Origin of the sequence: Bacteroides timonensis, assembly GCF_000513195.1 — a bacterium.
In the GTDB taxonomy this organism is placed as follows: Bacteria; Bacteroidota; Bacteroidia; order Bacteroidales; family Bacteroidaceae; genus Bacteroides; species Bacteroides timonensis.
Genome location: NZ_CBVI010000015.1, coordinates 57,672 through 100,191 on the forward strand (window position 1 = coordinate 57,672; position 42,520 = coordinate 100,191).

At 45.0% G+C, this 42,520-nt stretch carries 31 protein-coding genes; 7 read left to right on the forward strand and 24 right to left on the reverse strand.

Going from position 1 to position 42,520, the window contains the following annotated elements; translation table 11 throughout:
• The first annotated feature begins 42 nt into the window (after positions 1-42).
• The gene (locus BN161_RS04830; protein WP_044263489.1) at positions 43-1,125 is read left to right on the forward strand and encodes a DUF1972 domain-containing protein; all 1,083 of its coding nucleotides are present in this window, start codon (positions 43-45) and stop codon (positions 1,123-1,125) included.
• Positions 1,126-1,287: 162 nt separating this feature from the next.
• Here the strand turns inward: BN161_RS04830 and BN161_RS04835 are convergent, their stop codons facing one another.
• The 5 genes from BN161_RS04835 to BN161_RS04855 form a co-directional block, all read right to left on the reverse strand.
• A complete protein-coding gene (locus tag BN161_RS04835) occupies positions 1,288-3,009 on the reverse strand; it encodes a glycosyl hydrolase family 18 protein (RefSeq protein ID WP_044263490.1) in 1,722 nt (573 codons plus the stop codon).
• Positions 3,010-3,020: 11 nt separating this feature from the next.
• Complete coding sequence (locus tag BN161_RS04840; protein WP_044263491.1) at positions 3,021-4,280, reverse strand: MFS transporter; 1,260 nt, start codon at positions 4,278-4,280, stop codon at positions 3,021-3,023.
• 4 nt (positions 4,281-4,284) lie between these two features.
• Entirely contained in the window at positions 4,285-4,995 is a 711-nt protein-coding gene (locus tag BN161_RS04845; RefSeq protein WP_007217275.1) for a 6-phosphogluconolactonase, read from the reverse strand.
• Between the two features lie 36 nt (positions 4,996-5,031).
• Positions 5,032-5,973, reverse strand: a complete 942-nt coding sequence (locus tag BN161_RS04850) for an ROK family protein (RefSeq protein WP_044263494.1) — start codon at positions 5,971-5,973, stop codon at positions 5,032-5,034.
• Positions 5,974-6,101: 128 nt separating this feature from the next.
• Entirely contained in the window at positions 6,102-9,983 is a 3,882-nt protein-coding gene (locus BN161_RS04855) for a hybrid sensor histidine kinase/response regulator transcription factor (protein ID WP_244436417.1), read from the reverse strand.
• Between the two features lie 149 nt (positions 9,984-10,132).
• Here BN161_RS04855 and BN161_RS04860 point away from each other — a divergent pair, with 149 nt between their 5' ends.
• The gene (locus tag BN161_RS04860) at positions 10,133-13,102 is read left to right on the forward strand and encodes a PEP/pyruvate-binding domain-containing protein (protein WP_007217272.1); all 2,970 of its coding nucleotides are present in this window, start codon (positions 10,133-10,135) and stop codon (positions 13,100-13,102) included.
• 145 nt (positions 13,103-13,247) lie between these two features.
• On the opposite strand, the gene BN161_RS04865 is transcribed toward BN161_RS04860, so the two are convergent.
• Positions 13,248-14,102: a metallophosphoesterase gene (locus BN161_RS04865; RefSeq protein WP_044263497.1), complete on the reverse strand. Its 855-nt coding sequence runs from the start codon at positions 14,100-14,102 to the stop codon at positions 13,248-13,250.
• 122 nt (positions 14,103-14,224) lie between these two features.
• Here BN161_RS04865 and menA point away from each other — a divergent pair, with 122 nt between their 5' ends.
• Entirely contained in the window at positions 14,225-15,130 is a 906-nt protein-coding gene (gene menA, locus BN161_RS04870; protein ID WP_044263499.1) for a 1,4-dihydroxy-2-naphthoate octaprenyltransferase, read from the forward strand.
• 63 nt (positions 15,131-15,193) lie between these two features.
• Here menA and rfbB read toward each other — a convergent pair whose 3' ends face one another.
• From rfbB to BN161_RS04885, 3 genes are all read right to left on the reverse strand, one after another.
• Positions 15,194-16,333 (reverse strand): dTDP-glucose 4,6-dehydratase, encoded by a 1,140-nt coding sequence (gene rfbB / locus BN161_RS04875; protein ID WP_044263500.1) that lies wholly within the window; start codon positions 16,331-16,333, stop codon positions 15,194-15,196.
• Between the two features lie 36 nt (positions 16,334-16,369).
• Positions 16,370-17,242 (reverse strand): glucose-1-phosphate thymidylyltransferase RfbA, encoded by an 873-nt coding sequence (gene rfbA / locus BN161_RS04880; RefSeq protein ID WP_007214972.1) that lies wholly within the window; start codon positions 17,240-17,242, stop codon positions 16,370-16,372.
• A gap of 148 nt (positions 17,243-17,390) precedes the next feature.
• Positions 17,391-17,882 (reverse strand): metallophosphoesterase family protein, encoded by a 492-nt coding sequence (locus BN161_RS04885; RefSeq protein ID WP_044263501.1) that lies wholly within the window; start codon positions 17,880-17,882, stop codon positions 17,391-17,393.
• Between the two features lie 55 nt (positions 17,883-17,937).
• Between BN161_RS04885 and BN161_RS04890 the strand changes: the two genes are divergently transcribed.
• A complete protein-coding gene (locus tag BN161_RS04890; protein WP_044263515.1) occupies positions 17,938-20,007 on the forward strand; it encodes an RNA degradosome polyphosphate kinase in 2,070 nt (689 codons plus the stop codon).
• A gap of 84 nt (positions 20,008-20,091) precedes the next feature.
• On the forward strand, positions 20,092-22,335 hold the full coding sequence (locus BN161_RS04895) for an inorganic phosphate transporter (protein WP_044263516.1): 2,244 nt from the start codon (positions 20,092-20,094) through the stop codon (positions 22,333-22,335).
• A 110-nt stretch (positions 22,336-22,445) separates the two neighbouring features.
• Here BN161_RS04895 and BN161_RS04900 read toward each other — a convergent pair whose 3' ends face one another.
• From BN161_RS04900 to BN161_RS04930, 7 genes are all read right to left on the reverse strand, one after another.
• Positions 22,446-23,138, reverse strand: coding sequence for a zinc metallopeptidase (locus tag BN161_RS04900; RefSeq protein ID WP_007214977.1), 693 nt, complete (start codon positions 23,136-23,138; stop codon positions 22,446-22,448).
• Between the two features lie 135 nt (positions 23,139-23,273).
• Positions 23,274-24,581, reverse strand: a complete 1,308-nt coding sequence (locus BN161_RS04905) for an alpha-L-fucosidase (protein WP_044263517.1) — start codon at positions 24,579-24,581, stop codon at positions 23,274-23,276.
• A gap of 82 nt (positions 24,582-24,663) precedes the next feature.
• Positions 24,664-25,935, reverse strand: coding sequence for an adenylosuccinate synthase (locus BN161_RS04910; RefSeq protein WP_007217267.1), 1,272 nt, complete (start codon positions 25,933-25,935; stop codon positions 24,664-24,666).
• Entirely contained in the window at positions 25,932-26,420 is a 489-nt protein-coding gene (locus BN161_RS04915) for a Fur family transcriptional regulator (RefSeq protein WP_007214981.1), read from the reverse strand. The genes BN161_RS04910 and BN161_RS04915 overlap by 4 nt, the downstream gene beginning before the upstream one ends.
• Positions 26,421-26,530: 110 nt before the next feature.
• Positions 26,531-27,190 (reverse strand): DNA alkylation repair protein, encoded by a 660-nt coding sequence (locus BN161_RS04920; RefSeq protein ID WP_007217266.1) that lies wholly within the window; start codon positions 27,188-27,190, stop codon positions 26,531-26,533.
• A 17-nt stretch (positions 27,191-27,207) separates the two neighbouring features.
• On the reverse strand, positions 27,208-29,253 hold the full coding sequence (locus tag BN161_RS04925; protein WP_044263502.1) for a dipeptidyl-peptidase 3 family protein: 2,046 nt from the start codon (positions 29,251-29,253) through the stop codon (positions 27,208-27,210).
• Positions 29,254-29,356: 103 nt separating this feature from the next.
• Complete coding sequence (locus BN161_RS04930) at positions 29,357-29,821, reverse strand: helix-turn-helix domain-containing protein (RefSeq protein WP_007214984.1); 465 nt, start codon at positions 29,819-29,821, stop codon at positions 29,357-29,359.
• Positions 29,822-30,099: 278 nt separating this feature from the next.
• On the opposite strand from BN161_RS04930, the gene recQ reads away from it, so the two are divergent.
• A complete protein-coding gene (recQ, locus tag BN161_RS04935; protein ID WP_044263503.1) occupies positions 30,100-31,908 on the forward strand; it encodes a DNA helicase RecQ in 1,809 nt (602 codons plus the stop codon).
• 350 nt (positions 31,909-32,258) lie between these two features.
• On the opposite strand, the gene BN161_RS04940 is transcribed toward recQ, so the two are convergent.
• Both BN161_RS04940 and cysK read right to left on the reverse strand, forming a co-directional pair.
• Positions 32,259-33,083, reverse strand: coding sequence for a tetratricopeptide repeat protein (locus BN161_RS04940; RefSeq protein WP_044263504.1), 825 nt, complete (start codon positions 33,081-33,083; stop codon positions 32,259-32,261).
• A gap of 213 nt (positions 33,084-33,296) precedes the next feature.
• The gene (gene cysK, locus BN161_RS04945) at positions 33,297-34,247 is read right to left on the reverse strand and encodes a cysteine synthase A (protein ID WP_044263505.1); all 951 of its coding nucleotides are present in this window, start codon (positions 34,245-34,247) and stop codon (positions 33,297-33,299) included.
• A 226-nt stretch (positions 34,248-34,473) separates the two neighbouring features.
• Between cysK and BN161_RS04950 the strand changes: the two genes are divergently transcribed.
• The gene (locus BN161_RS04950) at positions 34,474-35,382 is read left to right on the forward strand and encodes a cation diffusion facilitator family transporter (protein WP_044263506.1); all 909 of its coding nucleotides are present in this window, start codon (positions 34,474-34,476) and stop codon (positions 35,380-35,382) included.
• Here the strand turns inward: BN161_RS04950 and leuB are convergent.
• The 6 genes from leuB to BN161_RS04980 all read right to left on the reverse strand — a co-directional run bounded on the left by leuB (position 35,379) and on the right by BN161_RS04980 (position 42,139).
• Positions 35,379-36,440 carry a 3-isopropylmalate dehydrogenase gene (gene leuB / locus BN161_RS04955; protein WP_007214989.1) on the reverse strand — a complete coding sequence of 354 codons (1,062 nt, stop codon included), beginning with the start codon at positions 36,438-36,440 and terminating at the stop codon, positions 35,379-35,381. The genes BN161_RS04950 and leuB overlap by 4 nt on opposite strands.
• A complete protein-coding gene (locus BN161_RS04960) occupies positions 36,430-36,699 on the reverse strand; it encodes a hypothetical protein (RefSeq protein WP_244436418.1) in 270 nt (89 codons plus the stop codon). Before BN161_RS04960 ends, leuB begins: the two co-directional genes overlap by 11 nt.
• Positions 36,696-38,249 (reverse strand): alpha-isopropylmalate synthase regulatory domain-containing protein, encoded by a 1,554-nt coding sequence (locus BN161_RS04965; protein ID WP_007214990.1) that lies wholly within the window; start codon positions 38,247-38,249, stop codon positions 36,696-36,698. Before BN161_RS04965 ends, BN161_RS04960 begins: the two co-directional genes overlap by 4 nt.
• On the reverse strand, positions 38,246-38,833 hold the full coding sequence (leuD, locus tag BN161_RS04970) for a 3-isopropylmalate dehydratase small subunit (protein ID WP_044263507.1): 588 nt from the start codon (positions 38,831-38,833) through the stop codon (positions 38,246-38,248). The genes BN161_RS04965 and leuD overlap by 4 nt, the downstream gene beginning before the upstream one ends.
• Positions 38,834-39,113: 280 nt before the next feature.
• Positions 39,114-40,511, reverse strand: coding sequence for a 3-isopropylmalate dehydratase large subunit (gene leuC, locus BN161_RS04975; protein WP_007217259.1), 1,398 nt, complete (start codon positions 40,509-40,511; stop codon positions 39,114-39,116).
• 134 nt (positions 40,512-40,645) lie between these two features.
• Positions 40,646-42,139 (reverse strand): 2-isopropylmalate synthase, encoded by a 1,494-nt coding sequence (locus BN161_RS04980; RefSeq protein ID WP_044263508.1) that lies wholly within the window; start codon positions 42,137-42,139, stop codon positions 40,646-40,648.
• Positions 42,140-42,520 lie beyond the last annotated feature (381 nt).

The following is a 42,520-nucleotide window of genomic DNA, read 5'->3' on the forward strand; positions in this document are numbered from 1 at the left end:
TTCGTAAGCTGTCCAACAAAAGCATCTAATCTTTTTATATTTATGAAACAAGTAGCTATCGTAGGCATCCAAGGTGTGCCTGCAAAATATGGCGGCTTTGAGACTTTAGTGGAGAACATTATCGGTGATAACTGTTGCTCCGAAGTCCGTTATACCGTTTTTTGTAGTGGCAAGGATTATGCCACACGCATGAAAACCTACAAGGGAGCACAACTGAAGTATATCCCGCTATTCCATGCCAATGGAATGCAAAGTACTCCTTATGATATCCTGTCGATGCTTAGATGTTTGCGAGGTTATGATACTGTAATCATATTAGGTGTGTCAGGCTGTATTTTTTTGCCCGTCTTCAGACTGTTGTATCGGAAGCAATTAATAGTGAACATTGACGGGTTGGAACACCGGAGAGCCAAATGGGGTAAGTTTGCCAGATGGTTTCTGCGAACAAGTGAAGCGATGGCCGTACGCTATGCTGACGTAATCATAGCCGATAATAAAGGAATACAGGACTACGTATGGAATACGTATCATAAGAAAGCCGAATTAGTAGCCTATGGAGGAGATCATGCACAAAGAAATGTCACCGAAGAAAAACAGAACGAGATTCTAAGGCAATACGGAATCGCTCCCGGAAACTATGCCGTCAGCGTATGCCGTATTGAGCCGGAAAACAACTGTCATCTGATCCTGAAAGCCTTTGCTACTTCTGGAAAGAATCTGGTGTTTGTGGGAAATTGGGAACGGAGCGAATACAGCCGACGACTCAAAGAAGAATATTGCGGTCGAAAAAATATACAGATGGTAGATTCTGTGTATGACCTCGATATACTCTATGCACTGCGCAACCAATGCAGGTGCTATATCCACGGACATAGTGCAGGCGGCACAAATCCTTCGTTAGTGGAAGCTATGTTTTTCGGCAAACCGATTTTAGCTTACGACGTGATTTATAATCGCGAGACAACAGAAAACGAAGCTCATTACTTCAAAACAAGTGAAGAACTGGTAGAATTGCTACATGACAGCCCCGAGGGTGGATACAAGATGCGGGAGATTGCAAGGCAACATTATACCTGGGCTTTTATAGCTCAACAATATAAAGCATTACTTTCATCCCACAAATAACTAACCATCTTCACAAAAGAAAATTCATCAGTAAAATATTTTATAAGCTATCCGTACTTATCTTATTATTTATAGCGGCAAAGTGCCGAAAACAATCACCCTACCTGGCGATTGTTTCCGGCACTTTCTTTATAGAAGAGTCATAGGAAGGAAAAACATTCATCATTTTCCCAACGTCCAGTGAATAGCATTCCTGAACATCTTCGTGAAGTCTTCCGTCTCATACAACCTCTTGCTATGCCCTATCTGGAAATAAACGTTGCGTGCCTTTTTGCCTTCGTTCACCCATACCACAGGATGGTCGCCCATCTTGATGTCCGAAGCAGGCGTATAGGTAGCCTCATCAACACTGGCTAACACATGCACATTCGGACGTGGACTCTTGTCATAAGTGTACCACTCATCATCAGGCACCACGAAAGAAGCCTGCACTCCCTTCATCACCGGGTGTTTCTTATCCTCCACAAGCACCATACCATCAGCAAGCGGCGCTATATAATTCTGGAAACGTACACCACCCATAAAATCAGAGAACCATTGCCACAATGGAAAACCGTCAAACTCACCCAACAAAGTGGCATGATGGAAACCGATCCAACCACCTTTACCTTCCTCTATATATTTAACGAAAGCATCTTCCGCCTCTTTCGGCCATGTATAAGGAGGATAATCCAACTGGATAATCAGGTTGAACTGAGACAGATAAGTCTCCGTAATAGATTTGGCATTGTTTATCTCGGTAATGCTGAAATTCATCTTTCCACTTTCATCGGTCAGCCACTTCAGACCCGCATCCGTAAATCCGCCATGCTGACCACCTCTTTCCGTCAATACCAGCACCTTAGTTCTGTGCTTCTTACCAAGCAGATTCTCTGCCACCGTACGACGTAAATCTCCTTGCTCATTATCACCACTATAGTCCCAATACATACCGCCCAATAAATCTCTATCCAAGATATATTGGCACTTGATTGCCAGTGAACGGGCATTTTCAAAGCCGAATACCAGCGTATCATTCTTATTAACCAGATAAGGAACCTGTGCAACCGTATCCCACTTTTCAGTATAATCACCACTGGTGCTTCCTACTTTATTAAAATCCTGAAAACTGGGATAGCCATCTCCACCACGGCCATAAAAAGGCATCCCCATCACCAGCATGGAAGGGGGTACACCGGCTTTCAGATGCGCAGTAACAGCCTCATCCGACGTAATGCCTCCGCTGTTTGCAGACCGATAAAGTGCCGAATGGTGTTTCGGGGCAGAGGCCATGTCATAAGCCATGATATTCACAAAGTTAATAAAAGGAAGAATAGCTTTGAAGTCGATATACTTCGCTGAAGCCACAGTGGCAAGTGTCAATTCCTTCTGATCACCTATCGCTGCCCTGATATCTTTCATCAGAAGTGTAAAGTTCTCCGTGTCATCGGGTGAAGCTGAAATGTTCGCCATGGAACTCGTGGGATATTCCCAATCGATATCGATGCCATCCAGATCAAATTCCTTCACTACCCGGTCACAATCCTTAGCAAATGCCCGGCGATATTCATCATTGGCAGCCATTTCACTGAAACGTCCACTCCCCCATCCGCCGACAGACAGAAGTACTTTCAATTCAGGATTTAGCTTCTTCAGGTCCACAATCTGTTTCAAGCGTTCTTCATTGTCAATCCTGACGCCATCAAAACTTTCGTTTACATGACCGAAAGCATAATTAATATGCGTCATGTACTGGGGTTCCGGCATGATGTCACTCCAAGAAGTTACATACGCCACAATCACTTTGGAACTCAAGGGGTTCGCTGTGCTTTCCCCCGACTTGGTGGTGCTGCATGAAGCCAATATGGCTAAAGCAGCCGCCATCATCATTCTAATCTTCTTCATAAGTATTATAATTAATCAGCTGTTTGACGAATACGTGAACCTATCAATGCGTAATAGAGCATGAATATCTCGCCCAAAAGTACAATAAACCAAGACCATCTCCAACTTCCGAGCACATCAGCCAGTATTCCCTGCAACAAAGGCAGGATGGCCCCCCCCACTACACCTATCATAAACACCCCGGAAGCCACAGATGTATATTTACCCAAATGGGCTACGGACAGGGTAAAGATGGCTCCCCACATAATAGAATGGAACAATCCGACTGCCGTCAGCAACCACGGATTATTCAGAAGGATAGCCAGCAAGGCAAGTGCTCCTGCCGAAACCGTAGTTACGACCAACTGCACACGAGGAGAAATCTTACTCAAAGAGCTTCCTACCAACCGTCCCACGAGCATCCCACCCCAATATAGTGTAGCCATTAATGCCGGAGATGCATAATTCATTTCAATGGCATACAGATTGATATTGGCACCTATACAGACTTCCACGCCCACATAACAGAATATAGCACAGACTCCTAAAGTGAGATGCCGGAACGACCAGATACTCTTTTCCAGCTTCTCACCTTTCTCTATCCGGGTTCCCTTTATATCCGGCAAAGATAGTTTCATTAACAGGAAAACAATCAAAGAAATCACCACTATCAGCACCAGGAACGGAATCATTAACTGATCTATCCGGATATCTTCCATTGCCAAGCCACCAAAAACAACACCCGTAACAAAATAAGGAGCCAAAGTGGTTCCTACAGAATTGGCAGAGCCACCAATGGCAAGACGTTGAATGGCTTGTGTACCTTTCACATGGCAAGCCGTGAGATAAGGATTGATAACCACCTGCAAGATGGTAGCAGAAGCTCCCACCACAAAAGACCCCAAAAGGAAAATAAAGAAACCACCGGGAATAACATTTCCTCCAACATGCCAGTTGGCTTCCGGAAAGAAAACCGTAAAATAAGAGGAAGCGAAAAATAATCCCAAACCAACCACCATTACCAACAGTCCGCGCATCAGCGTACCTTTATAGCCATATTTACTAATCCAGGACGACCCTACCCGACCACAGACCGGATAAGCCAGGAACCAAGAGAAGGTAATCAATGTGGCGAATGTGTTTTTCAGGCCACCCACTTCGGCAAGGAATGTTTCTTTCAGCGGTCCCTGGAACTGAGTATTGGCAGTTGTGAGGAAACCTACAATGAAGAACAGGAATACCATTGTGATAAATGGTCCCATATAGTTCACTTGTTTTTCTTGTTGTGTCATAGTATCATGTATTAAATAAAAGAAATTCGCAATTCGGGTGAAGCTGAAGTACCGATGCAGGAACTTCCGGCGTAACGGGCCCCTCCAGCATTTTCCTGACAATATCCGCCTTGTTCGCACCTTTGGCAACCAATACGATTTTGCGGGCCTGCATGATATTCCGGATTCCCAAGGTAGCACCACCCAGTTCTTTCTCCGGCGGTGTATTCGTTTCCCGTCGGATACGTTCTTCCAGTTCAGTATTCATTTGAGTCACCCATGTTTCTCCACCTAAGGGAGAACCAGGTTGGTTAAAACCCAAATGGCCATTCTCACCCAATCCCAAAATCAATAGGTCAATGCCTCCACGGCTCTCTATTTCTTGCTGGAAGAGCTTGCAGGCTTTGTCAAAATCATCAGAGACTGTAGGTAGCATCAGGAAGTTGTCTTCTTGGATGCCCAGCGTATCGATCAGTTCTGTCTTCAGCATTGTGTAACATGCACCTGCATACTCACGGGGTACATTAGTCACCTCGTCCAGTCCGAAGAATGTAACAGAAGAAACATCAAAAGGATATCGGGAATAGATTTCTCCAACCAGGCGATGCAGGTTGCCGGTAGTACGCCCTGTAGAAAGTCCGATAACACTTTCCGGCTTATTCAGAATTTCACCAATAATGCGCCATGCAGCGATACAATCAAATTCTTTTTCACTCTTTGCTATAGTTATTTTCATGAGTCCACTTTCTTATCACTAATCATTAATCATTATTTACATATTCATCGCCACCGCGCCTGCACCCAGCAAACCTATAAAACCCGGGTTCAGTTTAGTGATTACCACGCCATTGGTTACAAAGCGCATCGTAGTAGGATGAAGTTTCTCCAGTATTTTCTCATGAATATATCCGCCGGACACAATGCCGCCACCCAATACCACCGTATCAGGATCAGTAACCCGTACCAGATTCATGATAAGATTTGCCAAAGCTTCCGAGGCATTTTCAACCAGAGCCACACACAAAGGATCTCCTTTCTGGCTTAGCGCAAAGACTTCGCTGATCAGTACCCGTTCTCCCTTTTCTGCCGGGATATGCAGATTGGTTTCATATCGGTTGCGAAGAAGACGGGCGCAATTATCAAAACCGATACCGGCAGCAATGGCCTCCACACAATCCATTCTTCCGCAACCACACTTAATGCCAAGATTCACTCCCACACGCACGTGCCCTACCTCACCCGCATTGAAGTGACTGCCACGTATCTGCCTGCCATTGATAACCGTACCGACGGCAATACCTGTACCTACATTAATATAAATAAAGTTCTTGGATATTTGTCCGAATCCCCAGACACGTTCAGCGCGAGTGGCACTTTTCACATCATTATCTATATGGCAGGGGATACCATAAATATCCGACAATTCCTTTGCCAGCGCTATCGGTTGCGTCCGACTCGGATCAATCTGTAACCAAATGCCCTGATTAGGATCTACACGCCCTATCAGCCCGACTCCCATACCGACAGGTTTCTGGTCACACCAACCCACCGTACGGATATAATCATCGAGTGACGACTTTATGATTTCCGAAGCTGCTTGCTGGTTAAAATATCCGGAGTCATATTTCTTATACCTTAAAATATTACCATGGCTGTCCACCTCACCAATCAGTAGCTTGGTTCCACCCAAATCAAGACCTAAATAAGTTTCCATTCTTTATTGTGTTTTTAATATTGTTTACTGTCCACAATATTACGCACTATCAGGAAAACGGGAGTTGATTATCTAACAAAAAAGGTTTGATACCTGTCCGTGGTGGTTAAAAAGCTATCCTTAATACTTTAAATCTTGCTGGGACTCGTACCAAACTGCTTTTTAAAGCAAGTACTGAAGTATTTTGAATCAGAAAATCCAACCATGGAAGATACTTCACCAATCGAAAATCTTCGGGAAGCCAGAAGTTCTTTCGCCTTATTCAGACGGACAATACGGATAAAATCATTAGGTCCTTGCCCGGTCAAGGTCTTGATCTTATTATAAACGGAAGTACGGCTCATGCCCAACATACGGCAAAAGTCGTTGATAGAGAATTCTGAATTAGAAAGTTCTTCATCAATCACTTCCATCACTTTATCCATGAACTCCTTGTCCAGCTGGCTGGTATAATCTGTATCTTCCGGTGGAGTATCCATAGACAGCACCGTATCGCGAAGATGCTGCCTGTTCTGGAGGATATTCCGTATCCGGACTTTCAGGACAGAGAGGTCGAAAGGTTTGATTATATAATCATTCGCCCCGGCTTCGAGTCCGAATATGATATTCTCCCTTTCACTCAGAGCCGTCAATAATATCACAGGGATATGGCTCGTATCGACAGAAGATTTCAGTATACGGCACAATTCATCACCTTCTAACACAGGCATGACAATATCCGAAATAATAATATCCGGATTGATCTCCCTTGCCATCTCCAAAGCCTTCCCGCCATCGGGCACCCCGATTACTTTATATTCTGATGACAAACTGTTCATCAGATACTCCCTCATATCTTTATCATCCTCAGCCAGAAGCAACACATTCTTACCGGCATCTTCCTGTTCCGGGAAGGTATCAACAGCGGGTATTTCCAGAGTATTTTCTTTTCGCTCAACAACTATCCCCGACTTTATCTTCAACGGGAATGTAACGGTAAATGTCGTCCCTTTACCTTCTGTACTGCTAAACGAAATATCACCGTGATGCTGCTTCACAATCCTCCGTGTAATCATCAGTCCGATACCTGAACCCGTTTCCTGAAAGTTCATGGCATTCTGTGCCCGATAATACTCATGAAAGATATTTCTTTGTTCTTCTTTTGGAATGCCGATACCTGTATCTTTTACTTCAATCGACCATTTCTTCTTCGTTGTTCTTACCGTAATATAGATAATCCCTTTCTCCGTATATTTCAAGGCATTCGAAAGGAGATTGTCCACAATATGATCCACCTTATCCCGGTCCATCCACACCTGCGGCATGTCCGCCTCTGCCTTCAACTGAATTTCCACTCCCTTTTGCAGGACGGCCATGTGGAACTCCGCTATCTTTTCTTCCAGATAAGCTTTGATATCATAAGGAGAGACTTTCAGGCATTCGGCATGCAGTTCCGTTTTCTGTAAGTCCAACAACTGAGTAACCATACTCAACAGTTTCTCGGCATTCTTCACAGCTACCGCCACTGTCTTCTTACTTTCTTCCGGAAGTTCCCGCTGTGCTTCAAGTTCGCTCAGAGGTGCCTTTATCAAGCTGATCGGGGTGCGTATATCATGCGCTATGCTGATAAAGGAACGTATCTTCTCCTTTACCCGGTCTTCATTGGCTTTATGCCTCCGATACTGCACAAAGATATAAACAAAGACAGAAAGCAATATAAAATAAAACAGCAATGCCCACCATGAAACCCAGTAAGGACTACTGATTACCACCTTCAGACTGCGCTCCCCTATCTGTTGCCCGGTATATTTATCAAATGCCCGCAACCGGAATGTGTATGTACCGGAAGAGAGGTCCATATAGTTCACGCTCCGCACCGAATTGGAGTGTTCCCATTCTTCATTATGCCCCTCCAACATATACTCATACCTGATTCTGTGTGGAGCCGTAAAATTGATGGCAGAGAAAGAGATGGAGAATGAATTCTGATTATAGTTCAAGCCGATCTTCTGCGTGTCGTTGATATTAGTCTTTAAAAGGGAACCTTTCATACCCGCCTTCACCGATTCATAAAGCAATTTAAAATCTGTCAGTATCAGTTTGACAGGACCATGCTGTCCGAAGTCCAACGAAGGAGAAAAGGTGATCACTCCCTCTGCCGTACCCCAAGCTAGGCATCCGTCATTCAGTTTAAAGGCTGCATTAGGGTTATAATATCCCCAGGTAATATCCAGAAAATCATTTGCACTGATCAGAATATCTTTTGATAAGTCCAGACAATAGAGTTCTTTTTCCGTACTGAACCAGATACGGCCGTCGTTATCTTCCAACAGGCTATTGATGGAATTGGAGGCAAGACCGTTATCCGTAGTATAGACACGCGCCTCTCCTCTATCAGGGTTGAAACGCACCAATCCTTCTCCGTCGGTGGCAAGCCATATATCCCCGGATGAAGATTGTAATAGACATCGGATAGGATAGTGCAGGGAAATGTCCCCGAACTTCTGGTGCCACTGTATTTCCCCCGTAGCTTTATCAAAAATAGCCAGACCACTACATCCTGCTATCAGTAATGAACCGTCTTTACCGGCCCTCAAGTCTCCTACACAATCAATCGGATAATAGGTATAAGTATCTGTCAGCATATTATAGCGTGTAAATTCGCCTTCAATACCCCCTACCCAAAGACAATCACCTTCCGCATGGATAGCATAAATGTAATCGGTTGCCACACCCTTGTCCGAACCGGTTTTCCGTTTTTCCATCTTTTGCACCTTACCTGTTCGCTTATGAATGGCATAAAGACCGATGCCATATCCGCCGGCCCAGATGTTTCCTCTTGAGTCTTCAGCAAGAGCCAACACTACTTTAGAGCCATGCCCTGTACCATCCAGGAAGTGCTTCCATTGGCGCTGTTTGGATTGGTAAAGGCTGATCCCATTGTTTGTGCCATACCAGCAATCTCCCTCTGAATCCTGAAATATGACATTGATATGATCCGATTTCAGGGAATTGACATTATTCTGTTCATGCTTCATTCTCCTTACATCAGGAATATTGGGGTCTAAGTAGCTGATGCCATTGGTGGAGGTACTCACCCAAATGCCGCCAAATTCATCTACACAGATATCAGAAACGGTATTACCATTCAGACTTCTTTCATCATCTTCATTGGTGATATAATGCTTCAGAAGTCGTTCCGTGGTTCTGTCTATCTGGAAAACACCGGCACCATCGGCTCCTATCAGCAAGGTGTTATCGGGAGCCTGTGCAAAAGCGCGAATGGGAACATGGGGGATGAACTCTTTGAAAGACCGCACTTTCCTTGTTGATTTGTCCACGACAAAAGCCCCGTCGGAAAAAGTACCTACAAATAATTTATCTCCGGAAACATACAACGATTTGACATGCATTTCCGCGGGAAGAGGTATCGCTTCCTCTGAAGAAAAACCGGTTTTATTCGCTCGCTTCAGCCGATAGATACCTTGATTGGTTCCGGCACAGAATTCGGTATCATCTGTCTGCACCATGCAATTGACGCATTGACCCTCCAACCCGGCAAGCAATAAGCCAGACTCTTTTTCCCAACAGTAAACACCCGTTGACATACACACCCAAAGGCGATTGTCCGCATCAAAAAGGATATTATTCAAGACTGGAGAAGAAAGATATCCGGATGCATCGACACGCAGTTGAAAAGCATCCGTCCGGTTATCGTACGCGTATATCTTCCCGTTCTTCAAAGCAATCCAGATATTCCCCGAATAATCGCAGGTCATGGTAGTGGAAGACAGGATATGATCTTTGGACTCCACCGTTTCGTCCAGCTGATAGTGTTTTATTTCATTGCCGTCATACCGGTCTACCCCCATATGGGTATAGGCCCATATAAAACCGGCAGAATCTTTACTGATCTGGAACATCTGCCGGCTGCTCAACCCTTCTTTTATACTCAAGGGACGAAACGAACCGGCAAATAAAGTGAAGCATTGAAGGAGAAATATAAGTAAGGTGAAAATGTATTTTATCATAATATCGTTATTATCTGCCTGCATTACACATTTATAGGTTTCGCGGATGCAATATTAGACACAAATATAAAAAAAGTGGTTTAAAAACTATCCAAATAGGTTTGATTTCTATTACTTTTGTCCATCAAACCAATAAACCGTGATAAGCCATGCTCAGCAAGCTTAAATTAAACCAGCTCTATTTCAAAGATACGCAGTTCGCTAACCTGATGACGCGACGCATCTTCAACGTCCTTCTGATAGCCAATCCTTATGACGCTTTCATGCTGGAAGATGACGGACGCATTGACGAGAAAATCTTTAATGAATATACTTCACTTTCTCTGCGCTACCCCCCCCGCTTTACCCAGGTGTCTACCTGTGAAGAAGCTCTGGCACAACTCTCTACCGTACCGTTCGATCTCATCATCTGTATGCCGGGAACGGGAGATAACGACAGTTTCGATGTGGCGCGACACATCAAGAGCCTTTACGAACATATTCCCATGGTAATACTGACCCCTTTCAGCCACGGTATCACCAAACGCATCGCCAACGAAGACCTGAGTCCTTTCGAATATATCTTCTGCTGGCTGGGAAACACGGACCTACTGGTGTCTATCATCAAACTGATAGAGGACAAGATGAACCTGGAACACGACGTAAATGAAGTAGGTGTGCAGGTGATTCTGGTTGTGGAGGACGGTATCCGTTTTTATTCATCCATATTGCCCAACCTCTATAAGTTCGTATTGAAACAGAGCCAGGAGTTCAGTACCGAAGCATTGAATGCCCATCAGCGCACGTTGCGTATGCGTGGACGTCCGAAGATTGTACTGGCCCGTACGTATGAAGAAGCTATAGGCATTTACGAGAAATACAAGAATAATATATTAGGAGTCATTACCGATGTCCGCTTTCCACGTGTGGAACGTGGTGAAAAGGACGGACTTGCCGGTATCAAGCTTTGCGCTGCCATCCGTAAGGAAGATCCCTTCGTACCGCTCATCATTCAGTCGTCCGAATCGGAGAATGCGCTTTATGCTTCAAAATATGGTGCCGCCTTTATCGATAAGAATTCCAAGAAGATGGACGTAGACCTACGCCGCATCGTATCGGACAATTTCGGTTTCGGCGACTTCATCTTCCGCAATCCCGACACACTGGAAGAGATAGCACGTGTAAAGAACCTGAAGGAATTACAAAACATCCTTTTTGCCGTACCGGCAGAGTCATTCCTCTATCATATCAGCCGCAACCATGTCAGCCGCTGGCTCTATTCACGCGCCATGTTCCCGGTAGCAGAATTTCTGAAACCTATCACCTGGAACAGTTTGCAGGATGTGGACGCCCACCGTAAAATCATCTTCGAAGCAATTGTAAAATACCGCAAGATGAAGAACCAGGGTGTGGTAGCCGTGTTCAAGCGTGACCGTTTCGACCGCTACTCCAACTTCGCCCGCATCGGTGACGGCTCATTGGGAGGTAAAGGGCGCGGCCTCGCTTTCATTGACAATATGGTGAAGCATCACCCTGAATTCGAAGAATTCGATAACGCCCGTGTTGCCATTCCCAAGACCGTAGTGCTCTGTACTGATGTCTTCGACGAGTTTATGGAGACAAACAATCTGTATCAGGTAGCTCTTTCGGATGCGGAGGACGACGTGATCCTGCGATACTTCCTGAAAGCTAAGTTACCCGACCGACTGGTAGAAGACTTCTTCACCTTCTTCGATGTAGTGAAGTCTCCGCTTGCCATCCGTTCGTCTTCTTTGCTGGAAGATTCACACTATCAGCCTTTTGCCGGAATATACAATACGTATATGATCCCCTATCTGGATGATAAATACGAAATGCTTCGTATGTTGTCCGATGCCATAAAAGGCGTGTACGCTTCGGTCTACTTCCGCGACAGTAAAGCATATATGCAGGCCACAAGCAATGTCATCGACCAGGAAAAGATGGCGGTCATTCTGCAAGAGGTAGTCGGCAACCAATATGGTGACCGTTACTACCCCAGTATGTCCGGTGTGGCACGCTCGCTGAACTATTATCCTATCGGCGATGAAAAAGCCGAAGAAGGTACTGTGAACCTCGCCCTCGGTTTGGGAAAATATATCGTAGACGGTGGCATGACGCTCCGCTTCTCTCCCTATCATCCCCACCAGATATTGCAGACCAGCGAAATGGAAATAGCACTGAAAGAGACGCAAACCCGTTTCTACGCTCTCGACCTGCGTAATGCCGGACACGATTTCTCTATGGACGACGGCTTCAACCTGTTGAAACTGCACGTGAAAGAGGCGGAAAAGGACGGAGCACTGAATTATATAGCCTCTACCTACGATCCCTACGACCAGATTATCCGTGACGGTCTATATCCCGGCGGACGCAAAGTCATTACCTTCGCCAATATCCTGCAACACGACGTTTTCCCGTTGGCACGCATACTGCAACTGGTACTGAAATACGGTGAACAGGAAATGCGCCGCCCCGTCGAAATAGAATTTGCCGCCACCATGAGCCGGGAACAGGACAAATCGGGTACTTTCTACCTGTTGCAGATACGCCCCATCGTAGATACGAAAGAGATGCTGGATGAAGATCTGACAGCCATACCGGACGATAAAGTACTGCTTCGCTCCAACAATTCCCTGGGACATGGAATTATGAATGATATCTATGATGTCATCTATGTGAAGACGGATGATTACAGCGCATCGCACAATCAGGAGATTGCCTGGGAAATAGAGAAACTGAACCAGCAATTCCTTGATGAAGGCAGGAATTATGTTCTCGTTGGGCCCGGACGTTGGGGTAGCAGTGACACATGGCTGGGTATTCCTGTAAAATGGCCACATATCAGTGCCGCCCGCGTCATTGTGGAAGCCGGATTGACGAATTATCGCGTAGATCCCAGCCAAGGGACCCACTTCTTCCAGAACCTGACTTCGTTCGGTGTGGGCTACTTCACTATTAATGCCTTTATGAATGATGGCGTGTATGATCAGGACTTCCTGAATGCACAACCGGCCGTACACGAAAGCAAGTATCTGCGGCATGTCCACTTCGAACAACCTGTAACAGTAAAGATGGATGGCAAGAAGAAGCTGGGTATTGTGCTCTTACCCGGTGAGTGAACATGCAAAAGATGCCATCTTTTGATGTAAAACATGCCATCTAATGATGTTAAAGATGCCATCTTTTGTAGCGAAAGATGGCATCTTTTGTATGACAGGTCAGGGAGAACAGAGGAGAAGATAGTAATGAAAGGGGCGAAAGGTATTAATCTTTCTGCTGATGCAGTATAATCATCACCACTTCGCTGGGCGCAAAGAGCCGGATATTCTTATTGGATGTACCGATGCCATTGGTTATAATCATCGGTATGTGATGCGAGTTGTATTTCAATCCGGTACGGAAACGCTTGCCATAATGGGATGGAATGATCGGTGCGTACAAGCCAAATAGAGTGACCTGCCCTCCATGAGTATGTCCGGCAAGTACGAGATCGGTATTCGTAATGGGAACATCTTCCGCATAGTCAGGCGTATGCGTCAGCAGAATGACAAAATCATCGGGTGAAAGTCCAAGTGTGGGAGATGTGCCATTCTTCTTTAAATTGAAAGGATTGCGCACGCCGGCAATCAAAATTTCGTCTCCATTCCGTCTCAAAGTATCTACTTTATGTTCCAGCAAGTGCATACCGTACTTCTGCAATTCACGTACAATATCATCATAACAGGCTTCATAGTCATTATTGCCCAGTACGACATACGTCCCCATCGGTGTTTTCACCCCGGACAGGGCAGCCAAAAGGGGCTGAACATATTCGCAACCTTCATGCAAGTCACCACCTATCAACAAAGCATCTGCATGCTGGCTATTGAGCAACTTGACTAAATTGGCCAGTCCCTTCTCTTTGAAAAGACTTCTATAATGCAAGTCGGATATAAAAGCAATACGAAAACCATCGAAAGCGGTCGGTACATCGGGATGGGTAAATTCATAAGTCCTTATCCGGCTGATGCCTTTATATCCGGAATCGGACTTGGAAGACGAAAACATACTGCTACCCGACTTACAGGAAGAAAAGAATAGTAAGGAAAGGACGCATATATAAAATAAATTCTTCATCATAGGCAAGTATATTATTCATCGCAAATGAGCACATTATTCATCATAAACGAACACAAAGATAGGCATTTTCTGTATCTTTGCTACAAAATTGATAAATGAAAACTTACTTCTAAAACCGGAATATGAAAGAGATCAAACAGAATTCCCCCCGTGCATGGCTCCTTGCAGCCCGTCCCAAAACCTTGACGGGAGCTATCATTCCTGTGCTGATAGGTACTTCACTGGCATTTGCCGATGGACAATTCAAAATTGTTCCCGCTCTGCTGTGTATGCTCTTTGCCTGCGGTATGCAGATCGCCGCCAACTTCATCAACGACCTCTTCGACTTCCTGAAAGGTACCGACCGTACCGACCGCCTGGGGCCGGAACGTGCCTGCGCACAAGGCTGGATTACACCGGAAGCCATGAAAGTGGGAATCGGTGTCATTGTCATTCTTTCCTGTATTTCCGGTCTCGGACTGCTATACACAAGTTGGGGAGAACTGCCCCATGGAGGATGGGAACTCATTGTGCTGGGAGTATTCTGCGTAATATTTGCCTTTCTTTATACCACCATCCTCTCCTATCAAGGTTGGGGCGACTTACTGGTGCTGATATTCTTCGGCTTTGTTCCGGTAGGCGGTACATACTATGTGCAGGCATATACATTCACCCCAAACGTCATCATTGCTTCGCTCATCAGCGGACTGGTAATAGATACCTTATTAGTTGTGAACAATTATCGCGACCGCGATCAGGATGCCCTCAGCGGAAAACGTACGCTCATCGTCCGTTTCGGAGAACCTTTCGGCAGATACCTTTACCTCTGGCTCGGCATCATCGCGACGTTGCTTTGCTTCTGGTTTGCCCAAGGCTGGAACTATGCAGGTATCTTCATGCCTTTCACCTACCTTTATTTCCACGTAACTACCTGGAAACACATGGTAAAGATACGAAGCGGTAAAAAATTAAACAGCATACTGGGCGAGACTTCGCGCAATATGCTGTTTATGGGGATTCTTCTTAGTGTGATAATAATAATAAAATGATAGAGTGATAGAGTGATAATGGAAAGTTACATCACTTTATCATCCTATCATTTTATCACTCTATCATTTCTTTCCGTACATCTTCTCGTAATAGTGCTGATAATCACCGCTGGTTACTTCTTCCACCCAGTCCTGATTATTCAGATACCACTCGATAGTCTTCACGATACCGTCTTCGAATTTCGTTTCGGGATACCAGCCCAAAGCGGCAGTGATCTTTGCCGGATCGATGGCATAGCGCTGGTCATGGCCGAGACGGTCTTTCACGAAGGTAATCAGGTCTTCATTAATCCAGCTGATATCAATCTGACCGTCTTCATCCTTCACTTTCTTCTTCAGCACTTCACGATATTCCGGTTTCTCTGTCATCAATCGGTGGATAGTGGCAATAGTTAACTTCACGATTTCGAGGTTGGTCTTTTCATTATGACCGCCTACATTGTACACTTCACCTTCTACGCCTTCGCGAACTACCAGGTCGATAGCTTTGCAGTGGTCTTCCACATACAACCAGTCGCGCACATTGCTACCGTCACCATAAACAGGAAGCTTCTTTCCTTCCAGAATATTCTTGATAATCAGCGGAATCAGCTTTTCGGGGAAATGATACGGACCGTAGTTATTGGAGCAGCGGGTAATGGTTACCGGCATCTTATACGTATCATGATAAGCCATAACCACCATATCGGCACTTGTCTTGGAAGCACTGTAAGGACTGTGTGGGCAAAGCGGAGTTTGCTCTGTGAAGTATCCTTCGGCACCCAATGAGCCATATACTTCATCGGTAGAAACCTGATGATAGCGTACACCTTTGCGCCAGGTAGGATAACCATTTTCATCCTTACCCGTCACCCAGGCACGACGCGCTGCATCCAGCAGATTCTGCGTACCCAGAATGTTAGTAACCAGGAAAAGCTGCGGATTTTCAATACTGCGGTCTACATGACTTTCAGCGGCAAAGTTCACCACATAGTCGAATTTGAACTTGGCAAACAGTTCGTCAGCCAATACACGGTCGCAAATGTCACCCTTCACGAAGATACAACGTTCATCATCAATGTCTTTGGCGATGGTACCGAGGTTGCCGGCATAAGTCAAAGCATCCAGTATCACAAGTTTGACATCATCATGCTTTGCCAGAATGTGCTTGATATAATTCGCGCCGATAAACCCGGCTGCACCGGTTACGAGATAAGTCTTCATTGATTTATGATTTATAATTTATGATTTATGATTTTCTCAACGGTGGGAATTGGCAAGTTCCATCAGGTATGTACCGTATTCCGTTTTGCCGAGTTGTTCACCAAGACGATATAACTGATCGGCATCTATCCAACCTTTGCGCCAGGCTATTTCTTCGATACAGCTGACGCGGAAACCTTGTCGGTTCTGTATGGTAGCCACAAAGTTGCTTGCTTCCAACAGACTGTCACAGTTACCCGTATCGAGCCATGCGAAACCACGGCCGAAGATTTCTACTTTCAGTGTACCTTCATCCAGATACAAGCGGTTAAGATCGGTGATTTCATATTCGCCACGGGCAGATGGTTTCAAAGCGGCAGCCTTGGCAGTGACAGTAGAGTCATAGAAATAAAGACCGGGCACGGCATAGTTGCTTTTGGGTTGCGCAGGCTTCTCTTCGAGCGAAATGGCTTTGCCGTCGGCATCGAATTCCACCACGCCATAGGCACGCGGGTCCTTTACATAATAGCCGAAGATACATGCGCCTTTCTCTATGGAAGCTGCACGCTTCAGCATAGCAGAGAAACCTTGACCGTAGAACATATTATCACCTAGGATAAGACATCCCGGTTCACCGTTCAAAAACTCGGCACCCAGAACAAAAGCCTGTGCCAGTCCGTTGGGTTTCTCCTGTATCTTATAAGAGAAGGACATTCCGAGTTCTTCACCCGTACCGAGCAATTCGCGAAACATGGGTAAGTCACGTGGAGTGGAAATAATCAACACTTCGCGTATCCCCGCCAACATAAGCGTGGAAAGCGGATAGTAAATCATCGGCTTGTCATAAACCGGCATAATCTGCTTGGAAATAGCCTTTGATAAGGGGTAAAGGCGGGTGGCGCTACCACCGGCAAGAATAATTCCTTTCATATTTCAGTTCTTTTTTCGGTTGATACAAATATAGAATAAAATAAGAAGGAGGACCAAGCCCCACGGCTCTCAATTTGCTATTCAGGTCGCAAAGATAATGCAAAGCAAATGTAGTACAAAATAATTTAATTTATTTTTAGGAGCTTTCTCAACCTGCCAACTCTATTACTTCAAGATCCTTGAACACTCCATTGTCAATAATGAAACGTACCATTGTGCGTACCTTATGGAATCCGGACATGCCTGCAGCACCCGGATTGATGTGCAGCATATCCAGTGTTTTGTCATACTTCACCTTCAATATATGAGAATGTCCGCTAATGAAAAGTTTGGGCGGACGCACCAGAATGCTTCCCCGTATGGAAGGATCGTAATTGCCCGGATAGCCGCCAATGTGTTTTATCAGCACTTCGGCACCGTCAACAGTAAAACGGCTGATTTGCGGATAAACCTGACGGATGTTTTGCCCGTCAATGTTGCCATACACGGCACGGAAAGGACGGAATGCCGCCAACTTCTGCGCCACTTCCAGCGAACCGATGTCACCGGCATGCCAGATTTCATCACACGTTTCGAAATATTGCAGATACTTTTCATCCCAATATCCGTGTGTATCGGATAATAAACCAACTTTTGTCATCTTTCTTTTGTTTATCTGTGCAAAGGTAACTATATTTGGGCAAATCTTGATGAGTATGGAAAACCAATATCAATATTTTAAACGGGACATTAGTTGGCTGTCATTCAATTACCGTGTTCTGTTGGAAGCGGAAGATGACACCTTGCCTCTGTATGAACGCATTAACTTTATATCCATTTATTCTTCCAACCTGGAAGAATTCTACAAAATACGTGTTGCCGACCATAAAGCAATAGCTACCGGTGCCGCACAAAGTGACGAGGAAACCGTACAGTCTACCATCGAACTGGTGGATGCGATAAACCTTGAAGTAAACCGGCAAATGGAGGACCGTATCCGTATCTACGAGCAAAAGATACTTCCTGCCCTGAAGAAAAATCATATCATTTTCTATCAGAGCCGAAATGTGGAACCCTTCCATCACGACTTCGTGCGACGTTTCTTCCGGGAAGAAATTTTCCCGTTCCTGCAACCTGTGCCGGTGTCCAAGGACAAGGTCATTTCGTTTCTGCGCGATAACCGTCTGTATCTTGCCGTCCGTCTTCAACAGAAAGGATTGCCGCCCGGTGCTCCGGGACGTACGCAATATTTCGTAATGAAACAGCCGTACAGCAAAGTACCACGTTTCATAGAGTTACCCAAAGTAGGAAACAACTATTATCTGATGTTCATAGAGGATATCATCAAGGCTAATCTGGATGTTATCTTCCCGGGCTATGATGTAGAAAGCAGTTATTGCATCAAGATTTCGCGCGATGCGGATATACTGATAGACGATGCCGCCAACACTTCCGAAATCATCGAACAGGTAAAGACAAAAGTAAAGAAACGCAAGATAGGAGATGTGTGCCGCTTTGTGTACGACCGTGCCATGCCGCAGGATTTTCTTGATTTCCTGGTAGACGCTTTCCATATCGACCGCCGGGAGTTGGTTCCGGGAGACAAGCATCTCAACCTGGAAGACTTGCGCCATTTGCCTAATCCCAACCCCAATATACACCCTATACGGAAGCCGCAACCGATGAAGATAAACTGTCTGGATGAACGGGAATCCATATTCCGCTATGTGGAGAAAAAGGATTTGCTGTTACATTATCCTTACCATTCATTCGAACATTTCATCCACTTCCTGTACGAAGCCGTACACGAACCTACCGTGCGTGAAATCATGGTAACACAATACCGGGTTGCCGAGAACTCCGCTGTAATCAATACTCTGATAGCTGCCGCACAGAATGGCAAAAAGGTTACTGTTTTTGTGGAACTGAAAGCCCGCTTCGACGAAGAAAACAACCTTGCCACTGCTGAAATGATGAAAGCTTCGGGCATTAATATCATATATAGTATTCCTAAATTAAAGGTACATGCCAAGGTCGCCCTCGTCCTTCGGCGCGACGCGGAAGGGAAGAAACTAACCAGTTATGCCTATATCAGCACCGGTAACTTCAATGAAAAGACTGCTACACTCTACGCAGACAGTGGTCTATTTACCTGTAACCGAATCATCGTGAACGATCTGTACAACTTGTTCCGTACCCTTCAAGGCAAAGAAAACCTGAAATTCCATCGCTTACTGGTAGCCCGTTTTAACCTGATACCGGAACTGAACCGTCTGATTGATCATGAAATGGAACTGGCGAAAAAAGGAAAAGTCGGTCGCATCATACTAAAGATGAATGCACTGCAAGATCCTACCATGATAAACCGTCTGTATGAAGCCTCACAAGCCGGTGTGGAAATAGACCTGATTGTCCGTGGCATCTGCTGCCTGATACCGGGGCAAACATACAGTCGTAACATTCGTGTCACACGTATTGTGGATACATTTCTGGAACACGCGCGTATATGGTATTTCGGTAATGGAGGAAATCCGAAACTATTCCTCGGCTCACCGGACTGGATGCGGCGTAATCTGTACCGTCGCATCGAGGCCGTCACCCCCATACTGGACCCGGATGCAAAACAGGAATTGATAGATATGCTTTCTATCCAGCTCTCAGATAAGCGTAAAGCCTGTTTTGTAGATGAGAATCTGCGTAACTGTTGGAAATCAGCTCATCCACAAAAGGAAAAAGTACGTTCACAATATACTTTTTATGAATACCTGAAGGAGAAAACCGAATAGTTTTGTAACATCTATGTAATATGTATGACATTTCTCTGCAACACGATTTACGTTCCTTTGCAGCCAGAAATAAAATACATTATTATGGAAACTATTTATCTATGCATTGTCATCTTCCTGTTCGTCCTTGCGGCGTTCGACCTCATTGTGGGCGTCAGTAATGATGCGGTCAATTTCTTAAACTCGGCTGTCGGAGCAAAGGCAGCATCTTTCAAAACCATGCTTTTTATAGCCGGGGTTGGTGTATTCATCGGAGCGGCGATGTCCAATGGTATGATGGACATTGCCCGACATGGCATCTATCAGCCGCAACATTTCTACTTTGCCGAGATCATGTGCATCCTGCTGGCAGTCATGTTAACCGACGTTGTTTTGCTGGACGTTTTCAATACTATGGGAATGCCGACCTCCACCACAGTCTCGATGGTGTTTGAATTACTGGGTGGTACCTTTGCCTTGGCTCTGATTAAAGCGCACAGTAATGATGCGATCGGTTTGGGTGATCTGATTAATACGGATAAGGCTCTATCTGTCATCATGGGTATTTTCCTATCCGTCGCCATCGCTTTCTTCTTCGGTATGTTGGTGCAGTGGCTGGCACGCGTCATCTTTACTTTCAACTATACCAAAAAGATGAAGTACAGCATCGGGATTTTCGGAGGTATCGCCGCAACCTCTATCATTTATTTCATGCTCATCAAAGGATTAAAAGACAGTTCATTCATGACAGCTGATAATAAGCATTGGATACAGGACAACACTGTAATGCTCATCAGCTGTTTTTTTGTATTCTTCACCATACTGATGCAAGTACTGCACTGGCTGAAGGTGAATGTCTTCAAGATTGTAGTACTAATGGGTACTTTCGCCCTAGCTCTTGCTTTTGCCGGCAATGACCTGGTTAACTTTATCGGTGTACCTCTTGCCGGATATTCGTCTTTTATAGATTATACAACCAATGGAGCCGGCACAGATCCGGATGGTTTCCTGATGACTTCACTGCTGGGACCTGCCAAAACGCCGTGGTACTTCCTTTTCGGTGCAGGCGCTATCATGGTTTATGCCCTTTGCACTTCTAAAAAAGCGCACAATGTGATCAAAACGTCCGTTGACCTTTCCCGCCAGGATGAAGGTGAAGAGAACTTCGGTAGTACCCCTATCGCCCGTACCTTGGTACGATTCAGCCTTACATTATCCAATGGAATTTCCAAAATAATGCCCGAAAGTAGTAGACGGTGGCTCGATACTCGCTTTCGCAAAGACGAGGCCATCATTGCAGACGGTGGTGCATTCGACTTGGTTCGCGCTTCAATAAATCTGGTATTGGCAGGTTTGCTCATTGCGCTGGGCACTTCATTGAAACTTCCCCTCTCCACCACTTACGTAACCTTCATGGTTGCTATGGGTACCTCACTTGCCGACCGTGCTTGGGGACGCGATACCGCAGTATTCCGTATAACAGGCGTACTGAGCGTTATTGGTGGCTGGTTCATTACAGCCGGTGCCGCATTCACCATCTGCTTCTTCGTAGCACTGGTTATTCACTTCGGGGGTACGGTTGCCATCATTGCATTGATCGGTCTGGCAGTGTTCTCCCTGATCCGCAGTCAGGTGATGTACAAGAAACGCAAAGCCAAAGAAAAAGGTAATGAAACCATCAAACAACTGATGCAGAGCAGTGACAACGAAGAGATTCTGGACTTATTGCGCAAACATACCCGCGAAGAACTGGTGAAGATACTGGCATTTACTGAAGAAAATCTGGAGCGTACCGTAACCGCATTCCTGCACGAGAATCTCCGCGGATTGCGTCGCTCCATGGGATCGGTTAAATTCGAGAAGCAACTCATCAAACAGATGAAACGCACCGGAACCCTTGCCATGTGTCGTCTGGATAACAACACCGTATTAGAAAAAGGTCTTTATTATTATCAAGGCAATGATTTTGCCAGCGAACTGGTTTATAGTATCGGACGACTTTGCGAACCCTGCCTTGAACATATCGATAATAACTTCAAGCCACTGGATGCCATTCAAAAAGGTGAGTTCTCTGACGTTACGGAAGATATAATCTACTTATTACAAGTTTGCCGTCACAAGATGGAAAATAACGATTATGAAAGCTTTGAGAATGAACTCCGGAAAGCGAATGATCTGAACGGACAATTATCGCACCTGAAGCGTGAAGAGTTACAACGCATTCAAAGTCAGGCCGGCAGCATCAAGGTCAGCATGGTTTATCTGACAATGATACAGGAAGCCCAGAACGTTGTTACTTATACAATCAACCTGATGAAGGTCAGTCGCAAGTTCCAACTGACGGAATAAAAAACAGATGGTCTGTTCAATACGGACAGACCATCTGTAAATGCAAAGAGACCATCTATTCGAGTGAGTAGATGGTCTCTTTTGTTTCCCAACTAGGGAAAAATCGACAATTAGTCTCTGCGTCCCATAAATATCATAATGTAATAAATCAGCGTTGCCAATGAACCCAATGCAGCCACCACATAGGTATAAGCAGCGGAACGAAGCGCATCTTCAGCTTGCTTATGATTGTAAGAGTTCGTAATACCCGAACGGCTCAACCATACCAATGCACGCTTACTTGCGTCTATTTCCACCGGCAAAGTGACGAAACTGAACAGTGTGGTCATAGCAAACAGGATAATACCTGCCAGCAATAACTGCGGGAACGTGTTCAACAGCAAGATACCACCCAGCAACAACCAGGTCATCCACTGCGAAGCAAACGATACCACCGGTACAAGCTTACTACGCATAGTCAGGGGAGCATAAGCCCGTGCGTGCTGCACTGCGTGACCACACTCGTGAGCGGCAACGGCAGCAGCCATGATACTATTACTTTCATATACACCTTCACTCAGGTTTACTGTCTTATTGGCAGGGTTATAGTGATCTGTCAGTTGTCCCGGCGTATGTGTCACCTGAACATCATAAATTCCATTGTCATGTAGCATCTGAAGGGCAACATCACGACCCGTCATTCCATTACCGGTAGGGATCTTGGAGTACTTCTTGAACTTGTTCTGCAAGTTCATTTGCACCAGCCAGCTGACTACAGCTATACCAATAAAGATAATCCATTGTATTCCTATCATTCCTTCCATAATCTTTTTCTGTTTTTAGTAATTAAAAATGTGTCGTTTGTTATATATAATACAAATTGTCTGCCAAAAATAAAGGGAAACCGTGAGCTTTACTACAGTTTCCCTTATATTTTAGGAAGAATTAGCGAAAACCGACTACTGCCCAACAAGTTGTAACTCTATCACGTAATCCGTATCTACGGGAACTTCCGGTAATTGCAATACCACTCCCTGTCCGGTACGGGCAATTCGTATCGGGGATTGATCTTTAAACAGAAAGCCCTTCTTCACCATTTTTCCATCCAATGGAAGATAAAGCGCATTATCCTTCAAGTTCAGGATGTGAACAAAAAGTCGGTTTCCCTTTTGTGTTGTCACTCCCCAATCATGTGGAGGAATAATACCGCCACGAGTGCCATAAATCGTTTCGCCATACACTTTCATCCACTCTCCCACTTCTTTCAGCCTCCGAACTGCCACTTCCGGCAGACATCCGTCCGGTTGAGGGCCGATATTCATCAGTAGATTTGCATCCTTTCCGGCAGCCTTCACCAGATAATGTATCAATGTTTTCGTTGACTTATAATCTTGATCGGTAATCTTATATCCCCACATCCCATTCATGGTTTCACAAGTTTCCAGAGGCAGGTGACTGACATCTTGCCCAGATAGTCCGGCACTGTTTTCCCCCGGCAGATCACGCTCGAAAATTTGTATATCTTCCCCTGGAAAAGGTACCTGATGATGGTTGTTCCCTACCAGACAAGCAGGTTGCAGGCGATGTATCAGCGCATATTGTTCCGGTAGCTGCCAATCAAAATCCGGATTAGCATCCTGATCCCACCAGCCATCGAACCAGATAGCACCTATCGGACCGTAGTTCGTCAACAACTCCGTCAGCTGGTTATTCATAAAAGTATAATAGCTTTTCCAATCTCCCTTCGGATTAGGTCTTCCGGTTCCACGCCCTGTACGTCCCCAAGGTGCATCTTCACGATACCAGTCGATATGGGAGTAATAGAAATGAAGCCGAATACCTTGTTTATGACATTCGTCTGCCAATTCTTTTACTACATCGCGCTTGAAAGGGGTTGCATCTACAATATTATAATCAGAATACTTGGTATGAAACATAGAGAACCCTTCATGGTGACGACTCGTAAAGCAGATATATTTGGCTCCCGATGCCTTAATGGCACTTACCCATTCAGCCGCACTAAACTTGGAAGGATAGAAACCTCCGGCAAGTTTGGCATATTCTTTATAGTTCAAATCTTTATTGGTCATCGTCCACTCACCGGTAGCCAACATACAGTATAGTCCCCAGTGCAGAAATATTCCAAACTTGTTGTCTTGAAACTCCTGACGGGTTTTCAGATTCTCGGCAGACGGTTGATAAGTCTGCGCTTTTGCAGGCAAAAAGGATGCTGCAAACAAAAGGGATAAAAGAAGGTGTGTTTTCATCATAAGTATGCGGATGGGTTAATAAAAAATGAGATTACATCAGCATGTATACTGATGTAATCTCATTATAATATAATTAGGCTTACTCTTCTGTATAACGTTCAATCGTCTGTCCACGATCAGGACCTACGGAAACAATCTTGATGGGCACACCAAGTTGTTCTTCCAGGAATGTCAGGTAAGCATTGAATTCTTCTGGGAATTCATCTTCGCTCTGCATTCTCGTCATGTCAGTTTCCCAACCAGGCAACTCAACATAAACCGGCTCAAGACCTTCGCTGATGTCATACGGGAAATAATCGATTTCTTCACCGTTTACTTTATAAGCTACACAGGCTTTGATTGTTTCGAATGAATCGAGTACATCGCTCTTCATCATGATCAATTTGGTAACACCGTCTACCATAATGGCATACTTCAACGCCACCAAGTCAATCCAACCGCAACGACGTTTACGACCTGTTACTGAACCGAACTCATGTCCCAGTGTACAAATCTGGTCACCTGTCTTATCAAACAGTTCCGTCGGGAACGGACCTGCACCTACACGTGTACAGTATGCTTTGAAGATACCATAGACTTCACCAATCTTATTAGGAGCCACACCCAAACCGGTACATGCACCTGCACAAATAGTATTGGAAGAAGTAACGAACGGATATGAACCAAAGTCGATATCCAACATCGTCCCCTGAGCACCTTCACAAAGTACTGACTTATTATCGTTCAGCAGGTTATTGATTTCATGCTCGCTGTCTACCAACGGGAATTGCTTCAGGTACTCAATACCTTCCATCCAGGCCTTTTCAATTTCTGTCAGGTCATACTCATAATTCAAACCTTTCAGAATTTGCTCATGACGAGCTTTGGCTTCAGCATATTTCTGTTCGAAGTTATGCAGGATATCACCTACACGCACACCGTTACGACTAATCTTATCGGTATAAGTAGGGCCGATACCTTTACCCGTTGTGCCTACTTTAGCATCACCTTTCGCAGCTTCGTAAGCGGCGTCCAATATGCGGTGGGTCGGCAAGATGAGATGCGCTTTCTTAGAGATATGCAAGCGCGCTTTCAGGTTATGACCGGATGCTTCCAATGCTTCAGCCTCTGCCTTGAAGAGAGCCGGATCAAGCACTACGCCATTACCAATGATATTCACCTTGTCACCTTGGAAAATTCCCGAGGGAATAGAACGGAGCACATACTTCTGCCCTTCGAACTCGAGTGTATGTCCGGCATTCGGTCCGCCTTGGAAGCGAGCCACGACATCGTATCTCGGAGTTAATACGTCAACGACTTTGCCTTTGCCTTCGTCGCCCCATTGTAATCCTAATAGAACATCTACTTTCATTTTTCTTTCTTATGGTTATTATTTTTCTTCTTACGTTTGTTAGCGCGGTCGCACTTACTGCACAATCCATACAGGTAAAGCGAATAATGCGACAGACTGAACCGACTCAATTTAGTATTCCCAATCGCCTGCTGTAACTCTTCGTTCTGAAATTCAGTCACCTTGCCACACTGCGTGCAGATTTGATGGTGATGCGTATCACGGTTATAGCTCTTTTCGTATTGGGAGGAGTTTCCGAACTGATGTTTGATTACCAGTCGTGCATTGATGAGAAGGATAATAGTATTGTAAAGAGTCGCGCGGCTCACACGGAAATTCTCCTGGTCAGCCATCAGCGAATAAAGCGTATCGATGTCAAAATGACCATCAATGGAATAGATAGTATCGAGTATGGCATAGCGTTCGGGAGTCTTGCGATGCCCGTTCGCGTTGAGATATTCAGTGAATATCTGCTTTACCGTATCTTTCACATTCTGACTTTCCATTTTGGCGGCGCAGTTTTTTACAGCCAACAAAGTTAAGCCTTTTTTGCGGAAAGCAAATGAGAAAGGGGAAAAAAACAAAAAAAGAGTGATAGAGTAATCACCCTATCACTTTATTCTATTTCTTCTCTCACAAGATTATATAGCAACTGTTCGGCTTCCGATTCGGAATGTTCCATCTCTTCCACCCGACGGCACACTTGGAAAGCATGTTCTTCACTATGCTGCATGAAGCGGCGAATGGCCGCCATAGCTGCATTGCGCACGTGGTAGGAACCGGAAATAAAAGCGCAAACTGCCTGGTCGAGAAATTCGTTCGCAGTACGTTCATTCATATCTCCCTTCTTCATCAGCAGGCGGGCAATGGTGAGAAAACCGCACGTCTGTACATACTCCCGCTCATCGGCAATCCATTGAAAAGACTTCGCAGGAGCATAAGGAAGATGCTGGAACAGATTCATAGAAGTAAGTTCCGCTATTTCAATATTCTGAATATTTTCCACCCAGATATCAGCAATCTCCGGAAAGAAGCTGTCTACCGGCTGCAACAGCCCTGCCAGAATCTTACATTCACGGATATCCTCTTTCCACAAAGCTTGCGCCAATGAGTGATCTTTTTCATACCCTTCGGCAATTGCCTTGATACGGGGAAGTTCTACACCGAAATTCAATTTATAGACCAGCCCCTTTTCACGCATACTTTGAGACACAGCCCCGTTCATAGAGAGGCGGAGCTGTGTCTTTATTTCTTTCAGTTGTTCATGTAGATCCACAAAACAATGATTTATAGTTAATTATTAATAGAAGGCAGATTAGAATAATCCTTACTGTAACGCAACATTTGTTCCGCATAACCTTCGTCATAAGTCACCTTTACGTCGGTTATCTTACCGGCTGCATCTACCACTGCTTCATATTTCGGGTTTACAAATCCCTTGTACGGAGCCAGATTCAGTTTCTTATAACGTTCCAGAACTTCGGCATGCAAAGCCGGATCTACCTTCACTGCATAGCTTTCTACCAAATCATGCGCACTTTGATAGTCGCCTGTTGATTTGATACGTTGGATCTCGGACAGTAATTCACCGAAGAGTTCACGCAGTTTTTCGTAATCGTTCACCACCACATAAGTCTTACCATCTTTCTTCACCAATTCTACTACTTTATCCGCCGCACCTTTCTCAAACACCCAGCGGGCAATGAGCTGACGATTACGCATGTGGGCTTCTTCCACATTATTACCCGGTTCAATGCGAACCAGCTGTGTCATCAGGCCGTTCATCAGATAAGTATAATATTCTGCTTTGTAAGCATCTTCATTGGGTGTCAGTCCCAATTCTACCAACTTAGGATCAGCTACATAATACAGACCGAATAAGTCCGCACGCGCTTCCTCGATCGTAGAGCCATAGGCTTTCAAAGCATCCGGATCAACTCCCGGAAGCAACTTTCCGGAACCATGTCCCAAACATTCATGCAAGTCCGTATGGAGTTCGCCTGTCAGATCGGCATATTTATCTATCAACTGCAATTCGGCATCGCTATATACAAACTCTTCATTGAATCCGTTGCCATGGGCCGCCTTATTATATGCATCCGTAATATTACCGATAGTCACAGATTTAGAACCATGATGGCTACGTATCCAGTTGGAGTTAGGCAAATTGATACCGATAGCCGTTGCCGGATAAAGGTCACCGGCCAGAATAGCAGCCGTAATCACCTTGGCGGAAACACCTTTCACTTCATCTTTCTTGAATTGTTTATCTACCGGAGAGTGATCTTCAAACCATTGCGCATTGCCACTGATAATCTCAGTACGATGCGTAGCTTCCATATCCTTAAAGTTTACCAATGATTCCCAGCTTGCCTTCATACCCAACGGATCACCATAGCTTTCAGTAAATCCATTCACAAAGTCCACAAGGGAATTCAAATCTTTCACCCAAAGGATAGCATATTCATCAAAAGTCTTCAGATCACCGGTCTCATAAAACTTTATCAGTTCGGCAATCACAGCCTTCTGTTCCGGATTTTCAGCTACGCCTTCCGCTTTCTTCAGCCAGTATACAATCTTATCGATAGCCTGTCCGTACAGACCACCCACTTTCCAAATCTTTTCCTGAATCTTGCCGTTCTCTTTCACCAGACGACTGTTCAGACCGTAAGAAACAGGCGTTTCGTCTTTCGGATCTTTCATTGCATTATAGAAGCCTTCAGCTTCTTTCTGTGTCACACCGTCATAATAGTTGCAAGCAGAAGTCAGCACCAAGTCCTCTCTTGCTGCCTGGTTCACGCGTTTCGGCATCACAGCCGGATCAAAAATAACCGGAAATAATTCATCGCATAATTGCTCCACGGTTTGTCCTTCAGCCAGCGGCAATGTAGAGGTATCTACGCTCAGCACAGCCTCTTTGAAAAATTCGGGAGCAAAACCCGGCACGAACTTCTCAGAACCATAATGATGATGAATGCCATTAGAGAACCACACACGTTTAAGGTACACTTCCATCGCCTTAAAATCAGGCGTATTTTTGTCTCCTTTATATCCTGTATAAACAGCTTCCAACGTTCTCCGAATGCGCAGGTTATATTTTCCATTCTGATCGAAAAGAATGTCACGGCCCTGCAAAGCAGCTTCCGTAAGGTAATACACCAGCTCTTTCTGTTGGAGCGACAAGTTCTCGAAACCGGGAACCCGGTAACGTAATATTTGTAAGTCTGCAAATTGTTCCACTGTATAATCAAATTTATCTGCCTCGGCAGTTGTTGTCTTCGAACCGCTACAAGCTGTCAGCAATGCAAAAGCGGCACATGCTATTAGTTGTTTCTTCATGTGTCGGGAGATATGTGAGTTGGTATTTAGAAAAGACGAAAAGGAAGTATTCCGAAACAGTTGCTCCGGAATATTTCCTTTTTATACATTGTTCTACGCAGAATTATTGTTTTTTATCTGCGTGTTTTTTACGATATCCGTTAGGAGTTTCACCTACATTCTTGTAAAATGCAGCGTAGAAAGACTGACGGTTGGCAAAACCTACCATCGTGCTAATTTCCTCTACATTCTTGTCGGCATATCTCTTGTCCGTCAATAAATGCTTAGCATCTTTTACTCTGTACTCATTCAATAGGCATGAATAGTTCATACCAAAACGAGAATTTACGACAGCAGACAGATAGCGAGTGTTAGTTTTCAACTCTTTCGCCAAGTCTTTAGCCGAGTAATCGGGATCTTTGTACTTCTTCTGCACAACTACGATATTCAATATCTTGTCATACAATTCATCTGCCAATTCCGGACGAATCAACGAGCGGTAAGCAGCATTCTTCTCTTTTTTCTCTCTCAGGTTATAGGGGCGCTTCTTAGTAGCCGCTTCCTGATTCTTGTTTTCTAAATCACTCATTTGAATTAACTGGTTAGGGTTTGTTAAAAAATGAAAGCCCGAAGGATTTTCCTTTAGACTTTACAAAAGTCTGACATTTTTTTCTAATACGCAACTTTTCTCGTACATATTTTTGATCTATAAACAACGAAAAAGGTTGAAATGTAGTATTTAAGCCGATTTAATAAGAAACTTTAACTTTTGCAAAAGGGGTTATGATATAAAATGAAAACGTTTATCAGCTTGTTTTATATACAATAATTAATGTACCTTTGCAGGATAAAACTTTATCAACGAAAATGATACAGACGCTTAAACGATATTTTGGTTACGATAGTTTCCGCCCCTTACAAGAAGAGATTATCCGCACATTACTGGCCGGAAAAGATTCCTTGGTATTAATGCCTACCGGAGGTGGAAAGTCCATTTGTTACCAGCTTCCAGCCCTGTTATGCGAAGGAACTGCCGTCGTGGTTTCCCCTTTAATTTCCCTGATGAAAGATCAGGTGGAATCACTTTGTGCCAACGGTGTAGCTGCGGGCGCTCTGAACAGCAGTAACGACGAGACGGAAAATGCCGCCCTACGCCGTTCTTGCATGGAAGGAAAGCTGAAATTACTCTACATTTCGCCTGAGAAATTAATAGCAGAAGCCAACTATCTTTTAAGAGATATGCACATCTCATTATTTGCCATCGATGAAGCGCATTGCATTTCACAATGGGGGCATGATTTTCGTCCGGAATATGCACAAATGGGATTCATACGCGAGATGTTTCCAAAGATTCCGGTCATAGCTCTTACAGCTACAGCAGATAAAATTACACGTGAAGATATTGTACGGCAGTTACACCTCAATCAGCCGAAGGTTTTCATCTCTTCTTTCGACCGTCCCAACCTGAGCCTTACCGTAAAACGGGGATACCAACAGAAAGAAAAAAGTAAAGCCATACTGGATTTCATTGGTCGCCATCGCGGTGAAAGCGGCATCATCTATTGCATGAGTCGCAGCAAAACGGAGACAGTGGCACAAATGCTGCAAAAACAAGGGTTTCGTGCAGCCGTTTATCATGCCGGATTATCCTCCGCCCGAAGGGATGAAGCACAGGATGATTTCATCAACGACCGTGTACAAATAGTTTGTGCCACGATTGCTTTCGGTATGGGAATTGATAAAAGTAATGTGCGCTGGGTCATCCATTACAATCTGCCTAAGAGTATAGAGAGTTTTTACCAGGAGATTGGGCGTGCCGGACGAGATGGGTTGCCAAGTGATACTCTCTTATTTTATTCTCTGGCCGACCTCATTCTATTAACCAAGTTTGCGACGGAAAGCGGTCAACAAGGTATCAATCTGGAGAAGTTACAACGTATGCAACAATATGCTGAAGCTGATGTTTGCCGGCGTCGCATCCTGTTGAGTTATTTCGGAGAAGCCACTACAGAGGATTGCGGGAACTGTGATGTCTGCAAGAATCCACCCCAACGTTTTGACGGAACTGTGATTGTACAAAAAGCTCTAAGTGCTATCGTCCGTACGGAACAGCAGATCGGCACGAGTATTCTTGTAGATATCTTGCGCGGAAATAATACTCCGGATGTATCGGAAAAAGGCTACCAGCAACTGAAAACTTTCGGTGCCGGACGTGAAGTTCCTGCCCGTGACTGGCAGGACTACTTGTTACAAATGCTACAACTGGGTTATTTTGAAATAGCATACAACGAGAACAACCATCTGAAAATAACAAGCAGCGGTAATGATGTTCTCTTCGGGCGGGCGCAAGCACGGTTGGCAGTAATCCGGCGTGAAGAGTTCGCATCCACCAAAGGACGAAAGAAAAAATCAACCATTCCGGTCAGAGAGCTACCATTGGGGTTACCGAACACGGAAAGTGAAGAACTTTTCGAGGCCCTGCGTGCGTTACGGAAAAGGCTCGCAGATCAAGAAGCACTACCGGCTTATATTGTACTGTCCGACAAGGTATTGCATTTACTCAGCACCGCCCGCCCTATTACAATGGAAGCATTCGGCAATATCAGCGGAATCGGTGAATATAAAAAGAAGAAATACGGGAAGGATTTTGTCGAGTTAATCAAGAAATACGTTTAATACTTGTTGGCGGAATTAATTCATAACCGGAAAGAAACGAATTAATTCATTATTTCAATAGTTTATTTGTTCTAATTTATAACCACCAAAGATTAGTTTTGTAAATACTTGATTATCAAGCGTGTTATAATCAAGCTATCTCAGTATGATACTTAGGGAACCTCAATATGATACTGAGGTACCCTAAGTATCATACTGAGCCCCCCTAAGTATGCGACTGATCTCGCAAATGTTTTGTTTTATAAATATTTATTATTTATATTAGAGGTGCTTATCATATCGGATTATCGTTTTGTTCATAACCCGTGCAGAAAGGAGTCAAATAATATACTAAAGATGCCAACCACTTATCATTTGCATTGCTGTAGCAATCCCCTGAGATCCGCCTGCGGCACTCCAAGAGACATTGCTTTCTCAAAATCCTGCTTTGCCAAATTTTTCTTCTTCTGGGACAGATAGATCTGTCCGCGCATCAGATAGGCTTCCGTCTGCGAAGGATTCAGTTTTAGAGCTTCTTCCAGATCAATCATTGCCAGATCAACATGCTGCATATCCTGTTCTATCCCCGCACGTGCTACGTATAAGGCTGCATCCTGCGGATCTTCTACCAACATCTTATTCAATATCTCCAAGGCTTTCTGTAAGTTTCCATCTTTTTGCTCCAGAGTGGCGAGTCCTAAACGGGCATTATAATTCTGAGGATCAAGCTTCAGTAATCGTTCATAATCTGCCCGGGCAAACTTGAGATCGCGCTGGGTCACATAAATATAAGCACGCATCAGGAGTGCTTCCCGGTTATCCTTTTCCAGATCCAGCACTAAAGAATAGTCTACACGTGCCTGCTCATTCCGTCCCATTTCAAGATTCAGCGCGGCACGATTCAAGAGAATGGGAACAGCCCGTGGAGCAATGTTCAAGGCATACGTGTAGGATTCTAAAGCCTGATCATAATCCCGTTGCCGACGTTGGATAGTACCGAGATTAGAAAACAATAAGGCATTATGCGGATTAGCTGGTTCCAGTTTCAAAGCCTGGCGGATATAATTTTCCGCCTGTGCCAGACTATCTTGTTCCGTACAAGCAATGGCACGGTCCGAAAGTTCCTGGTAGGTTTGGGCAAACACAGGAGATACACCTATTATATATATAAGGAAAGAAAGAACAGACTTCTTCATATTTAATTTATTTAAAGATTATGTTTCGAGGCAGGGAATCATTTGTTTCATTACTTGAAACTGTTAGTTTCATTGCTTGAAACTGCTTGTTTCATTGCTTGAAACTGCTTGTTTCACACCGAGAAACTGTTTGTTTCATCGCTTGAAACAGTTTGTTTCACACGAGGAAACACTTTGTTCCCTAATACGCAACGAAACGTTTAATAAGGATAACTAATCCAGCGGATAAGTTTCAAATGCAAACAGCTCTGTCGACAGATAACGCTCTCCCGTATCAGGCAGAAGAACTACAATCTTCTTATCCGCAAAATCCGGACGTTGTGCCAGCAAGCGCGCTGCATATACAGCCGCACCGGAAGATATGCCCGCCAGTAATCCTTCGGTAGACGCCAACTCGCGTCCGCCACGAATTGCTTCATCATCGGGCACAGGAAGCACTTCATCTACAACAGAGGCATCATAAATAGCAGGAACAAAATTGGCTCCGATTCCCTGAATACGATGCGACCCTGCCACTCCGCCTTCCAGAACAGGAGAAGATTCCGGTTCTACAGCAACAATATACACATCCGGATTATGTTTTTTCAAGGCACGTGCCACTCCGCAGATGGTTCCGCCTGTTCCCACTCCGGCTACGAACACATCCACTTTTCCGTCTGTATCCGTCCAGATTTCTTCACCTGTAGTAAGCGTATGAATCTGTGCGTTAGAAGGATTTTCAAATTGTTGAAGGATGATTGAACCAGGAATAGACGCCCTCAACTCCTGCGCTTTTGCAATAGAGCCTGCCATACCGGTCAATCCATCTGTCAGTACAATTTCAGCACCCAGTGCTTTCAGCAGATTACGACGCTCTATACTCATGGTTTCGGGCATCGTGAGCATCAGGTGATATCCTTTGATTGTAGCAACCATCGCCAATCCCACACCGGTATTTCCACTGGTAGGCTCTATAATCGTCGCACCGGGCTTCAGTGCTCCGCGCGCTTCTGCATCTTCGATCATGGCAAGCGCCACACGATCCTTCACACTCCCAGCCGGATTGAACGCTTCCAACTTTGCGATAATATTCTGTTTCAGTCCATATTTACGACTGTATTCCACTAATTCCATAAGCGGAGTACGACCGATAAGTTCCGTCAGGTTCTTTGCTATTTTTGCCATAACAATCTAATTATTAAATATCCTCACTTGCAGGTATCTTGGTACAAAGATAATGCAAACCGAAAGCAGAATAAAATGAACTCGTTCATTTTTTATGCAGAGGTGCAGCTTATCTTCGTTTCTAAGCAAAGATAGATAAAAAACTATTTCACCGTTCAAGTGTTACATTTCTATCACGTAAATTTGCATAATAAAATTTATATAACTCTTACACCTTATTAAATATATGTCACGCAAACATTCACATCAGCATAGCCATGCCATCAACGCAGAGTCGCTGAACAAGGCATTTATTATAGGCATTGTTCTCAATTTAGCCTTTGTCGTCATAGAGTTCGCAGCCGGCTTCTGGTTCGATTCCCTCGCGCTGCTTTCCGATGCAGGACACAATCTAAGCGATGTAGTTAGTCTCGTGCTGGCATTGCTGGCTTTCCGCCTGGCCAAAGTCAAAGCCAATGAACGCTATACGTATGGTTATAAAAAAAGTACGATCCTGGTATCCCTGCTCAATGCAGTCATTTTGCTGGTAGCCGTAGGCGCCATTGTCATCGAAAGTATTCATAAGCTAAGTAATCCGGCAGTTGTTCCCGGTGGAGCCATTGCCTGGGTAGCGGGTGTGGGTGTACTTATCAATGCATTCACGGCTTTCCTCTTTATGAAAGATAAGGAAAAAGACCTGAACGTAAAAGGAGCTTATCTGCATATGGCGGCAGATGCTTTGGTATCAGTGGGAGTATTAGTGGCAGGTATCGTTATCAGCCGGACCGGCTGGTATATTATCGACCCGATTATCGGTCTGATTGTGGCTGTTGTCATTCTCATCTCTACGTGGAATTTACTGCATGACAGTCTTCGCCTGACGCTGGATGGCGTACCCACAAGTATAGATAGTCAGAAAGTAGTAAAAGCCATCCGTGCCCTTTCCGGCGTTGACGACGTTCACCATATACATATATGGGCCATCAGCACCACAGAGAATGCACTGACAGCCCATATTGTTTTAAAGCAACCGGAAGGTATGCAAGAGGTGAAACACCTCATCCGCCACCGGCTTGAAGATTTCGGCATCGGCCATGCCACCCTGGAGTTTGAAGTTCCGGGTGAACATTGCGAAGCCGTATTTGCCGAAGATTAGCTACGTTTGATATAATCTACCACCCATGCTCCTACTTCTTTGGTACCATACTTCGCACCACCTTCTACCTGAATTTCCGGTGTACGGACGTTAGCATCCAGAGAAGCGTCTACGGCTTTGCGAATCAACGCGCCTTCTTCCAGCAAATTGAAATATTCGAATAACATGGCAGCCGAAAGGATTTGCGCCAACGGATTAGCGATGTTCAAACCTTTAGCCTGTGGCCATGAACCGTGGATCGGTTCGAATACAGGAGTGCTTTCGCCTGTAGAAGCTGAAGGAAGTAATCCCATAGAGCCACTGATTACGGAACCTTCATCCGTAAGGATATCACCAAATGTATTTTCGGTAACCATTACATCAAAGAATTTAGGCTCCTGAATCATCTTCATGGCTGCATTGTCCACGAACATATAGTCCGTAGTCACTTCAGGATATTGCGGTGCCATTTCCTGAGCAATCTGTCTCCACAGGCGTGAAGATGCGAGTACATTGGCTTTATCTACCACCGTGAGGTGCTTATTGCGTTTCATAGCATACTCGAAACCAACTTTCAGAATACGTTCAATCTCCGGACGAGTGTACATATTGGTATCATACGCTTTGTCGTTGTCCTGATACTTCTCGCCGAAATACATACCACCGGTCAGTTCGCGGATACAAAGAAAATCTGCGCCATCCACCAGTTCTGCACGAAGCGGTGATTTATGGAGCAGACATTTGAAAGTTTGTACCGGACGGATATTGGCAAACAATCCCAGTTTCTTACGCATAGCCAGCAGACCCTGTTCGGGACGTACTTTGGCAGTAGGATCATTGTCGAATTTCGGATCGCCTACAGCCGAGAACAAAACAGCATCCGCGTTTTTACAAACTTCATAAGTAGCTTCGGGGAACGGATCGCCCACTTTGTCGATAGCATCTGCACCGCAGATGGCATATTCGTAGTTTACTTTATGTCCGAACTTCTCACATACGGCGGTCATTACGTCCACACCTACGGTGGAAATCTCCGGACCAATGCCGTCACCGGCTAATACTGCAATTTTAAAATCCATTGTTTTCTTTATTTTTTAGGAATTCTTCTATTTTCTTCTGATTCACAAGATTTTTGCGACGATAACGGTCGCCCCACACAAAACCCGCTGTTAGTATAAGGGTATTGATAGCAGAGATGAAATATTCGTCCGCACTCAACTCCCTATCTTTCCAACGCAGAAAGAGATTGAAAGCAAAGAGCAAGACTGCATACAACGCATAACACACCTTCGGATGATTTTCAAAGAATGATATCTTTTTCTCAACAGGGTTCATCATTCTGATTTTTTAAGTTCATAATCATCCTCAATGATATTCAGCATCTTCATTGTCGCCTTAATCGCTGCCTCCGTCTGGTCGGCATCCAATCCGCGTGTACGGAACACTGTGCCGTCATAGCTCCAGGTAATCACGGTCTGCACAAAAGCATCGGTACGCCCACCGGGAGGGATGGTTACGGCATAGTTCGTCAGCATGGGGAATTTGCGTCCCAACGTCACCTTATAAATCTTACGCAGAGCACGTACAAAAGCATCATACTGACCGTCACCGCTGGAACTTTCCTCAAACTCCTGTCCGTTGATTTCAATCTTCAGCGTAGCCATCGGCTTCAGACCGTAAGCAAGATTCACGATGTATGTCTTCAGTTTCACTTTCTCATTCATCACTCCGTGCTTCAGTACATCCGAAACTATATAAGGCAAATCTTCCTGGGTAACCAGCTCTTTCTTGTCACCCAACTCGATAATCCGTTCCGTCACCTTACGCATGGAATCCTCATCCAGCGTCAGTCCCAGGTCTTCCAGATTCTTACGGATGTTCGCCTTACCACTGTTCTTGCCCAGTGCATACTCCCGCTTGCGCCCGAAACGCTCGGGCAACAGGTCGTTGCAATAAAGGTTACTCTTATTGTCTCCATCTGCATGTACTCCCGCTACCTGCGTGAACACATTTTCACCTACAATCGGTTTATTGGCGGGTATAGCGATGCCCGAATAAGATTCAACCACCCGGCTGACTTCATTCAGACGCCCTTCGTCAATGTTAGTGATAGCATTGAAATGATCTTTCAGAATAGCCTGCACACTGGACAACGGCGCATTACCGGCACGTTCGCCCAGACCGTTGATCGTGGTATGAAGTCCCTTCGCGCCACTCAGCACGGCGGCCAGCACATTGCTCACTGCCAGGTCGTAGTCATTATGCGGATGGAAATCGAAGTGAGCATGCGGATAGCGCTTCACCATCTTCCGCATATATTCGATGACCTGCAACGGATTCAGCACACCCAGTGTATCAGGCAACATATACCGTTTGATATTCGTGTGCATCAGTGCATCCACCATCTGGAAGACATACTCCGGAGAATCTTTCATCCCGTTGCTCCAGTCTTCCAGGTAAATATTCACTTCCATATCCTGCTCATTGGCATAATTCACTACGCCAATAATATCCTCGATATGTTCTTCAGGGGTCTTTCTCAACTGACATGTGCAATGCTTCAGCGAACCTTTGCACAGAAGATTAATGACGCGGCAACCGGTAGCGTGTATCCAGTCTACCGACGTATGCCCGTCTACGAAACCCAACACCTCCACCCGGGGCAACAGATTACGCCGTGCCGCCCAGTCACATATCATCTTGACTGCGTCGAACTCACCGTCCGAAACCCGTGCCGAAGCCACTTCCACCCTGTCTACTTTCAGTTCTTCCAGTAGCAGACGGGCTATCATCAGCTTTTCATGGGGGACGAACGACACACCGCTGGTTTGCTCACCGTCGCGGAGCGTGGTGTCCATGATTTCTATTTGGGGCTGTTTATACTTCATTTTCTATTTTCCCAAGCTTCTATTTTATCTTTATTCTCTACCAGGAAATCGATGTCATCCAAGCCATTCATCAGGCAATGTTTCTTGTAAGCATTGATTTCGAAAGTCTCACTTTTGCCTGTTGCCTTGTTGGTGATTGTCTGTTCCGGCAGGTTCACCACTACCTCCGTTTTCGGATCGGCGGCAATGGAATCAAACAATTCTTTCAGGAACGGTTCGCTCACCACTACAGGCAATACGAAATTATTCAGTTCATTATTCTTGTGAATATCCGCAAAGAAACTGCTGACTACCACGCGGAAACCATAATCTGCAATGGCCCATGCCGCATGCTCGCGGCTACTGCCCGAACCGAAGTTCTTCCCGGCCACAAGCACCTGTCCGCTATAGGTCGGATCGTTCAAAACGAAAGAGTCGATTTTGTTTCCTTGCTTGTCATACCGCCAGTCGCGGAACAGATTCTCTCCGAAGCCTTCTTTCGTCGTAGCTTTCAGAAAACGTGCAGGGATGATTTGGTCTGTATCCACATTCTCCAATGGGAGGGGGACACAAGTACTGGTGATGATATTGAATTTCTGTTTCATTGTCCTATTATTTTAATATCGTTTTATTATCTTCCAGCAACGGGAAAACCGGCTGAAAATGGATTTTACCCCCGCTACAGCACATTCTGGAGGGGGTGGTGATGACATGCGCTTCTCATGGGTGATGACATGCGCTTCTCATGAGTGGTGACATGCGCTTCTCATGAGGGGTGACATGCGCTTCTCATGGGTGGTGACATGCGCTTCTCATGAGGGGTGAGATACGTATGTCTCTGTGAGTCCGGATACGGATAAACTATTTTTACCTCCGGCAGAAACATCATCCAATCAGTTCTCTCGGATCCGTAATCACTCCCGTCACTGCCGCCGCAGCCGCTACCAGCGGACTGGCAAGCAACGTGCGTGAACCCGGTCCCTGACGACCTTCAAAGTTACGGTTACTTGTAGAAACCGCATACATTCCGGCAGGCACCTTATCATCATTCATTGCCAGACAAGCCGAACATCCCGGCTGGCGGATAGCAAAACCTGCTTCCTCCAATACTTTATCCAAGCCTTCTTCACGAATCTGTGCATCTACCATCCACGAACCGGGCACCAACCAGGCAACCACATGTTCCGCCTTCTTATGCCCCTTCACTAACGAGGCGAAAGCACGGAAATCTTCAATACGCCCATTCGTACAAGCACCCAAAAACACATAATCTATCTTCTTGCCCAATACTCCCTCACCGGGTTGGAAGCCCATATAATCCATTGATTTCAGGAATGAAGCTTTTGCAGCCTCTCCCATTCCGTCAGTCGTGGGAATGTGCTGCGTGATGCCCATGCCCATACCCGGATTTGTTCCGTATGTAATCATCGGTTCGATATCTGCCGCATCAAAATGCACTTCTTTATCAAACGTAGCATTCTCATCACTCTTCAACGTCTTCCAGTATGCCAACGCCTTCTCCCATTCCTCACCTGCCGGAGCATATTCACGGCCTTTGATATATTCGAATGTCACTTCATCCGGTGCCACCATACCACCACGTGCACCCATTTCTATACTCAGGTTGCACAGCGTCAGACGTCCTTCCATAGTCAGACTGCGAACTGCTTCTCCGGCATATTCCACAAAATAACCGGTTGCACCACTCGTTGTCATTTTAGACATCATATAGAGAGCAATATCTTTTGCCGTCACACCTTTACCCAGTTTTCCGTCCACTGTGATGCGCATCGTCTTCGGGCGTGTCTGCAAGATACATTGTGAAGCCATTACCATTTCGACCTCACTTGTACCGATGCCAAAAGCCACTGCTCCCATCGCACCGTGCGTTGAAGTATGCGAGTCACCACATACAATCGTCATTCCCGGTAATGTCAAGCCTCTTTCCGGACCTACCACATGGATGATACCATTCTTCTTATGTAGCATGCCGAAATGTGTCAATCCAAAATCTTCCGCATTCTTGGCCAGTGTATCCACCTGTGTTTTGGAGATCGGATCTTCAATCGGCTTGTCCTGGTCGTGGGTCGGTGTGTTATGGTCGGGCATACAAACAATCTTTTCCGGACGGAAACATTGGATACCGCGTGCGCGCATTCCCGCAAAAGCCTGCGGACTGGTTACTTCATGGCAATAAAGCCGATCTATATATAACTGTGTGGGACCATCTTCCACTTGCTGAACCACATGGGCATCCCAGATTTTATCAAATAATGTATTCATATCTTTTAGTTGTTAGCTACAAGCTACGAGCTACAAGAGCCCTTCGGTATAACTTGTAAACTGTTCTTTTATTCCTAATATTAATTATTAAAACACATAACCACTACTCGTAGCTCGTAGCCTGTAGCCCGTAACTACTTGAACTTATTGATACAATCGATATAAGCTTCTACCGATGCGGCAATAATATCCGTATTCGCACCGAAACCATAATAGATATGATTGTCATATTCCACCTGCATGTGTACCTTACCCATATCATCACTACCTTTGCTGATAGCCTGGATCGTAAATTCCTTCAGTGTCATATGGCGATCAATGATCTTCTTCAAAGCCTTTATCGCTGCATCTACCGGACCGTTTCCACTGGCAGCCGCTTCAAACTTCTCACCGGAGATATTCAGTCCCAGACTGGCAACCGAACGTACACCTACTCCACTGGTCACTTGCAGATATTCCAGTTTCACGCGGTGGTTCTGTGTACGGTCTGCACCGGCAAGCACTAGTATATCATCATCATTAATATCTTTCTTCTTATCCGCCAATTTCAGGAAAGCTTCATATACCTTGTCCAGTTGTTCCTGTTCAAGATCCACGCCCAATACCTGCAAACGATTTTTCAAAGCAGCACGTCCGCTACGGGCAGTCAATACGATAGAATTATCGTCGATACCCACATCGTGCGGGTCGATGATTTCGTAAGTCTGCACATTCTTCAACACACCATCCTGATGGATACCCGATGAGTGTGCAAAGGCATTGCGACCTACGATAGCCTTGTTAGGCTGCACCGGCATGTTCATCAAACTTGAAACCATGCGGCTTGTCGGATAAATCTTCTGTGTATTGATGTTCGTTTCAATTTCAATATCTTTATGGCATTTGATAATCATAGCCACTTCCTCAAGTGAAGTATTACCTGCGCGTTCACCGATACCATTGATAGTAACCTCTACCTGGCGGGCACCATTCAGTACACCGGCCATCGTATTTGCAGTAGCCATTCCCAGGTCATTATGACAGTGTGTAGAGAGGATCGCTTTTTCAATACCACTCACATGCTCCATCAAATACTTGATCTTCGCTCCATATTCATCCGGCAGACAGTAACCGGTCGTATCCGGGATGTTCACTACTGTAGCCCCCGCTTTAATTACAGCTTCCACCACACGAGCCAGATATTCATTGTCCGTACGACCTGCATCTTCTGCATAGAACTCCACATCATCCACGTAACGGCGGGCATACTTCACGGCAGCTACTGCACGCTCGATGATTTCCTCACGATTGGAATTGAATTTATACTTGATATGCGAATCCGATGTACCGATACCTGTATGAATACGTTTGTGCTTGGCAAACTTCAGAGCATCCGCAGCTACATCTATATCTTTTTGTACCGCACGGGTCAATGCGCAAATAGTAGGCCATGTCACCGCTTTGGATATTTCAATAACAGAGTTGAAATCTCCCGGACTGGAAATCGGGAATCCGGCTTCAATAACATCCACGCCCAGCAGTTCCAATGCCTTTGCTACCTGAATCTTTTCCACTGTATTCAATTGGCATCCCGGAACCTGCTCGCCATCGCGGAGCGTTGTGTCGAAAATAAATAACTTGTCACTCATTTCTTATAGTTTTTATAAATTATTGCCATTAAAAAAAGCCTTTCACACTTGGAAGTGAGAAAGGCTTTCGAATATCCTAATCGTTACATATATTCACGCACAGCACTCACTTCCACTAAACCTTGCCAGTAGAATAATAATACCACACAGTAGAATATATGTAAAGTTCTGTATCATTTTTATCTTCTTGTTTTTATTATGACGGTGCAAAGGTATAGATAATTTCGTAGCATACAAACAAATTCGTTACTTTTTTCTCTAAAAATGCATCATTTTATAAGTTTGTTATCAAATAACTCTATAAAGTATAACAAAAAGGGGGATACATGATGTGAGGGCACTGAAAAAGTTCCCCACTTGTAATAAGTCTCTCCCTAATAC

Coding starts and splice junctions, on each gene's coding strand:
- BN161_RS04930 (WP_007214984.1), bottom strand. CDS start 29,821: ATGAGTGATTTAGAAAACAAGAATCAGGAAGCGGCTACTAAGAAGCGC.
- recQ (WP_044263503.1), top strand. CDS start 30,100: ATGATACAGACGCTTAAACGATATTTTGGTTACGATAGTTTCCGCCCC.
- BN161_RS04830 (WP_044263489.1), top strand. CDS start 43: ATGAAACAAGTAGCTATCGTAGGCATCCAAGGTGTGCCTGCAAAATAT.
- BN161_RS04840 (WP_044263491.1), bottom strand. CDS start 4,280: ATGACACAACAAGAAAAACAAGTGAACTATATGGGACCATTTATCACA.
- BN161_RS04890 (WP_044263515.1), top strand. CDS start 17,938: ATGGAAAACCAATATCAATATTTTAAACGGGACATTAGTTGGCTGTCA.
- BN161_RS04950 (WP_044263506.1), top strand. CDS start 34,474: ATGTCACGCAAACATTCACATCAGCATAGCCATGCCATCAACGCAGAG.
- leuC (WP_007217259.1), bottom strand. CDS start 40,511: ATGAATACATTATTTGATAAAATCTGGGATGCCCATGTGGTTCAGCAA.
- BN161_RS04915 (WP_007214981.1), bottom strand. CDS start 26,420: ATGGAAAGTCAGAATGTGAAAGATACGGTAAAGCAGATATTCACTGAA.
- BN161_RS04910 (WP_007217267.1), bottom strand. CDS start 25,935: ATGAAAGTAGATGTTCTATTAGGATTACAATGGGGCGACGAAGGCAAA.
- BN161_RS04960 (WP_244436418.1), bottom strand. CDS start 36,699: ATGATGAACCCTGTTGAGAAAAAGATATCATTCTTTGAAAATCATCCG.
- BN161_RS04895 (WP_044263516.1), top strand. CDS start 20,092: ATGGAAACTATTTATCTATGCATTGTCATCTTCCTGTTCGTCCTTGCG.
- BN161_RS04835 (WP_044263490.1), bottom strand. CDS start 3,009: ATGAAGAAGATTAGAATGATGATGGCGGCTGCTTTAGCCATATTGGCT.
- menA (WP_044263499.1), top strand. CDS start 14,225: ATGAAAGAGATCAAACAGAATTCCCCCCGTGCATGGCTCCTTGCAGCC.
- rfbB (WP_044263500.1), bottom strand. CDS start 16,333: ATGAAGACTTATCTCGTAACCGGTGCAGCCGGGTTTATCGGCGCGAAT.
- BN161_RS04885 (WP_044263501.1), bottom strand. CDS start 17,882: ATGACAAAAGTTGGTTTATTATCCGATACACACGGATATTGGGATGAA.
- leuD (WP_044263507.1), bottom strand. CDS start 38,833: ATGAAACAGAAATTCAATATCATCACCAGTACTTGTGTCCCCCTCCCA.
- BN161_RS04940 (WP_044263504.1), bottom strand. CDS start 33,083: ATGAAGAAGTCTGTTCTTTCTTTCCTTATATATATAATAGGTGTATCT.
- BN161_RS04850 (WP_044263494.1), bottom strand. CDS start 5,973: ATGGAAACTTATTTAGGTCTTGATTTGGGTGGAACCAAGCTACTGATT.
- BN161_RS04845 (WP_007217275.1), bottom strand. CDS start 4,995: ATGAAAATAACTATAGCAAAGAGTGAAAAAGAATTTGATTGTATCGCT.
- BN161_RS04980 (WP_044263508.1), bottom strand. CDS start 42,139: ATGAGTGACAAGTTATTTATTTTCGACACAACGCTCCGCGATGGCGAG.
- BN161_RS04905 (WP_044263517.1), bottom strand. CDS start 24,581: ATGAAAACACACCTTCTTTTATCCCTTTTGTTTGCAGCATCCTTTTTG.
- cysK (WP_044263505.1), bottom strand. CDS start 34,247: ATGGCAAAAATAGCAAAGAACCTGACGGAACTTATCGGTCGTACTCCG.
- BN161_RS04860 (WP_007217272.1), top strand. CDS start 10,133: ATGCTCAGCAAGCTTAAATTAAACCAGCTCTATTTCAAAGATACGCAG.
- leuB (WP_007214989.1), bottom strand. CDS start 36,440: ATGGATTTTAAAATTGCAGTATTAGCCGGTGACGGCATTGGTCCGGAG.
- BN161_RS04865 (WP_044263497.1), bottom strand. CDS start 14,102: ATGATGAAGAATTTATTTTATATATGCGTCCTTTCCTTACTATTCTTT.
- BN161_RS04925 (WP_044263502.1), bottom strand. CDS start 29,253: ATGAAGAAACAACTAATAGCATGTGCCGCTTTTGCATTGCTGACAGCT.
- BN161_RS04965 (WP_007214990.1), bottom strand. CDS start 38,249: ATGAAGTATAAACAGCCCCAAATAGAAATCATGGACACCACGCTCCGC.
- BN161_RS04900 (WP_007214977.1), bottom strand. CDS start 23,138: ATGGAAGGAATGATAGGAATACAATGGATTATCTTTATTGGTATAGCT.
- BN161_RS04855 (WP_244436417.1), bottom strand. CDS start 9,983: ATGATAAAATACATTTTCACCTTACTTATATTTCTCCTTCAATGCTTC.
- rfbA (WP_007214972.1), bottom strand. CDS start 17,242: ATGAAAGGAATTATTCTTGCCGGTGGTAGCGCCACCCGCCTTTACCCC.